At 71.4% G+C, this 52281-nt stretch carries 48 protein-coding genes and 3 pseudogenes; 24 read left to right on the top strand and 27 right to left on the bottom strand.

The window, feature by feature from the left end; genetic code table 11:
* Nucleotides 1-241 precede the first annotated feature (241 nt).
* Nucleotides 242-1039 (top strand): class I SAM-dependent methyltransferase, encoded by a 798-nt coding sequence (locus C7C45_RS31010; protein WP_110568131.1) that lies wholly within the window; start codon nt 242-244, stop codon nt 1037-1039.
* Nucleotides 1040-1069: 30 nt separating this feature from the next.
* On the opposite strand, the gene C7C45_RS31015 is transcribed toward C7C45_RS31010, so the two are convergent.
* Nucleotides 1070-2134 (bottom strand): NAD-dependent epimerase/dehydratase family protein, encoded by a 1065-nt coding sequence (locus C7C45_RS31015; RefSeq protein ID WP_110568133.1) that lies wholly within the window; start codon nt 2132-2134, stop codon nt 1070-1072.
* A 186-nt stretch (nt 2135-2320) separates the two neighbouring features.
* On the opposite strand from C7C45_RS31015, the gene C7C45_RS31020 reads away from it, so the two are divergent.
* Nucleotides 2321-3625 (top strand): molybdopterin-dependent oxidoreductase, encoded by a 1305-nt coding sequence (locus tag C7C45_RS31020; RefSeq protein WP_341866529.1) that lies wholly within the window; start codon nt 2321-2323, stop codon nt 3623-3625.
* On the top strand, nt 3618-4082 hold the full coding sequence (locus tag C7C45_RS31025) for a hypothetical protein (protein ID WP_110568135.1): 465 nt from the start codon (nt 3618-3620) through the stop codon (nt 4080-4082). The genes C7C45_RS31020 and C7C45_RS31025 overlap by 8 nt, the downstream gene beginning before the upstream one ends.
* Here the strand turns inward: C7C45_RS31025 and C7C45_RS31030 are convergent.
* The 7 genes from C7C45_RS31030 to C7C45_RS31060 form a co-directional block, all read right to left on the bottom strand.
* Entirely contained in the window at nt 4049-4747 is a 699-nt protein-coding gene (locus tag C7C45_RS31030; RefSeq protein ID WP_110568137.1) for a RibD family protein, read from the bottom strand. The two genes, C7C45_RS31025 and C7C45_RS31030, sit on opposite strands and share 34 nt — an antisense overlap.
* The gene (locus tag C7C45_RS31035) at nt 4744-5427 is read right to left on the bottom strand and encodes a GTP cyclohydrolase II (RefSeq protein WP_110568140.1); all 684 of its coding nucleotides are present in this window, start codon (nt 5425-5427) and stop codon (nt 4744-4746) included. The genes C7C45_RS31030 and C7C45_RS31035 overlap by 4 nt, the downstream gene beginning before the upstream one ends.
* A gap of 58 nt (nt 5428-5485) precedes the next feature.
* Complete coding sequence (locus C7C45_RS31040) at nt 5486-6424, bottom strand: lysylphosphatidylglycerol synthase transmembrane domain-containing protein (protein WP_110568142.1); 939 nt, start codon at nt 6422-6424, stop codon at nt 5486-5488.
* A gap of 66 nt (nt 6425-6490) precedes the next feature.
* Nucleotides 6491-7309 carry a class I SAM-dependent methyltransferase gene (locus tag C7C45_RS31045; protein ID WP_110568144.1) on the bottom strand — a complete coding sequence of 273 codons (819 nt, stop codon included), beginning with the start codon at nt 7307-7309 and terminating at the stop codon, nt 6491-6493.
* Nucleotides 7306-8352, bottom strand: coding sequence for a glycosyltransferase family 4 protein (locus C7C45_RS31050; RefSeq protein ID WP_110568225.1), 1047 nt, complete (start codon nt 8350-8352; stop codon nt 7306-7308). The genes C7C45_RS31045 and C7C45_RS31050 overlap by 4 nt, the downstream gene beginning before the upstream one ends.
* On the bottom strand, nt 8352-8750 hold the full coding sequence (locus C7C45_RS31055) for a 6-pyruvoyl trahydropterin synthase family protein (RefSeq protein WP_110568227.1): 399 nt from the start codon (nt 8748-8750) through the stop codon (nt 8352-8354). Before C7C45_RS31055 ends, C7C45_RS31050 begins: the two co-directional genes overlap by 1 nt.
* Before the next feature lie 2 nt (nt 8751-8752).
* Entirely contained in the window at nt 8753-9736 is a 984-nt protein-coding gene (locus C7C45_RS31060; RefSeq protein ID WP_110568147.1) for a zinc-dependent alcohol dehydrogenase, read from the bottom strand.
* A gap of 51 nt (nt 9737-9787) precedes the next feature.
* On the opposite strand from C7C45_RS31060, the pseudogene C7C45_RS31070 reads away from it, so the two are divergent.
* The 3 genes and pseudogenes from C7C45_RS31070 (at nt 9788) to C7C45_RS31075 (ending at nt 17280) form a co-directional block, all read left to right on the top strand.
* Nucleotides 9788-12348 (top strand): annotated as a pseudogene (locus C7C45_RS31070) (CDP-alcohol phosphatidyltransferase family protein).
* Nucleotides 12349-12438: 90 nt separating this feature from the next.
* Nucleotides 12439-13824: pseudogene (locus C7C45_RS35315) on the top strand (choice-of-anchor A family protein); the annotation flags it as partial.
* Nucleotides 13825-13914: 90 nt separating this feature from the next.
* The gene (locus C7C45_RS31075; protein WP_425271189.1) at nt 13915-17280 is read left to right on the top strand and encodes a DUF7507 domain-containing protein; all 3366 of its coding nucleotides are present in this window, start codon (nt 13915-13917) and stop codon (nt 17278-17280) included.
* 479 nt (nt 17281-17759) lie between these two features.
* Here the strand turns inward: C7C45_RS31075 and C7C45_RS31080 are convergent, their stop codons facing one another.
* From C7C45_RS31080 to C7C45_RS31110, 7 genes are all read right to left on the bottom strand, one after another.
* Nucleotides 17760-18593: a hypothetical protein gene (locus C7C45_RS31080; protein ID WP_110568155.1), complete on the bottom strand. Its 834-nt coding sequence runs from the start codon at nt 18591-18593 to the stop codon at nt 17760-17762.
* Between the two features lie 145 nt (nt 18594-18738).
* A complete protein-coding gene (locus C7C45_RS31085; RefSeq protein ID WP_146247459.1) occupies nt 18739-19239 on the bottom strand; it encodes a hypothetical protein in 501 nt (166 codons plus the stop codon).
* Nucleotides 19240-19359: 120 nt separating this feature from the next.
* Nucleotides 19360-19863 carry a hypothetical protein gene (locus tag C7C45_RS31090; RefSeq protein WP_110568159.1) on the bottom strand — a complete coding sequence of 168 codons (504 nt, stop codon included), beginning with the start codon at nt 19861-19863 and terminating at the stop codon, nt 19360-19362.
* A gap of 170 nt (nt 19864-20033) precedes the next feature.
* Nucleotides 20034-20873, bottom strand: coding sequence for an alpha/beta hydrolase (locus tag C7C45_RS31095; RefSeq protein ID WP_110568161.1), 840 nt, complete (start codon nt 20871-20873; stop codon nt 20034-20036).
* Between the two features lie 53 nt (nt 20874-20926).
* On the bottom strand, nt 20927-21229 hold the full coding sequence (locus C7C45_RS31100; protein WP_110568163.1) for a DUF1905 domain-containing protein: 303 nt from the start codon (nt 21227-21229) through the stop codon (nt 20927-20929).
* Nucleotides 21230-21312: 83 nt separating this feature from the next.
* Entirely contained in the window at nt 21313-21936 is a 624-nt protein-coding gene (locus C7C45_RS31105; protein ID WP_244200659.1) for a GNAT family N-acetyltransferase, read from the bottom strand.
* Between the two features lie 304 nt (nt 21937-22240).
* On the bottom strand, nt 22241-22957 hold the full coding sequence (locus C7C45_RS31110; protein ID WP_110568165.1) for an SDR family oxidoreductase: 717 nt from the start codon (nt 22955-22957) through the stop codon (nt 22241-22243).
* Between the two features lie 86 nt (nt 22958-23043).
* On the opposite strand from C7C45_RS31110, the gene C7C45_RS31115 reads away from it, so the two are divergent.
* Nucleotides 23044-23637, top strand: a complete 594-nt coding sequence (locus C7C45_RS31115; RefSeq protein ID WP_110568167.1) for a TetR/AcrR family transcriptional regulator — start codon at nt 23044-23046, stop codon at nt 23635-23637.
* Between the two features lie 83 nt (nt 23638-23720).
* On the opposite strand, the gene C7C45_RS31120 is transcribed toward C7C45_RS31115, so the two are convergent.
* Nucleotides 23721-24314: a helix-turn-helix domain-containing protein gene (locus tag C7C45_RS31120; RefSeq protein WP_110568169.1), complete on the bottom strand. Its 594-nt coding sequence runs from the start codon at nt 24312-24314 to the stop codon at nt 23721-23723.
* A gap of 38 nt (nt 24315-24352) precedes the next feature.
* Between C7C45_RS31120 and C7C45_RS31125 the strand changes: the two genes are divergently transcribed.
* The 5 genes from C7C45_RS31125 (at nt 24353) to C7C45_RS31145 (ending at nt 31420) form a co-directional block, all read left to right on the top strand.
* On the top strand, nt 24353-25963 hold the full coding sequence (locus C7C45_RS31125) for an FAD-dependent oxidoreductase (RefSeq protein ID WP_208641472.1): 1611 nt from the start codon (nt 24353-24355) through the stop codon (nt 25961-25963).
* A 197-nt stretch (nt 25964-26160) separates the two neighbouring features.
* On the top strand, nt 26161-27120 hold the full coding sequence (locus tag C7C45_RS31130) for a carbohydrate ABC transporter permease (protein WP_208641473.1): 960 nt from the start codon (nt 26161-26163) through the stop codon (nt 27118-27120).
* Nucleotides 27121-27128: 8 nt separating this feature from the next.
* On the top strand, nt 27129-27962 hold the full coding sequence (locus tag C7C45_RS31135; RefSeq protein ID WP_204940404.1) for a carbohydrate ABC transporter permease: 834 nt from the start codon (nt 27129-27131) through the stop codon (nt 27960-27962).
* 29 nt (nt 27963-27991) lie between these two features.
* Nucleotides 27992-29398 carry an ABC transporter substrate-binding protein gene (locus C7C45_RS31140; RefSeq protein ID WP_146247460.1) on the top strand — a complete coding sequence of 469 codons (1407 nt, stop codon included), beginning with the start codon at nt 27992-27994 and terminating at the stop codon, nt 29396-29398.
* Between the two features lie 291 nt (nt 29399-29689).
* The gene (locus tag C7C45_RS31145; protein ID WP_110568178.1) at nt 29690-31420 is read left to right on the top strand and encodes a DivIVA domain-containing protein; all 1731 of its coding nucleotides are present in this window, start codon (nt 29690-29692) and stop codon (nt 31418-31420) included.
* An 85-nt stretch (nt 31421-31505) separates the two neighbouring features.
* Here the strand turns inward: C7C45_RS31145 and C7C45_RS31150 are convergent, their stop codons facing one another.
* Nucleotides 31506-31754, bottom strand: a complete 249-nt coding sequence (locus C7C45_RS31150) for a hypothetical protein (protein ID WP_146247461.1) — start codon at nt 31752-31754, stop codon at nt 31506-31508.
* 196 nt (nt 31755-31950) lie between these two features.
* On the opposite strand from C7C45_RS31150, the gene C7C45_RS31155 reads away from it, so the two are divergent.
* Nucleotides 31951-32724, top strand: a complete 774-nt coding sequence (locus tag C7C45_RS31155) for a methyltransferase domain-containing protein (protein ID WP_110568182.1) — start codon at nt 31951-31953, stop codon at nt 32722-32724.
* Nucleotides 32725-32945: 221 nt separating this feature from the next.
* Nucleotides 32946-34340, top strand: a complete 1395-nt coding sequence (locus C7C45_RS31160) for a dihydrolipoyl dehydrogenase family protein (RefSeq protein WP_110568184.1) — start codon at nt 32946-32948, stop codon at nt 34338-34340.
* Nucleotides 34341-34405: 65 nt separating this feature from the next.
* Here the strand turns inward: C7C45_RS31160 and C7C45_RS31165 are convergent, their stop codons facing one another.
* The gene (locus tag C7C45_RS31165) at nt 34406-34861 is read right to left on the bottom strand and encodes a MarR family winged helix-turn-helix transcriptional regulator (RefSeq protein WP_208641474.1); all 456 of its coding nucleotides are present in this window, start codon (nt 34859-34861) and stop codon (nt 34406-34408) included.
* 258 nt (nt 34862-35119) lie between these two features.
* On the opposite strand from C7C45_RS31165, the gene C7C45_RS31170 reads away from it, so the two are divergent.
* The 3 genes from C7C45_RS31170 to C7C45_RS31180 all read left to right on the top strand — a co-directional run bounded on the left by C7C45_RS31170 (nt 35120) and on the right by C7C45_RS31180 (nt 37816).
* Nucleotides 35120-36073 carry an aldo/keto reductase gene (locus C7C45_RS31170; RefSeq protein WP_110568188.1) on the top strand — a complete coding sequence of 318 codons (954 nt, stop codon included), beginning with the start codon at nt 35120-35122 and terminating at the stop codon, nt 36071-36073.
* 82 nt (nt 36074-36155) lie between these two features.
* Nucleotides 36156-37136, top strand: coding sequence for a quinone oxidoreductase family protein (locus C7C45_RS31175; protein ID WP_110568190.1), 981 nt, complete (start codon nt 36156-36158; stop codon nt 37134-37136).
* Nucleotides 37137-37141: 5 nt separating this feature from the next.
* On the top strand, nt 37142-37816 hold the full coding sequence (locus C7C45_RS31180) for an MBL fold metallo-hydrolase (protein WP_110568192.1): 675 nt from the start codon (nt 37142-37144) through the stop codon (nt 37814-37816).
* A 46-nt stretch (nt 37817-37862) separates the two neighbouring features.
* On the opposite strand, the gene C7C45_RS31185 is transcribed toward C7C45_RS31180, so the two are convergent.
* The 6 genes from C7C45_RS31185 to C7C45_RS34295 are packed head-to-tail and all read right to left on the bottom strand — an operon-like array spanning nt 37863 to nt 43363.
* Complete coding sequence (locus tag C7C45_RS31185) at nt 37863-38666, bottom strand: SDR family NAD(P)-dependent oxidoreductase (protein ID WP_208641475.1); 804 nt, start codon at nt 38664-38666, stop codon at nt 37863-37865.
* A 17-nt stretch (nt 38667-38683) separates the two neighbouring features.
* Nucleotides 38684-40066 carry an MFS transporter gene (locus C7C45_RS31190; protein WP_146247462.1) on the bottom strand — a complete coding sequence of 461 codons (1383 nt, stop codon included), beginning with the start codon at nt 40064-40066 and terminating at the stop codon, nt 38684-38686.
* Between the two features lie 29 nt (nt 40067-40095).
* Nucleotides 40096-40677, bottom strand: a complete 582-nt coding sequence (locus C7C45_RS31195) for a TetR/AcrR family transcriptional regulator (RefSeq protein WP_110568198.1) — start codon at nt 40675-40677, stop codon at nt 40096-40098.
* A gap of 56 nt (nt 40678-40733) precedes the next feature.
* A complete protein-coding gene (locus C7C45_RS31200; RefSeq protein WP_110568201.1) occupies nt 40734-41501 on the bottom strand; it encodes a nucleotidyltransferase domain-containing protein in 768 nt (255 codons plus the stop codon).
* Nucleotides 41502-41537: 36 nt separating this feature from the next.
* Complete coding sequence (locus C7C45_RS31205; protein ID WP_110568203.1) at nt 41538-42878, bottom strand: hypothetical protein; 1341 nt, start codon at nt 42876-42878, stop codon at nt 41538-41540.
* Nucleotides 42879-42883: 5 nt separating this feature from the next.
* Nucleotides 42884-43363 (bottom strand): cupredoxin domain-containing protein, encoded by a 480-nt coding sequence (locus C7C45_RS34295; protein WP_167454888.1) that lies wholly within the window; start codon nt 43361-43363, stop codon nt 42884-42886.
* Between the two features lie 147 nt (nt 43364-43510).
* Between C7C45_RS34295 and C7C45_RS31215 the strand changes: the two genes are divergently transcribed.
* Complete coding sequence (locus C7C45_RS31215) at nt 43511-44338, top strand: copper resistance CopC family protein (RefSeq protein ID WP_167454889.1); 828 nt, start codon at nt 43511-43513, stop codon at nt 44336-44338.
* A 248-nt stretch (nt 44339-44586) separates the two neighbouring features.
* Nucleotides 44587-47421, top strand: coding sequence for a ricin-type beta-trefoil lectin domain protein (locus C7C45_RS31220; RefSeq protein WP_110568207.1), 2835 nt, complete (start codon nt 44587-44589; stop codon nt 47419-47421).
* A gap of 114 nt (nt 47422-47535) precedes the next feature.
* On the opposite strand, the gene C7C45_RS31225 is transcribed toward C7C45_RS31220, so the two are convergent.
* Nucleotides 47536-47922: a DUF2267 domain-containing protein gene (locus C7C45_RS31225; protein WP_110568209.1), complete on the bottom strand. Its 387-nt coding sequence runs from the start codon at nt 47920-47922 to the stop codon at nt 47536-47538.
* 58 nt (nt 47923-47980) lie between these two features.
* Here C7C45_RS31225 and C7C45_RS31230 point away from each other — a divergent pair.
* The 5 genes and pseudogenes from C7C45_RS31230 to C7C45_RS31250 all read left to right on the top strand — a co-directional run.
* Nucleotides 47981-48623: pseudogene (locus tag C7C45_RS31230) on the top strand (SAM-dependent methyltransferase); the annotation flags it as partial.
* Nucleotides 48624-48776: 153 nt separating this feature from the next.
* The gene (locus C7C45_RS31235; protein WP_110568212.1) at nt 48777-49109 is read left to right on the top strand and encodes a nuclear transport factor 2 family protein; all 333 of its coding nucleotides are present in this window, start codon (nt 48777-48779) and stop codon (nt 49107-49109) included.
* Nucleotides 49110-49141: 32 nt separating this feature from the next.
* Nucleotides 49142-49978, top strand: a complete 837-nt coding sequence (locus tag C7C45_RS31240) for an oxidoreductase (protein ID WP_110568214.1) — start codon at nt 49142-49144, stop codon at nt 49976-49978.
* A 132-nt stretch (nt 49979-50110) separates the two neighbouring features.
* Complete coding sequence (locus C7C45_RS31245) at nt 50111-50626, top strand: ATP-binding protein (protein WP_341866530.1); 516 nt, start codon at nt 50111-50113, stop codon at nt 50624-50626.
* Nucleotides 50627-50722: 96 nt separating this feature from the next.
* On the top strand, nt 50723-51100 hold the full coding sequence (locus C7C45_RS31250; RefSeq protein WP_110568217.1) for a nuclear transport factor 2 family protein: 378 nt from the start codon (nt 50723-50725) through the stop codon (nt 51098-51100).
* A gap of 1 nt (nt 51101) precedes the next feature.
* On the opposite strand, the gene C7C45_RS31255 is transcribed toward C7C45_RS31250, so the two are convergent.
* The gene (locus C7C45_RS31255) at nt 51102-51629 is read right to left on the bottom strand and encodes an SUKH-4 family immunity protein (protein ID WP_110568219.1); all 528 of its coding nucleotides are present in this window, start codon (nt 51627-51629) and stop codon (nt 51102-51104) included.
* Between the two features lie 136 nt (nt 51630-51765).
* Nucleotides 51766-52236 carry a molybdenum cofactor biosysynthesis protein gene (locus tag C7C45_RS31260; protein WP_110568221.1) on the bottom strand — a complete coding sequence of 157 codons (471 nt, stop codon included), beginning with the start codon at nt 52234-52236 and terminating at the stop codon, nt 51766-51768.
* Nucleotides 52237-52281 lie beyond the last annotated feature (45 nt).

The raw sequence follows: 52281 nt of genomic DNA on the forward strand, positions 1-52281 counted from the left end.
GGTGGCTGGCCGGGCAGGCGGCGACCGCGCTGGCGGTGAACCACCTTCTCTGGACGGTGTCCTAGACGAGCAGATCACCTCCGTCAGGGCGGATGCGGTAGTGAGCGGTATACCTCAGAGTCATATTCATACCTCTGAGGTATACCGCTCAACAGGACATCGACATGGCGGGCAGCCAAAGCGGATGGCGAGCGGCACTCTCCCGAACCCGTTAACCGCACGGAAGGGACAACCAGCCACTATGACCGACACCAACCGCGAGGTGCTGCGCACGACGTTCGGCCAGGACGCCGAACTCTACGACCAGTGCCGTCCGAGCTATCCGTCCCAGCTGTTCACCGACCTCGCCACCCTCGCCGGCCTCGGTCGACACGCTCGGGTGCTGGAGATCGGATGCGGCACCGGCCAAGCGACCCTGCCCTTGGCACAACTGGGATGCCATGTCGTCGCGATGGACCTCAGCCCCGACATGGCCGCCATCGGCCGACGCAATCTCGCACAGTTCCCGAACGTCACCGTCGTCGCGTCGGCGTTCGAGGACTGGCAGCCCTCGAACGGCGCCTTCGACGCGGTGCTCTCCGCAACCGCGTTCCACTGGCTTGACCCCGACGTGCGCATGATCAAGGCAGCTGACCTGCTGCGCCCCGGCGGATCCCTCGGCATCATCTCGACCCACCACATCGCCGGCGGGACGGACGCCTTCTTCGCCGACGCACAACGATGCTACGAACGCTTCGATCCGACAACACCGCCCGGCATGCGCCTGACCACCGACGACGAGACCGCCGAGGAGGCAACAGAGTTCGAGCGATCGGCACGATTCGGGCCGGTCGAGTTCCGGCGCTACGAGTGGCAACAGACCTACACGGCCCACGAGTACCTGAACCTGCTCATGACCTATTCCGGCCATCGCGCCATGGCACCGCAGGCGCGCAGTGGCTTGTTTGCGTGCCTCATCGATCTGATCGAAAACGTCTACAACGGAGAAATCACCAAGCAGTACCGGACCCGGCTCGCCATCGCACACAAGACACCGTGACCCACGACCACGCCGCGAGGTCCGGCCCGGTCAGCGGGCGAGAGCGGCCGGCTCCCGCAACGGATCGGTGGCGAAGCCGGCCACACCCTCGGCGAAGCCGACCCGGGCGGTGTAGCCGAGCAGTTCGGCGGCTCGGCGCGGGTCGGCCACCACGTGCCGCACATCGGCGGCCCGGGCACCGCCGACCACCTCCGGGGCCGGCCCGCCCATCGCCTCGGCCAGGGTGACCGCCAACTCCCCGACGGAGTGCGGCTCACCCGAGCAGACGTTCACCGGCAGCAACGTGGCCGGCGGCGCGGTGCTGGTCAGGGCCAGCAGGTTGGCCCGCGCCACATCGCTGACGTGCACGAAGTCACGCCGTTGCCGGCCGTCCTCCAGCACCCGGGGGGCGACGCCGGCGGCCAGCGCGGAGCGGAAGATCGACGCCACCCCGGCGTACGGGGTGTCGCGGGGCATCCGTGGACCGTAGACGTTGTGGTAGCGCAGCGCCCAGACCGCGCCACCGGTCTGCCGGGCCCACGCCGCGGCCAGGTGTTCCTGGGCGAGCTTGCTCGCCGCGTACGTGCTGCGGGGCTCAAGGGGGGCGTCCTCGGGCACGAGCGCCGGGTCGAGGCCCAGGCCGCAGCGCGGGCAGGTCGGGTCGTACCGGCCGGCGGCCACATCCTCGGGCCGGCGGGGCGCGGGACGCACCGTGCCGTGGCCGGGGCAGGTGTAGCGGCCCTCGCCGTAGACCACCATCGAGCTGGCCAGCACCAGCCGGCCGATCCCGGCCCGGTGCAGCGCCGCCAGCAGCACCGCCGTGCCGTAGTCGTTGTGCGTGACGTAGTCGGGACCGTCCGACGGGTCCAGGCCGTGCCCGACCATCGCGGCCTGGTGGCAGACCGCGTCCACCCCGGTCAGCAAGCGGTCCAACAGTGGGCCGTCGCGGACGTCGCCGCGTACCACGTCGTGCCGTCGTGACCAGGCGGGCAGCTCCCCGCCGTGCGCCTGGGGCAGCAGCGCGTCCAACGCCACCACCTCGTGCCCCTGCTCGACGAGCAGGTCGGCGACCTGCGATCCGATGAACCCGGCCGCGCCGGTGACCAGTACCCGCATTCCCGTCACGGTAGGGCGGTTCGGCCGCCCGGCGGGCCGGTTCGGGTGACCCGTAAGGAGTTCACAACAGCTGGCGGCCCGGTAAGCGTTCGGTAATGCGGCAAACCCGTCCGGGCCGTACCCGCGCGGAATAGCCTGCCGGCAGTGCACCCGCCGCCGGCCCACGGCGACGAGGAAGGAGCCGGGGTGTCCCCGTACAGGTCCGGTCGACGCGACAGCGCGTGGAAACCGCCCGGGGTGGACGCGGTCGAGCGAAGCTGGCGCAGCCCCCTGCGCGGGCCCTGGCTCACCGCCGTCTACGGGTCGGTGCTGCTGATCGCACTGCCCCTGGTCATCATCACCGGGCTGCTCGACTACGCCGCCTACGGCCCCCGGTTCGACCAGGCGTTCCCGACTCACGTGGGCTGGTTGCGGCTACCCACGTTCGACTGGCCGACCCGGCCGTCCTGGCTGTTCCGGGTCACCCAGGGCCTGCACGTCACGCTCGGAATCGTGCTCATCCCGGTGGTGCTGGGCAAACTCTGGTCGGTGATCCCGAAGCTGTTCGCCTGGCCGCCGGCCCGCTCACCGGCCCAGGTGTTGGAGCGGCTCACCCTCCTGTTGCTGGTCGGCGGGATCCTGTTCCAGATCGCCACCGGCGTGCTGAACATCCAGTACGCGTACCTCTTCGGCTTCGACTTCTACACCGCCCACTTCTTCGGGGCCTGGGTCTTCACCGGCGCGTTCGTGGCGCACGTGATCATCAAGTTTCCCCGACTGGTGACCGCGCTGCGGTCGCGCCCGCTCAGCGCGGAACTGCGTACCCCACCCGCGGCGACCCGACCCGAGCCGCCCGACCCGGACGGCCTGGTCGCCGCCGACCCCGGACCGGCCACCCTCAGCCGACGCGGCGCGGTCGGTCTCGTCGGTGGCGGCGCGCTGCTGCTGGGTGCGCTGACCATCGGGCAGAGCCTGGACGGCCCGCTGCGCCACACCGCGCTGCTGCTGCCCCGGGGACGGCAGCCCGGCCCCGGGCCGAACGGCTTCCCGGTCAACCGCACCGTCGCGGCCGCCGGCGTACGCCCCGAGCAGACCGGCGCCGGCTGGCGGCTGACCCTGCACGGCGGCGGACGGACGGTCACCCTGGACCGGCCCGGGCTGCTGGCCATGGCCCAGCACACCGCCGCGCTGCCGATCGCCTGCGTGGAGGGCTGGTCGACCCGGCAGACCTGGACCGGGGTGCGGCTACGTGACCTGGCCGCGCTCGCCGGGGTGGCCGACCCGGCCAGCGCGCGGGTGTCGTCGCTGGAGCAGGCCGGGCTGTTCCGGACGGCGGTGCTCGCGTCCAACCAGGTCCTCGATCCGGATTCGCTGCTCGCCCTGCGGGTCAACGGCGTCGACCTCTCCCCCGACCACGGCTACCCGGCCCGGGTCATCGTGCCGGCCCTGCCCGGGGTGCACTGCACGAAGTGGGTCGCCGAGATCGACTTCCAGGAGCGGACCGATGGCTGAGCGACTGCACGCCCGGTACGGCGCCGCGCCCTGGCATCTCGTCGTGGTCACGGCCGCCATCGTGCTCGCCGGCTGGGTGGCGCTGCGGCTGGCCGACGAGGCGACGTTCGGTCGGATGCTGCTCTGGTTCGTCGGCGCCGCCATCGCCCACGACCTGGTGCTCTTCCCGGTGTACGCGAGCACCGACCGGGTGCTGCGCGCGCTGGTGCGCGGCCGGGTCACCCTGCTCAACCACCTGCGGTTCCCCGCGCTGGGTACGGCTCTGCTCTTCGTCGTCTACTCCCCCGGCATCCTCCGCCTGGGCGAGACCACCCACGAGGCAGCCACCGGCCAGGACCAGCGGCCGTACCTGCCGCGCTGGCTCCTGCTCAGCGCGACACTGTTCCTCCTCAGCGGCGTGACCTACCTCCTGCGCCGCCGCCGTCAGGTGTCGGCGCAGCGGTCGGACAGCGCGTAGCGGAGGAGCACCACGTCGCCGATCTGGCGGGCCTCGGCCAGCCGGGCCCGACGGCCCGGGTGCCACGGGAAGTCCCCCTCGCCGACGAACCGGGGCGCCCGACCGTCGCCGACGAAGAACGGGGCGATCACCAGGTGCAACTCGTCGGCGAGACCGGCGGCGAGGAACTGGGCGTGCACCGTTCCACCGCCCTCCACCATCAGCCGCCGTACGCCTCGCCCGGCCAGGTCGCGCAGCAGCCAGTCGGGGTCGACCGGGTCGCCCGCGTCCACCACGGTGGCCAGTCGGCCGACGCGTTCCCGGGTCTTCTCCAGCGCGCCCGTGGCGCAGTAGACGAGCCGGTCCGACTCGCCGGCGGTGAAGAACCGGGCGGTCGGGTCGAGGTCACCGCGGGCGGTCAGGGTGACCTTGGTGGGCGAGGCGGGTCGGCCACCCGCCACCCGCTCGGCCCGGCGGTGCGCGGAGCGCACCAGCAACCGGGGATCGTCACGGCGGACGGTGCCGGCGCCGACCAGGATCGCGTCGCAGCTGGCCCGGACCGCGTCGACCCGGTCCAGGTCGTCGGCGTTGGACAGCAGCAACCGTTGGTCGGCGGCGTCGTCGATGTACCCGTCGATCGAGGTGGCGCAACTGAGCAGCACGTACGGCCGCGTCGCGCAGCTCATTGGGCGACAGGCCGGTCAGGGGTACGCGTCGCGAGCGCCTCCGCCGCCTCGGTCTCCGCCGCCTTGGCCGCCTTCGCCGCCAGGTAGCCGGCGTTTGCCGGGGAGAGGAAGACGCTGGTGGGCACCCGTTCGGCCACGTCCACGCCGAGGCGGGTCAACTGCTCGGCCTTGTCCGGGTTGCTGCTCAGCAGTCGGATCCGCGGCACGCCCAGCGTGGCCAGCATCTGCGCGGCGGCGCTGTAGTCCCGCTCGTCCTCGCCCCGGCCCAGCGCCACGTTGGCCTGGTAGGTGTCCAGCCCGGCGTCCTGCAGCGCGTACGCGTCGAGCTTGGCGTACAGCCCGATGCCACGGCCCTCCTGTCGCAGGTACAGCAGGAAACCACCGCACTCGGCGATCCGCTGCACCGCCTCACGCAGCTGCGGCCCGCAGTCGCAGCGCTGGCTGCCGAACACGTCGCCGGTCAGGCACTCGCTGTGCGGGCGGACCAGTGGCGGGTCACCGCCGGCGGCGAGCCGATCCAGCGCGCCCGCCCAGTCGCCGAGGCCGAGGGCGAGGTGCTCCCGACCGTCGATGAGACCCTTGAACGAGAACACCCGGACGGTCGTGGCGTAGCCGTCGGGAAAGGACAACGGCACCGTGACCTGCGTACGGATCGTGGCGACCGGCAATGCTTCGGGCATGGGACTCCTTTGTCCGGCGCCACCGCCGCGCGGCGACGCGTAGCGTCTCACAACCGACTCAACAACCGCCGCCGGAGGCGGCTTCCCGGGCGGCGGCAGGAGCCCGTTTCCGCCGGGCCAGCAGCACGGCGGCACCGGGCAGGCTGGCCACCAACACCAGTGCCCCGTAGACGGTGGCGGTGGCGACACCCTGGGCCGCGCTGAGCCCCGCCGCGCCGAACACCCACGCGGCCACCCCCTCGCGCGGCCCGAAGCCGGCGACGTTCAACGGCAGGCCCATGGCGAGCAGGGCGAGCAGTGTCAACGGCAGCAACCGCGACAGTGGAGCGTCCGCGCCGGCGGTGCGCGCCGCCACCAGGAAGGTGGCCAGGTGACCGGCGACCATCACGGCGGAGGCGATCAGCACGCCGAGCCAGGTGCGCCGGGCCAGCAGCCCGGACCGCACGTCCGCCACGGCGGTCCGCGCCGCTCTCGCCCAACGCGAACGGCCGGCGTTCGGTACGGCCCGGGCCAGCAGCACCGCGACCAGCCCGCCCGCGACGAGCAGCGCGGCGGCGACCGGCAGGTACGGCCGCACCGGGGACGGGAACGCCGCGAGCACGACCAGCGCGACTCCGACCAGGACGACCTGCCCGGCGGTACGCTCCCAGAGCACCGCGCGGATGCCCCGGCTGACGTCACCGGCGTCGCGGCCGTGGCGTACCGCCCGGTGCACGTCGCCGAGCACCCCACCGGGCAGCGTGGCGTTGAGGAACACGGCCCGGTAGCAGTGCGCCACCGCGGTCACCAGGGGCAGCCGCACGCCGAGGCCACCGGCGACCAGGCTCCACCGCCAGGCCGCGCAGACCGTGGTGACCACCCCGATCAGCAGCGCCGCCGTCAGCGCCGGAGCGTCGATCAGTCGCACTCCGGCGAGGAACGGGCCGCCCCCCACCTGCCACAGCAGGACGGCGAGCAGACCCACCCCGCCGACCAGTCGTGCCCAGGCCCAGAACATCGACGCCGGCCCTCCCCATGAAGATCGTCCACTTGCCCTAGTGCACGTACCCAGGGCGTGAACGGTTCATCCGCCGGCGAGGAGGTCGCGATGCTCGACCCGTACGGTGAGCCGCCCGGCCGCCGCGTCGGCCAGCCGACGCTGGACGTACGCGTGGGCGGGTTCGGCGAGGTCGGGGCGTTGCTCGCACGCCGCGCCCAGCCAGCCTCGGAACCACTCGGCGGCCAGGTCGGCCTGCTCCGGGCCGAGGTGCCACGGGCTGAGCCGTTCGCGCACGTCGACGCCCCGGCGGGCGAACGCGGCGGCGGTGGCGGCGACCGCGTCCGGGCCGAGCAGCCGCCGGCCGTCGACGGTACGCCGCTGGTGGTCGTTGAACGCGGCCTCGACCGCCGCGTCCAGCGGGTCGGCCGGGTCGAGCCGGACCCGACCAGTCACCGAGATGGCGAACAGGGCGGGGCGACCGACGCAGGCGTCCACCACCCGCTCGATCTCCTCGGCGCTGAGCATGTCCAGCAGCGCGGACGCGGTTACCAGGGCACCGTCGGCCAGGTCGGCGGCGCTGAGCCGGGTGAGGTCGCCGCACCGGGTACGCACGGTGACCGGTGCGCCGTCGGCGGCGGTCACCCCGGTCATGCCCTCGGCGGCGCGGGCCAGCAGGTCGGCGTCGCGGTCGTGCAGCACCCAGTGCTGCGGGCCGGGCAACCGGCTGGCCAGCCAGCGGCTCATCGAGCCGGTGCCGCTGCCCAGGTCGTGGATCACCGTCGGGGCGGCACCGGTCAACCGGGGGCGGACGACGTCGAGCAGGTCCTCGGCACGCGCCGCCGCGTCGGCCGGCTCGCGCAACCGCAGCCAGTCGGCGAACGGCAGGGTCTCCTCGGCGGTCATTCCGCCACCTCCTTCAGCACGGCGGCCAGCAACCCGATGGTCACCGGCCAGTCGGTCAGGGTGTCGCGCCGGGCGAGGGCAGCTTGCCGCAGCCGGTCCCGCAGCGCGTCGTCACCCAGCCACCAGCTCAGCGCGCCGGCCAGCGCGGCCGGGTCGTCCGGTGGGACGAGCAGCCCCGGCAGGTCACCGTCGGGGGTACGGCCGAGTGCCTCCGGCACACCGCCCACCCGGGTGCCCAGCACCGGCAGACCGCGGGCCAACGCCTCGGTGACGACCATGCCGTACGTCTCGCCCCGTGACGGCAGCACCAGCAGGTCGGCGGCGGCGTACGCGGAGTCCAGCGCCGTACCGGTCAGCGGGCCGGCCAGCCGGACCCGGTCGGCGAGGCCCGCACCGGCGAGCTGGTCGCGCAGCCGGTGCACCAGTTCGGGCTCCCGGTTCAGCGTGCCGGCGCAGACCAGCGTCCAGGGCGCCTCGGTCAGGACGGTCAGGGCGTCGACCAGTACGTCGTGGCCCTTGTGGCGGGTGACCGCGGCCACGCAGAGCAGGCGGCCGCCGGTGGCCGAGCCGGGGGGTACCGGCGGTGCCGGCGTCACCCCCGGCGGCGCGACCCGGACGCGGTCGGCGGGCAGCGGATGGCGCAGCAGCAGGCGGCGTCGGGTCCACTCGCTGGTGGTGACGACGGCCCGGGCGGTGGCGAGGGCTCGGGCCTCGGCCTCGTCGTCCAGGGGCATGTGCACCAGGACGACCAGCCGCAGCCGGCGGGCGTGCGGGGCGAGCAGCTCTGGCACGGTCGAGGCGATCAGACCGTCGAGCAGCACCACGGCGTCGTCGGGCGCGGCGGCGAGCACCTCGGCCAGCGTTGCCCGCTCGGCCGGCTCGGGGTGCGGCCACGCGCCGGGCACCGGGTGCTCGTGCACCGCCCAGCCGCGTTCGCCGAGCCCCGCGCAGATCCGCCGGTCGTAGGTGTTGCCGCCGCTGGGCGTGGTCGGATCGTCGATGTCACCGGGCAGGACGACGTGCACCGCCCGGCCCGCATCGATCACAGCGACCGCTCGTAGCTGGCCCAGGCGACGTGCGACTCGTGCAGGGTGACGGTGATGCCGGCCAGTTCGCGCGCTCCGGCGCCCAACTCGCCGGCGTGTACGCGCTCGGCCAACCGGTCCGCGACCGTGCGGGCCAGCACCTCGGTGGTGGTGTTCACCCCGGCGAAGGCCGGCTCCTCGTCGAGGTTGCGGTAGGTCAACTCGCCCAGCACGGCCCGCAACTGCTCGGTGGCCAGGCCGATGTCGACAACGATGCCGTCGGAGTCCAGGTCGGCACGGCGGAACGTCGCGTCCACCACGAACGTCGCCCCGTGCAGGCGTTGGGCGGGGCCGAACACGTCGCCCCGGAAACTGTGGGCGATCATCATGTGATCCCGAACGGTCACGCTGAACACGGTCACTCCCCGTCGTCGTAGGTGATGAGGTGGCAGAGCGCGGGCAGGTCACCCGCGGTCAGTCTGGCGAGCACGTCGGGCAGCTCCGCGAACCGGGACGCACCGGTGATCAGCGCGTCGAAGGCCGGATCGTCGAGCAGGTCCAGGGCGAGCGCCAGCCGGTCGGTGTAACTGCGCCGCCCCCGCCGGGCGGGTGCGACCATGCCGACCTGACTACTGCGGACGGTGAGTCGTCCGGAGTGGAACGCCCCGCCCAGCGACACCTGCACCGGACGGTCGCCGTACCAGCTCAGCTCGATGACCGTGCCCTCCGGTGCGAGCAGGTCGAGTGAGTGTTGCAGGCCGGCGCCGGTGGCGCTGGCGTGCACGACCAGGTCCCGGTCGCCGGTCGCGTTCGTCGGTTGGGCGAACTCGACGCCGAGCGCGCCGGCCACCCCGGCCCGACGGGCGTCGGTGTCGACCAGCTCGACCTCGACGCCGGGGAACCGGGCGAGCAGTGCCGCGACGCAGCAGCCCACCATGCCCGCGCCGACCACGCTGACCCGGTCACCGACCAGCGGCGCGGCGTCCCACAGCGCGTTGACAGCGGTCTCCACCGTGCCGGCGAGCACCGCCCGGGCGGGTGGCACCCCGTCGGGCACCGGCACCACGGCTATGGCCGGCACGACGTACGCGCTCTGGTGCGGGTGCAGGCAGAACACCGTGCGCCCGAGCAGTTCCGGCGGGCCCTGCTCGACCACGCCGACGCTGAGATAGCCGTACTTCACCGGGCCGGGGAAGTCGCCCTCCTGAAACGGCGCGCGCATCGCGGCGTGCTGGTCGGTGGGCACCCGACCGGCGAAGACAAGCGTCTCGGTGCCCCGGCTGACTCCGGAGTAGCGGGTACGGACCAGCACCTCGTCGGGCCCCGGCGTCGGCAGCGACACCGGCCGGATCTCCGCCGCGCCGGGCTCGCGCACCCAGCAGGCGTACGCCTCGCGGTTCACCGTCGCGCACCTCACCTTTGCTCCGGGCCGAACCGAACGGCCGTCGTTTCCGTGTTCCCTGTCGGGGTCGTCGATCATAAACACGGAGGTACGGTGCCCACAGTTCGAAGTGGTCCGAGGATCGGGCTGACCGCGCAACTGGCCGTACTGGCGGCGCTGGCCGCCACGGTGGGGCTGAGCCCGGCGGGCTGGCTGGTCGGGGTCGGCTACGGGGTGGTCACCTGCCTCGCGTTGAACCAGGGCCTGCACCGGGCCGGCTCGTCCCGGTTGGGCCCCGCCGACCGGGTGACGCTGACCCGGGCGATCCTGGTCGGCGCGGTCACCGCGCTGGTGGTGGACTCGTTCGACCGGCCGGCGCCGGTGGGCCTGCTGGTCACGGTGAGCGCGGTGGCGTTGCTGCTGGACGCGGTGGACGGCCAGGTGGCCCGGCGTACCCGCACGGTCAGCGCGCTGGGCGCCCGCTTCGACATGGAGGTCGACGCGTTCCTCATCCTGGTGCTCAGCGTGTACGTCGCGCCGAGCGCCGGCGCGTGGGTGCTGGCCATCGGTGCGATGCGGTACGTGTTCGTGGCGGCGATGGTGGTGCTGCCGTGGCTGGACGGGCCACTTCCGCCGCGCTACTGGCGCAAGGTGGTGGCCGCCGCGCAGGGAGTCCTGTTGGCGGTGGCCGCCGCGCGGGTGCTGCCGGAGCCGTGGACCATGCTGGTGCTGGTGGCGGCGCTGGCGATGCTTGTCGAGTCGTTCGGCCGTGACGTGGCGTGGCGGTGGCGACACCGTCCGGCCGTCGCGCCGGAGCCGGTCACCGTGCCGCCTCGGCTGCCGGTGCGCGCGTTGGCGGCCAGTTCGGGCGGTAGCGTCCACTCCGACTGGAGGCCGTGATGACCCTTCCCGCTCGGGTACGCCGGTTGGCCGGCCGGTTCCGCTCGCACCGCCCGGGGGTGGACGCGTCCCCGCGTACTCCTGGGGTTTCTCCTGGCCGGGCCCGGCGGACGGCGCGGGCGGCGGGCAGCGTGCTCGCCGTTCTGCTGGTGTTCGCCGTGCTGGTGGGTCCGGACCGGCTCGGCCTGCTGACACCCGGCGCGTTCCTGCGCATCCCACTGGAGGGGTTGCTCGTCGCCGCGCTGCTGCTGGCGCTGCCGGCGCGGCCCCGGCGGGTGGTGGTGGCCGTGGTCGGTCCGTTGCTCGGCCTGCTGGCCATCGTGAAGCTCGCCGACCTGGGCTTCCGGACGGCCCTCGATCGGCCGTTCGACCTGGTGTTGGACTGGTTGCTGCTCGACGACGCGTACGGTTTCGTCCGGGATTCGGCCGGCCGGGCCGGCGCGGTCGGCGCGGCGGTGGGTGTCGTGCTGCTCGTCGGCGCGCTGCTGCTGGCGCTGACGCTGGCACTGCGGCGGCTGGCGTCGCTGCTGGTCCGCCATGACCGTGCCGCGACCCGGGCGGTGGCCGCGCTGACCGTCGTCTGGGTGGCGTGTGCCGTCGTCGGGGTGCGGGTCGTGCCGAGCGTGCCGGTGGCGGACACTCAGCTCACGGCGTTGGTCGGCGCGCACGTGGCGCAGGTGGACGAGCGGCTGCGTGACCGGGAGGTGTTCACCGCCAAGATCGACGCCGACCCGTTCCGTGCGGTACCGGGTGACCAACTCCTGACCGGGCTGCGCGGCAAGGACGTCGTCCTCGCCTTCGTGGAGAGCTACGGGCGCGACGCGGTGGAGGACCCGGAGTTGGCGCCGCAGGTCAATGCGGTGCTGGACGCCGGGACCGCCCGGCTGCGCGCGGCCGGGTACGAGGCCCGCAGCGGCTTCCTCACCTCACCCACCTTCGGCGGTGGTAGCTGGTTGGCGCACGACACGTTGCTGTCGGGTCTGTGGACGGACAACGAGCAGCGGCACCGCAGCCTGCTGGCCAGCGACCGGCTGACCCTCAACGGTGCGTTCCGCCGGGCCGGCTGGCAGACCGTCGGGGTGCTGCCGGCCGCCACCCAGCCCTGGCCGGAGAAGGGTTTCTTCTCCTTCGACAGGTACTACGACGCCGAGGCCCTGGGCTACCGGGGGCCGAAGTTCAGTTACGCCCCGATGCCCGACCAGTACACGATGCAGTTCTTCCAGCAGCGGGTACTGGCCGACGCGGACCGTCCGCTGATGGCGGAGATCCCGCTGATCTCCAGCCACTCACCGTGGACGGCGGTGCCCCGGATGATCGGCTGGGACCAGGTTGGCGACGGTTCGGTCTACGGCAGTGCCGCGACCGGCGAGGACGGTGGCGATGCCGACGACCGGGACACCGGCCAGATCCGGGCCGGTTACCGGCAGGCCATCGGTTACTCGCTGGAGACCCTGATCTCGTACGTGCAGACCTACGGCGACGACGACCTGGTGCTGGTCTTCCTCGGTGACCACCAGCCCGCCCCGGTGGTCACCGGTGAGGGTGCCAGCCGGGACGTCCCGATCACCATCGTGGCCCGTGATCCGGCGGTGCTGGACCGGGTGTCGGGTTGGGGCTGGCAGCAGGGGTTACGGCCCGGGCCGGACGCTCCGGTGTGGCCGATGGACAGCTTCCGGGACCGGTTCCTGACCGCCTTCGGTCCGTCGGCACCGCCGATCGCCGCGCCGCGCTGACGGCTGTCGACACCGATTCGGACAAAATACTCATAAGCCATTAAATACCCCGTTACGCTCCCCTCGCACATCGGACACAACGGGGGCGTGATGAGGATTTCTTCGTGGGGTAGCCGCAGGTCACGGGCAGCGGCGCTGGTCGCCGTCGGAGGCGTGCTGGCGGTCAACGCCCTGCTGGCGCCGGTGCCAGCGCCGCCCCCGCTGAACCAGGTACTGACCGCGGCCGAGGCCATCGGGCCGGTCAACCCGGTCGCCGAGGCGCTGAGCTTCGGGGTGATGACCGAAGGCAACGCCGGTGTGTTCAGCGACGAGAACGAGGGCACCCTCGCGGTAGGTGGCGACCTCACCTTCGGCAACTACCAACTGGCCGGGGCGACCGCCGGGTCGTTCGTCGTACCCGGCGACGCCAACCCGACCGCCCTGGTGGTGGGTGGACGGGTGAACTTCGCCGGCAGTGTCGGCGGCACCCGTCTCCAGGTGCTCTCCAGCGGGTACGCCAAGATCGGCAACCTGACCGGCACGTTTGTCCGGGACACCGACAACAACGGCGCTCAGGTCAACACCCGGATCCTGCCGTCGGACAACTACGACGCGTCCCCCCGGGTCGAGTTGGTCACCCGGCAGCCGGTCGCCAGCGTCGGACCCGCCTCGCCGATCGACTTCGCCGGCGCCTTCGCCACCTTCCGCGACAACACCGCCGGCCTGGCCACCTGCGGCAACAACGTGGTGCTGCGCACGCCGAACGGTGACGTGCTGCCCCGACCGATCCCGGCGGGCAGCAACGCCGTGGTCACGCTGACCCCGGGCGTGACCAACGTGCTCAACCTCAGCGCGGCCGACCTGAACAACATCCAGACGCTGACGTTCGCCAGCCAGCCCACTGCCGACACCCCGCTGCTGGTCAACGTGGACACCAGCGGCGTCGGCAACGACTTCGCCTGGAACGCCCCGAACTTCTCCGGCATCGGCGGCCCACAGGCGCGCTACATCCTGTTCAACTTCCCGACCGCCACCGCGCTCACCCTCACGCCGGCGGCGAACACGGTCGAGGGCACCATCTTCGCCCCCAACGCCAGCCTCGCCGACCTCTCCGCCAGCAACACCGAGGGCAGCGTCATCACCCGTACGCTGGACCACCGCGGCGGCGAGATCCACTACTTCCCGTTCAGCACCACGCTCGCCTGCGAGGGGGGCACCCCGGCGGACATCGACCTGATCAAGTCGTCGACCACCGCGGCGATCACCACCGTCGGCCAGCAGGTCCCGTACTCGTTCCACGTGGTCAACACCGGCGGCGTTCCGCTCACCAACATCTCGGTCACCGACGTGCAGACCCCGCCGTCCTCGAACGCGAACCTCGGCCCGATCACCTGCGCCGCCACCACCCTCGCGCCCGGCGCGCAGACCGACTGCACCGCCACCTACACCGTCACCCAGGCCGACCTGGACAACAACGGCGTCACCAACGTGGCAACCGCCCAGGGCACCCCGCCAAGTGGTCCCCCGGTCGTCTCCGAGCCGGACACCCTGACCATCCCGGCGGAGGCACTCAGCGCCGCCCTCAGTGTGGTGAAGTCCTCCACCACCACGTCGATCACCTCGGTGGGTCAGCAGGTCCCCTACCGCTACCTGGTCGCCAACACCGGCGGTGTGACCCTGACCAACATCGGCATCACCGACGTGCAGGCGCCGCCGTCCTCGAACGCGAACCTCGGCCCGATCACCTGCGCCGCCACCACCCTGGCGCCCGGCGCGCAGACCGACTGCACCGCCACCTACACCGTCACCCAGGCCGACCTCGACAACAACGGGGTCACCGACACCGCCACCGCGCACGGTACGCCGCCCGGTGGCCCCCCGGTCACCTCGCCGCCGTCCACGCTGACCATCCCCGAGTCGGGGCTGATCCCGTCGATCACGGTCACGAAGACCTCCACCGCCGCGTCGATCACCACGGTCGGGCAGCAGGTGCCGTACTCGTTCCTCGTGGTCAACACCGGCGGGCTCACCCTGACCGGCGTCAACGTCACCGATGTGCAGGCGCCGCCCTCGTCGAACGCGAACCTCGGCCCGATCACCTGCCCCGTCACCACCCTCGCGCCCGGCGCGCAAACCACCTGCACCGCCACCTACACCGTCACCCAGGCCGACCTCGACAACGACGGCGTCACCAACACCGCCACCGCGCACGGCACCCCGCCCGGGGGCGGCACGCCGGTGGACTCGCCACCCTCGACGCTGACCCTGCCGGAGACCGGCCTGGTCCCCTCGATCGCGGTGCTGAAGACGTCCACCACCACCACGATCACCACCGTCGGGCAGCAGGTGCCCTACCAGTTCCAGGTGGTCAACACCGGCGGGTTCACTCTGACCAACGTCGGCGTCACCGACGTGCAGACCCCGCCCTCGTCGAACGACAACCTCGGGCCGATCACCTGCGCGGCGACCACACTCGCCCCCGGAGTGCAGACCACGTGCACCGCCACCTACACGGTCACCCAGGCCGACCTGGACTTCGGCTCGGTACGCGACACCGCGACCGCCCACGGCACCCCACCCGGCGGCAGGCCGCCCGTTCAGTCGACACCGTCGACATTGACGATCCCGGGCGATGCGGTCGCCCCGGCCATCTCCCTGGTGAAGTCGTCCACCACCACGGCCATCAGCTCGGTCGGCCAGCAGGTGCCCTACCGGTTCCTGGTCGCCAACACCGGTGGCGTCACCCTGAACAACGTCAACGTCACCGACGTACAGGACCCGCCGTCGTCGAACGCGAACCTCGGCCCGATCACCTGCGCGAGCACCACCCTCGCACCGGGTGCGACGACCGTCTGCACCGCGACGTACACCGTCACCCAGGCCGACCTGGACCACGACGAGCTGACCGACATCGCCACCGCGCACGGCACCCCGACGGGGACCGAGGAGCCGGTCGACTCGGACCAGGTCGTGCTGACCATTCCGGCGGCCGACGTCACACCGTCGATCTCGGTGGTGAAGTCGTCCACCACCACGTCGATCACCTCGGTCGGGCAGCAGGTGCCCTACCAGTTCCTCGTGATCAACAACGGGGGCGTCACGCTGACCAACGTCAACGTCACCGACGCGCAGACCCCGCCCTCGTCGAACGCGAACCTCGGCCCGATCACCTGCCCGCAGACCACGCTCACGCCCGGTCAGTCGACGGCCTGCAGCGCCACCTACACGGTCACCCAGGCCGACCTGGACAACAACGCGGTCGCCGACGTCGCCACCGCACACGGCAACCCGCCGGGCAGTGACACGCCCGTCAACTCGCCGCCGTCCACACTGACGATCCCCGAGACCGGGCTGATCGCCGCGATCTCGGTGGTCAAGACCTCCGAGGTCACCTCGATCAGCATGGTCGGGCAGCAGGTGCCCTACCGGTTCCTCGTGGTCAACACCGGCGGGCTCACCCTGACCGGCGTCAACGTCACCGACGTGCAGGCGCCACCCTCGTCGAACGCGAGCCTCGGCCCGATCACCTGTGCGATCACCACGCTCGCGCCGGGTGAGTCCACCACCTGCACCGCCACCTACACGGTGACGCAGGCCGACCTCGACAACGACGGGGTCACCGACACCGCCACCGCCCACGGGACACCGCCGGGCGGTGGGACGCCGGTGGACTCACCGCCCTCGACGCTGACCATCCCCCAGATGGGAGTCGTCGCCAGCATCGACATAATCAAGTCGTCGACGACGGTGGCGATCACCGCACCGGGCCAGCAGGTGCCGTACACCTTCCTGGTGGTCAACACCGGCGGCCTCACCCTCACCGGGGTGACCGTCAACGACACCGTGCTGCTGCCGTCCGAGCGGGCCGGGCTCGGGTTGATCACCTGTGGTCCGCAGAACATCCCGAACGGCGAGGTGACCCTGGCGCCGGGGGCCTCCATCCAGTGCCGGACGACCTACACGGTGACCGCGGAGGAGTTCACCGGCTCGGCGCTGATCAACGTCGCCACGGCCACCGGCACGCCGCCGGTCGGGCCGCCGCCGGTCTCCCCGCCGTCGTCGCTGGACATCCCGATCCCGCACCCGGAGATCGCCATCACCAAGGCGGTCACGCCCGCCGTGGTGTCCGCGGCCGGTGACACAGTCACGTACGAATTCGTCGTGACCAACACCGGCAATACCCCGCTCAGCGCGGTGACGGTCGACGAGACCGAGTTCTCCGGCACCGGAACGCCCGGGGCGATCACCTGCGGCACCCCGCCGGTGGCCAGCGGCAGCGTCACCCTGCTGGCCGGCGCGAGCACCACCTGCACGTCGACCTACACCGTCACCGCGGCGGACATCGAGGCCGGCCGAATCACCAACACGGCGGTCGCCGCCGGCACGCCGCCGACCATCCCGGGCCAACAACCACCGGCACCGGTACGCTCCGCGCCGGCCACCGCCGAGGTCACGGCCACCCGGGGTGCGGCGATCACCGTGGTGAAGTCCAGCAGCACCGACAAGATCGGCCGACCGGGCCAGCAGGTGCCGTTCGACTTCGTGGTCACCAACACCGGGCAGGTGACCCTGACCGACGTGACGGTCACCGACACCCTCACCGCGCCGGCCTCGTCGACCAACCTCGGCCCGATCACCTGTGGTCCGGACCGGACACCCAACGGGGCCGTGACCCTGGCGGCGGGCGCCGCCGTCACCTGCTCGGCGACCTACACGGTCAGCAAGGCCGACTACCACCACGGATCGCTGCGCAACACCGCGACCGCGACCGGCACCCCGCCGGACGGCCCGGCGCCGGTGGCCCCGGAGTCCACCATCACGATCCCCGTCAAGGGCAAGCTGCCGGTGACCGGCGAGTCGTACCCGATGGCCTGGATGGGTGCCGGCGTGCTGGCCCTCCTGCTCGGCGCCACGCTGTTGCTGGTCGCACGGCAGCGGAGGACCCGCGCCTAGCGCGGGATGATCGCGAGGGTCGGACCGGAGGGGAACCGGTCCGGCCCTCGCGGCACGTCACCGTCATCGCCACCCACAGCCGCGACCCGTTGGCTGGACCGTCAGCACGGCCTTCCCTCTCAGAGGACGGTCTGAGAATGGTTGAGTTCATCTATGGCTTGCGTCCAGTTGGCGATCTTCCAGCGGGTTTCGCCGTATGGCGATCGATGATCCAGATCTCCAGCTTCTACTCGATCGAGCTGCACCGGGACAAGCCGCAGCCCTACCCAGCCGGCGGCCAGCCCGAGCGGACCGCAGGCCGATCCGGCGCCGGCCGCCAGGGGCTGACCGGCGCGCTCGGGAGAGCGCGCCGGTCACCCGGAATGTCGCCGACCTCGACGAGCAGCCGAGGGGCGCCTGAGGGTCCGATGCCGACGGTGGCCAGCGGGCCGACGAGCGGAGTAGCGGCCTTAATGGTGCGTGGCGCGGGAGCGTGGCGGCTATCCGGCCCGGTACCGGGCAATCGCGGCGGCGGCGGCCTCGTCGTCCTCGTAGTAGCGCATGAACCGCTCGGCGGAGCCGCCGGCCTCCAGTGCGTTCAGCGCGATGGCCCGGACCTCCCGTGCCATGTCGGGGTCGCCCGATCCGCCTGCGTCGTCCGGGATGTCGAGGATGGCTGCCATCACCGGTGTGACCACTGGACCGTGGTGGCCGGAGACTGCCCGCACCAGGTGGGCACGTTGTGGCCAGGTGTCCAGCGAGGGATACGTGTTGACCAGAGCCTTGAGCAGGTCTTCTCCGAACGGTTGGCGTAGCTTCTCGATCGCATCGCGGTCGCCGGCCCGAATCGCCATCAGCAGGGCGCGCAGCAGGCTGGCGTCGCTGATGTCGTACTGCCGGGCACGGACGTCCTCCACCCGGTGCTCCCCGTTCACCACGGTCACCACGGCGGCAAGTTCGAAGTACCACAGGCGGTCGGCGTACATCTCCTGTTCGATCGCCCCGGCGAGGTCGTTCCGCCCATGCTCACGGAGCCGCTCGACGGCGTAGCGCAGATAGTCGCGGGTGCCGCCGACCACCGTCGTCCCGTACGGCAGACGCCGGCGCGGCAGCTCGTACTCGCCGGCCAGCGCGGTGACCACGAGCAGCCGCTCGCCGTCGTCGCCCGGCATCCGCCACACCGCGTCGAGCTCGTCGGGTTCGGTCGGCTCGCTGTCCGTGCCCCAAAGGCGTACCGCTTCGGGAAACACCTGTTGCACATAGCTCGTGGCGCACAGCCGGGCGATCGTCCGATCCGCCTCCCACACCGCGCGGCTCGTCACTTCGTGAACCATCCGGCCTCCAACCTTCGCCGCCGATCCCGGCGTCAGCCCGACAGGTTACCGCCGAGAAGGGACCGGCGCGTCGGCGATACATGGGACAGGGTTTCGTGCACATCGACGCCGCGACGGCGTTCGCACCTCGCCGCAAGCAGGTCGGCTACGAAATGCGTGCCGCCAACTCTGCAACCTCTCGGAGATGGTTCGCCTCACCCAGAGTAACCAGCAGTTCGCCCTCCTCTGTGCGCACGTCTAGGTAGGCGAAGGTCTGGGGGCTCTGCGCCTGTCCTACAAGATGGGTCTTCGACCACTTCCGCACATCCACCTCGTTCCACGCATATGGCCGCAGCTGTCCGTTCCCGCCAAGAATGAAGCCGGCTTCGAAGCAGTACAACCTGGGTGCTCGCGCCCAGGTCCGGCTGTACACCCGCCAGAAGAGGAAGGCGACCACGGGTGCAAGAACAATCAGAGCAATGCCGACCGCAGTCGTCACCGGTCCACCGTCGGCGACGAGCAGCCCGGTGCCGACGAGTACCAGGACGAAGGGCGCGATGACGATCAGGCACCCGGAGCCGACGTCGGCCAGCACCGCCGTCACGACATGCGAACCGTAGCCGCGCTGTTCGGCCAGCTCCGCCACTGCCCCGGTTGGTCGTTCCATATTCTCACTGTTCTCGCTAGTCCTGCATCGCAGACTAGCGAGGTACGGGCCGGTCGCACCAGGTGTGACGACGACGTCTGCCGTGACGATCCGCGCGACATATGCTCCCGAACCACTCTCTCAGAGGGCGCTGTCGTCGCGCGTCCGGTCGACGAAGGCGCCCGATCGCTCCGCGCTCCAGCGTTTCCGGGCCGGGTATCCATACCGACGGAGCTCTGCCATTTCGAAGCGCCACCGCAGGATGAACCCGGGGCGATAGGAGACGAAATTGATGCCCCACTGCCTCGCGAGCCCCTCTGCGCTGGTGATCAAACGATCGATGTCGCCGGGCTTGAGGCCGAGATCTCGCACGGCGGTGACGACCACCGCCAACTCCGGCAGGCCGGGATGGGCAGGGGCGGCGTCTTCGTCGCCGGCCGCCTCGCCCAACTCCCCACGAATGGCCCGTGACACCTCGTCCACAATGACTCCGTGCGCCGCGTGGGTGTGCTCGGTGGCGGCCGCGGCGTCGAGGAGGGCTGACCATTCCTTGGTCACCCGCTCAGCGAACAGGCGAATCTCGGCCGGGTTGTGCCGGTCGGGGCTCAGCCAGCGGACCGCGACGCTGAACATTCCCAGCAGCACACCCCCAAGGCTCTTCGGTCGAGGAACGCCGTCGGTTGCAGACGACGCACCAACGAGCGATCTCCGAGCAGGTAGGCGTGCCAGTAGTAGCCCTGCGCCGAACTCAGTCCGCTCGGCCGCCCCGTGGTCATGGCAGGAGGGTACGAGTAGTCCACAAACGCGGAGTGTGCCTACGCGGCGAGGACTCGGGTGAAGAACGCCAGGCTGTCGCGGACCACGGGCTCCACCGGCACTCCGCCGAAACAGTGGTCGGCCCCCGGCACCACCGACAGCTCGACCTCAGCACCCGCCGTGGTCAAGGCTGCCGCGAGCTCCTCACTCTGCCCGACCGGTACGACCAGGTCCTGGTCGCCGTGGATGAGCAGCATGGGTGGGGCAGCGGCGGTGACGTAGGTGATCGGACTGGCCGCCCGGCCCGGCCCCGGGTTCTCGGTCAACGGGGCGCCGATCAGGAGGGACTCGGGCGAGTCCGCCGCGTCGTGGTCGATCGTCGCCAACGGGTGTGCCTGCGACTGCATGGTCAACAGGTTTGACGGCGCGTACCAGCAGACCGCCGCTCCGACGCCACTGTCGTCCTGGTCGTCCCCGGTCAGGGCGACCATCGAGGCCAGATGCCCACCGGCCGACTCGCCCCACACCCCGATCCGCTCGCGGTCCACGCCCACCCTGTCGCCCTCCCGGCGTAGCCAGCGCACCGCCGCCTTGACGTCGTCGAGTTGCGCGGGGAAGTGCGCCTCGCCGCTGAGCCGGTACTGCGCGGAGGCGACCGCGAACCCCGCTCGTATCGCGGCGGTGAACGGGTCCGCTTCCATGAGCCATTCCGCCGGCTGCTTGGGCGAGCCGAACAGCCACGCACCGCCGTGGACCCACACCAGCACCGGCACCGGCACCGGAGCGTCCACCGGCACGACGAGGTCCAAGGTCAGCGGGCGGAAGCCCGGGACCTCGTGCACGACGATGTCGCGGTGCTCGATCCGGTCGCTCCGGCGCCGGTATGCCGCATCGATCATCGCGCCATCCTCGCACCGCCGGCCCCGGAGTGTCTGCCCAGCGCAGCCGGTCGTCAGACGTCGATGAGTTCGACGGTCACCGTCTCGATGTCGCCAACGTCGAACGCTTCGGCCTTGCGGACGGCGCGCTTGATCGGTAGCACGAAAGCCCCGCCACCACCGCCGGGGAAGATCGAGGTCGCCCACGTGCTGCCCCCGACCGTCGCCCGGACCCGCACCGAACCGAAGCCCCGACGCAATCCGGCAGTCAGCTCCCGGATCTCCTGCGATGCCTCGGCGGGCAGGCTGACGAACGTCCAGGTTTCAGCCCGGCGGGCATCCCACAACCACAACTCGGCGTCGAAGACGAAGACCACGGCCGCAGGATCACACACCGGTCCGACATTCCTGCGACGGCCCTGGCTGCCTCCGGCGACCGTGGCCGGCCAGCCCGCGCTGTCTATTCGGCGCTGGTGGTCGGGCTCCACACCCAGGGGGTGGTGGTCGTCACGGCCTGCAGGCCAAGGCGTTGCAGGATTGGCCTGCTGTCCTTGGACGCGTCGACCAGGAGGTACCTGATGCCCCGCTCGGCGGCGATCTGCGCCCGGCGGGCGACCAGCGCGCGGTAGATGCCCTTCCGCCGCCACTGCGCGAGGGTCGATCCACCCCACAGCGCGCCGAACTCCGTGCCGGCGATGACGGCCAGCCAGGCGGCCGACACGACCTCGCCGCCGGCCTCCGCGACGAGCACGACGATGTTCTCCGGGGCCGACTCGATGCGGTCGCGGAGGTCATCGGCGAGCCAGGACCAGTCGGCGCCCCAGACCTCGGACTCCATGGCGGCGATCCGACGGAGGTCGGCAAGGTCGGTCGTGGCACGGATGGTGATGCCGTCGGGGACTTCGCCGGCGGTGGTCAGTGTGTCTGCCACACCGATGACGACCGTCTCCTCGTCCTCCGGCGCGAACCCGGCCAACCGCAGGCGCTCGGTGAGATCCGGTCGGTCGTGGCCGTACGTCTTCCACTCGACCGCCTGACCCAGCGTCGCCCAGCGGTCCCGCACTCGACCGATCAGCGCGTCCAACTCGTCGACGCTGAGCCCGTCGAGATCCTGGGCGAAGGCGGACCCTCGCGCAGGGGTGGTGATCTATAGAACCGGGCCGTCCCACGACGGCTCCCAGTGGTGCGGCACCCGAGCGGCGATGGTGCCGCGCACCTGCTGGTCGTGCAGTACGAGAAGATCATTTGGTGTCATCATCGCCGCGCAGGATGGCATTGGTGCAGCCCAGCCAGCAAGCCAGATATCGGTCGACCCGCCCCGACCCTGACGCTGGCCGCGCCGCACTCACGCCTGCACCGTTGGGGTTACCGCGTCTCGTCCGGCACGGTCAGCGGGCGAGGTGGAGGCCGCCGTCCGCAGCGATCACCTGTCCGGTCACGTACGTGCTGCCGATCAAGAGCATGATGGTCGCGGCAATCTCGTCAGGGTGGGCAATGTGTGCAAGTGGAAGGCGGGACGTCAGGTCGGCGAAGAAGGCGGAGCGCTGCTCCGGCGGCATCGAACCCCACCACGCGGTGTCCACCACGCCAGGGCTGACGGCGTTGACCCGCACCGGCGCGAGTTCGGTGGCGAGCGGCCGGATAGCGGCCTCCAGTGCGCCGTTGACTGCGGCTAGACCGACCGTGCCGGGCAAGGCCGCCTGGGCTGAGCCGGCGGTAATCAGCGTGACGGATCCGCTGGAACGCAGTGTCGGCAGTGCCGCCTGCACGACTTCCAGTTGGGCGAACGTCTTGGCCGCGAAGGCGCGGCGTACCGCGTCGAGGTCGAGGGAGGCGAACGGGCCGGCGCCTTCGCCGCCGCTGACACAGACGACCAGATGGTCGATGGGGCCGATTTCGGCGAACAGACTGTCCAACGCCGTGCGGTCGGTGGCGTCCACCTGCACCGCGCGCAATGGCCCCATCGCCGCGAAATTCGTGAGTTTCTCTGCCGAGCGGCCGGTCACGACGACCTCCGCCCCTTGCTGGTGGAGCAACTCGGCGGTGGCCCGGCCGATGCCCGAGCTGCCGCCCATGACGATGATGCGCTGACCCTTGAGGTCCATGTTCGTTTTCCCAAGCTTGTCGAGACGTGATGTCTCGTCAAACGCTAGACGAGACGCGAAGTCTCGTCAAACGATAGAGTGTCCGCATGCCAACGCCACCGCCGTCCGCCGGCCCCGCAGGTCGTTCCCGCACCGGTCGAGCCCGCAGTGAGCAGGCTCGTCAGGACATACTCGCTGCCGCGCTGGAACTGGCTCGCCGAGATCTCGGCACCACGACGGTCGATTCGATCGCCCACCGCGCAGGTGTGGGCAAGCAGACGATCTACCGCTGGTGGCCGTCGAAGTGGGCCATCATTCTGGAGGCGCTGCTCGAACATGCCGAGCGGGACATCACCGCCGGCACGGACAGCGGTCCACTCGCCGAACGCTTGGCCACCTTCCTCGCGTCAACCTTCGCGCAACTCGCGGGCCCCGACAGCGACGGGCCGCTGCTGCGGGCGCTGATGGCGCATGCCCAGCAGAATCCGGCCTTCGCGGTCGCTTGGCGCGACCTGCTCATCCTTCCGCGCCGCCGAGCGCTCCTGGAACTGATGAGCGAGGGCCGGAACGAAGACCGAGAGGCCGCGGTCGACCTGCTCTTCGGTGGCATGTGGTATCGGCTGCTCGTCGAGCACGGCCCGCTCGATCACGCGTACGCCCACCGTCTCGCGACGGCGGCGGCAGCCCTGCTGAAGGCCTGAGGAAACTGCCGACACCCACGAGCGAGATCAGCGAGACAGGCTGACGACGTACGCCATGCTCGACCGGCAGCAGGTGGTTCGCGCTACCCCAGGTCGGGCGCGGCGGGGCGGGCCCGGACGTGCAGCCGCTCCCCCTGCGGTCCGAAGAGGCTGAGGACCTCGGCGGTGCCGGGGCCGGGATTGAGGATGAGGTGCGGGATGCGGGTGTCGAACTCGGCGACCTCGCCCGGGGTCAGGGTCAGGTCACGGTCGCCGAGCAGCAGGCGCAGCCGGCCCGAGAGGACGTAGAGCCACTCGTACCCCTCGTGGGTCTGCGGGGTCCGCTCCCCGACGGACGGGTCCGGCGGGAAGATCTGTTTGAACGCCTGCAGCCCGCCCGGTCGGCGGGTCAGCGGCAGGAACGTGATGCCGTGCCGGACGATCGGTTTGGGGCGTACGCGGGGGTCGCCGGTGGCCGGCGCGTCGACCAACTCGTCCAGCGCCACCTGGTAGGCCCGGGCCAGTGGCAGCAGCAGCTCCAGGGTGGGCCGGCGACTGCCGGATTCCAGCCGGGACAGGGTGCTCACGGAGATGCCGGTCAGGTCGGCGAGCTGGGTCAGCGTGGTCCCGCGCTTCTGACGCAGGGCGCGCAGCCGGGGGCCGACGGCCGCGAGCGCGGCAGCGTCCTCGTTTGCCATAACAGCAAGGATAGTTGCCACCTGGCCGGCGGCGACGGATGGTGGGCTCAGCCAACAGACATGGGGAGATACCGGTGGACGAGACATACGACGTCGTGGTGGTGGGCGGCGGTGCCGCGGGGCTCAGCGGAGCCCTGGCACTGAGCCGGGCCCGACGGTCGGTCCTGGTGATCGACTCCGGTGAGCCGCGCAACGCTCCGGCCGACCACGTGCACAACTACCTGGGCCGGGAGGGGACGCCGCCGGGCGAGCTGTACGCGGTCGGGCGGGCCGAGGTCGCCGGGTACGGCGGGCAGTTCCGCACCGGGCGGGTGGACGCTGCCACCCGGGACGACGACGGGTTCCGGCTCAGCCTCGACGACGCAAGTTCGGTGCGGGCACGTCGACTGCTGGTGGCCACCGGGCTGACCGACGAACTGCCCGACGTGCCCGGGTTGGCGAAGCGGTGGGGGCGCGACGTCCTGCACTGCCCGTACTGCCACGGCTGGGAGGTGCGGGACCGGCGGATCGGCGTACTGGCGACCGGCCCGCTGGCCGTGCACCAGGCCGAGATGTGGCGACAGTGGAGTGCCGACGTACTGCTCCTGCTGCACGACGCCCCCGCACCGGACGAGGAGACCGCCGAGCGCCTCGCCGCCCGCAGCATCGCGGTGGTGCCGGGTCCGGTCGCCGAGGTGGAGGTGACCGGGGACGCGTTGACCGGCGTACGGCTGGCCGATGGCCGATCGGTGGCGCTGGACGCGGTCGTGGTCGCAACGCGGCTGACACCCCGCGCGGATCTGCTGGTGGGCCTGGGCCTGGCCCCGGAGGAGGTGGCGATGGGTGGGTACGTGATCGGCGCCCAGATCCCGGCCGACGCCACCGGGGCGACGACCGTCCCCGGTGTCTGGGTGGCCGGCAACATCGCCGACCTCCGCGGTCAGGTCATCACGTCCGCCGCTGCCGGCCTCACCGCCGGGGCGGCGATCAACGCCGACCTCATCGCCGAGGACACCCGCGCCGCGGTGGCCGCGTACCGGCAACTGATGGCGACCGCATTCGAGGAGCCGGCCTGGGAGGAGCGCTACCAGTCCCGGCCCGCCGTCTGGAGTGGTCGGCCGAACCCGCAGTTGGTCGCCGAGGTCGCGGACCTGCCCCCGGGGCGCGCACTGGACGTGGGCAGCGGCGAGGGCGCCGACGCGGTGTGGCTGGCCGAGCGCGGCTGGCAGGTGGCCGCGGTGGACATCTCCACCGTCGCGTTGGGCCGGGCCGCCGCGCACGCCGACACTGCCGGCGTCGGGGACCGGATCGAGTTCACGCACGCCGACCTGCGCGACAAGCCGCCCGCCGAGGGCGCGTACGACCTGGTGTCGGCGCAGTTCATGCACCTGCCTCCGGTGCAGCGGCGGGAGTTGTTCGCCCGGCTGGCCGACGCGGTGGCGCCGGGTGGCGTCCTGCTGATCGTCGGGCACCACCCGTCGGATCTCTGGACGTCGGCGCACCGGATGCACATGCCGGACATGATGTACACCGCGCAGGACGTGGCCGCCTCCCTCGACCCGGCCCGCTGGGAAATCGTCACCGCCGAGGAGCGCCCCCGGACGGTCACCGATCCGCACGGCGAGCAGATCACTTTGCACGACGCGGTTCTGCTCGCCCGGCGGCGCTGAACGCGGGTGCCGGTGGCGGCCCACCCGCCACCGGCACGCACAGTCACGAATGTCCGGGCAGGATCGGGGCGATTGAGCTGCGCATGTCTATTCTTCTCTGCGGGATGTGACGCTGTGTAGGCGATGTCATTGGCGCGTCAGCCATCCGCCACCTGAATCACCCCACCCGGACGTACGGCCTGTGCAGGCTGCCCGACGTGACAGCTCCAACTCTGCTCGCGGCCGACACCGCCGCCCGCACCGACCGGCCACCCGGCCGGCCCCGCCGGGCCGCCGCGCCGGCGCGGGCGCGGGAAACGGCACTCGGTCTGCTGTTCGCCCTTCCCGGCCTGGCCGGCCTGGGCATCTTCGTGATCTTCCCGCTGTTCCAGGCCGTGTACCTGGCCACCCGGGGCAACGACATCCTCGGCAACCCGACCCGGTCGGTCGGGATGGCGCACTTCCAGGAGCTGCTGACGCCGGAATTCGGCACGGTGCTCTGGCAGACGCTTGTCTTCACCGTGCTCGTCGTGGTGCCCGGCGTGCTGCTGCCGCTCGCGCTCGCCGCGCCGATGACCCAACGGCTACCGGGCATGCGGGTCTTTCGGACCGCCTTCGCCCTGCCGTTCGCCTACTCGGTCTCGGCGGCCAGCGTGGTCTGGCTGATCATGCTGAACCCGGGGATCTCGCCGGTGAACTGGGCGCTGGGTCTGATCGGTGTTCCCGCGCCGAACTGGACCACCGAGCCGGGCTGGGCGATGGCCACTGTCGTCGGCGTCACCGTGTGGATGGTCTCCGGGTTCAACCTGCTCGTGCTCGCCGCCGGCCTGGCCGGCGTCGACGAGGAGGTGCTGGAGGCGGCCCGGATGGACGGTGCCACCGGCCCTCGACAGTTCGTCAGCATCGTGCTGCCGATGATCTCGCCGAGCCTGTTCTTCGCCGTGGTGACCACCACGCTGGCCGCGCTTCAAGCGCTCGGGCAGGTGCAGATCATGACCGACGGCGGACCCAACGGACACACCCGCACGCTTGTCTATTCGATCTTCGACAACGCGTTCCACAACAACAACAGCAACTTCGGGCTGGCCAGCGCGCAGGGCCTGGTGTTGCTGGTGATCGGCGTGCTGATCGCCGTGGTGCAGTTCGGCGTCCTCGAAAGGCGGGTGCACTACCGGTGAGCAGGAGCGTGAACCGACCCGGTCCGGTACCGACCGTCCTGACCTACCTGTGGCTGGGCATCGCCGCGGTGGTGCTGCTCTTCCCGGTGCTGCTCACCGTGCTCGGCGGCTTCCTGCCGTCGAACGCGCTGCTGCACCAGCCGCCGCAACTCTTCGACGGCGACTGGACGCTGGAGAACTACCGGGCCGCCTGGCGGCAACCGGTGGTGCCGCTGGCCCCGGCCTTCGTGAACTCGCTCTTCGTCGGACTCAGCGTGATGCTCGGACACCTGATCACGTCGTGCCTCGCCGCGTACGCCCTGGTCTTCATGCGCAGCCCACTGCGCAGGCCGATCTTCTGGCTGTTCCTCGCCACGATCATGGTGCCCTACGAGTCGATCGTGGTGCCGAACGCGCTCTTCATCCGCTCGCTGGGCATCAACGACAGCCGGCTCAGCCTGATCCTGCCGTTCCTGGCCACCGGCTTCGGCGTGTTCATGCTGCGGCAGGCGTTCGCCCAGTTCCCCCGGGAACTGCGCGAGGCTGCCGTCATCGACGGCTGCGGTCACCTGCGGTTCCTGGTCACCATCCTGTTGCCGGCGAGCCGGCCGGCACTGATCGGCATCGCCGTGTGGTCGTTCCTGCAGGGCTGGAACATGTACTTCTGGCCATTGATCATCTCCTCCAGCAACAACTCCCTGAACACCCTGCAGACCGCGGTCTTCGCCCTCAAGGACAACGAGGGCGGCAGCCCCGCCGTGCTCCTGGCCGGCATCACCATCACGTTGGTGCCGACGCTGCTGCTGGTCATCTTCGGCCAGCGCTGGCTCGTCCGGGGCTTCACGGCCGGCGCGGTCAAGTAACTCCCCCAACCCAGTAGTAGGAGGAAACAGTGCGTACCACTCTGCGCCGGGTGGCGGTCGGGCTCTCGCTCGCCGCCCTCACGGCCACCGCCGCGGCCTGCAGTTCGGCCACGGCGGACAGCAGCGCCACCAGCAGCGGCACGGACGCCCCGGCCGCGAGCGCCCTGGACGGCAAGGGTGAGGTGTCGATCGACTTCTGGCACGCGATGACCGGCAAGAACGGTGAGGCACTCACGCAGCTCGCCGACCAGTTCAACGCGAAGAACAAGGGTCGCGTCAAGGTCAACCTCCAGTTCAAGAACACCTACGACGACACGCTGTCGGCGTACAAGGCCGCGCTGAACAGCGGTCAGGCGCCAGACGTGGTGCAGGTGTACGACATCGGCACCCGCTTCATGATCGATTCGAAGTCGACGGTGCCGGTGCAGGCGTTCGTGGATGCCGACAAGAGCACCACCGCGGATATCCAGCCGAACATCGCCGGCTACTACTCGGTCGACAACAAGCTCTACTCGATGCCGTTCAACACGTCGATGCCGCTGCTCTACCTGAACAAGACGGCGTTCACCAAGGCGGGCCTCGACCCGGCGAACCCGCCGAAGACGCTCGACGAGATCACCGAGGCGGCCCGCAAGCTGACCGTGAAGGACGCCAACGGCCGGGTCACCCAGTACGGCTTCGGTGCCGCGCTCTACGGTTGGTTCCTCGAGCAGTGGACCGCCGTCGGCAACCAGGAGTACTGCGACCAGGGCAACGGCCGCGACGGCCGGGGCACCACCCTCAAGCTGGCCACCGACGACCACGTCAAGCTGCTCGCCTGGTGGAAGAAGATGGTGGACGAGGGCCTGGCGCCCAAGCTGGACAGCAACACCACCACCGCGGACAACGCGTTCACCGCCGGCACGGTCGCGATGACCCTGGAGTCGACCGGCTCGCTGAGCGGGTTCCTGAAGAGCTCCGAGGGCAAGTTCGAGATCGCCACCGGCAACTACCCGAAGATCAACACCACCGACGCGGGTGGCCCGATCATCGGCGGCGCCTCGCTCTGGGTGGTCGGCAAGGGCAAGGACGACGCGCACAAGCGTGCTTCCTGGGAGTTCGTGAAGTTCCTGTCCGACAAGGACTCGCAGGCCACCTGGCACACCTCGACCGGGTACTTCCCGATCAGCAAGGGCGCCCTGGAGACCGAGGTCGACAAGCAGTGGGTCGCCCAGCGGCCGCAGTTCCAGACCGCGATCACCCAGTTGCAGAACACCCCGCTGAGCAAGGCCACCCAGGGCTGCCTGCTCGGTGCGATGCCGCAGGCCCGTAAGGCCGCAGAGCAGGCCATGCAGGCCGCCGTGCTCAGCGGCACCGAACCGCGCGCCGCCCTGGAGCAGCAGCAGGAGGCCCTCGCCGGCCCGATCAAGGACTACAACCAGTCCGTGGCAGGCTGACCCCGTACCTTAAAAACCACGTCGGCCGGTCGCCCACCGCGACCGGCCGACGTGGTCTCCCCCACCGCCTCCCCGCGTCGATCAGGCAGCTGTGCCGTGGGACAAGAGCCGCGGATCGGGCCTACTCGGGCACCACGACTCCATGTTCGACGGCGGGTCCGGGTGTTCGAGCGAACAGCGGTGGGAGGGGCCTACGCTCGGCGCGGGCTCGACGGTAGCGTTGCGCCACACTGACGGCCCGCAGGCAGGCGACCGCCGACCCTGACGCCCCGATCGTACGGAGGATGGTGCATGTCCATCGGCGCTGAGCCGCACGCAGTACGCGACGATGCGGCCTCGCGGCCGAGCTTCGAGCTCGCCCTGCGCGGCTATGACAAACGCCAGGTGGACAGGCACCTGGAGCAGCTCGACGGTCAGATCACGATGCTGAGCGGGGAGCACGGGCGCTCCGCCGTCCGGGTCCGTGAGCTGACCGCGGAGGTGCAGCGACTGCGTACCGAACTGGCTGAACTACGGGAGCAACCGGTGCAGGTGGACCGCGCCTCGATCCACGACCTGGGCCCGATGGTCGCCGAGATCATGACGCTCGCCGACAAGCAGGCTGCCATGATCATTGAGTCGGCCACGGACCGGGCGAACGAGCTGCGCAGCGAGTCGGAGCGGATTCTGCTCGACACCCGCGAGCGGGCCGCACAGGCACGGCAGGACCTGGCCGAGGAGCTGGCGACCCGGCGTTCCGAGCAGGAACAGGCGTACGAGGAGCGGCGCACCCTGGCCGAGGCCGAGTTGACCGCGATCCGCGAGCACGCGGAGCAGTTGCGCGCCGACGGTGAGGCAGCTCACGAGCGCGCCCAGCACGAGGCGAAGCGGATCACCGAGCAGAGCGCGCAGCAGCTCAACCAGACCCGGGTCGCCGCCGACGCGCTGATGAAGTCGGCCCGTACCCAGATCCAGCAGGAACTCCAGTCGGCCCGCTCCAAGAACCAGCAGGAGATGGCCCAGTGGCAGGCCGGCGTGGAGCGAGAGGTCAACGAGCGGCGGACCGCCGCCGAGCAGGACATCGCCGAGCAGCAGGCCGCCGCCGAGCGGGAGCTCGCTGAGCAGCGCAACGCGACCGAGCAGCAGATCGCCGAGCTGTTGGCCGAGGCGCAGCAGCACGTGACCGAGCTGCGCAACCGGGCCGACGAGCAGGCAGCCAGCCACCAGGAGCAACTCACCGCCCTGCAGCAGGAGATCGAGGAGCGCCAGCAGGAGGCCAACGAGCTGAACGCCGAACTGGACACCGCCGGCCAGCAACTGGCCGAGATTCGCCAAGAGGGCGAGACGCTGGAGAACGAGCTGTCGCGGATGCAGCAGCGGCTCAGCGACGTCCGCCGGGACCTCACCGCGGAGAGCGCCCGGCTGGACGAGGCCCGCCGCGCCGGAGACGCCGCCGAGCGGCACGCCAAGGAGGTACGCGCCCGGGTGCAGCGGGAGGCCAAGCGGGTGGCCGACCTCGCCGCCGCAGCGGTCATGGCCGCGGCAGCCGGCGGTACGGAGACCGCCGAGTATCCGATGGTGGGTGCCCGGCCCAGCGCCGACCGACCCGCCCCCGAGCGGGTAGCCGTTGAGCGGCTCACCGTCGACCGCGTCGGCGTCGACCGGCACTCTGCGGAGCGATCCAGCGTGGACGACGTTCACGCCACTCCCGACCCCACCCCGCTCGACCCGGCACCCGTCGACCGCGCCCCGATCGACAGTGCCCCGGCCGACCAGACGACGGCCGAGAACGGCTACGCCGACCGGAGCCCGGCCGAGCAAGCGAATGGCGACCGCGCCCCGGCCGAGCAGGCGAACGGCGAACACGGCGGCGCACCGGCCGTGGCGGACGAGTCGGTCGCGCCCGACCGTACGGCAGCTCGGGAGAGCGCCGACGACGCCGAGCCGACCTACCCTCGGCACATCGGCACGGACGCAGCGACGCCCGTACCGTTTTTGGCCTTCGGGCAGCCGGTCAGCGAGAACGGCGCCGTCCGACACTGACCTCAGCAGCGCTTGCACCCGGGCCCGGAGCGAAACCGCACGGGCCCGGGCCGACCGCCCGGTCGTCGTTCAACGCCTCAGCCACTCAAGCGGGTGGCCGGGCTGACCGAGCGAGGTACCTCTGCAGCTCGGAGACCTCCGCGTCGGTGAGGACGGGGGCGAAGTCGAGGTGCTCGCTGGGATAGACGGCCGTGCCGGAGTCGGCCACCGTGACGAACCAGGCGCCCGCGTGGCCGAACCAGTGCGCCTGCCCGGCCGCACCGAGGTCGACGGCGTCGTCCGGCGCGGTGGACTCGCCTGCCGAGACGATTCGCACCCACTGCCCGTCGCGCAACAATGATCCCTTGCCGGGCTCGCCCTGTGCTGACCGGCGGTGATCAGGTAGGGGCGGTGGCTCGGGCGGATTCTGCACGGAACCGGGTCGCCGTACCCGTTCGAGCTGGCAGGCTGAGCTCGCCGCCGGGTCGACCTGCACCGGATCCACACAACCTCTCCCCAGGACGTACGCGATCCTGTGTTTGGGTTGGCGGATGAGTCAACTCGCGACGGCGACCACCGCCCCGGATCAGATCGCGTACCTGGACGCGGCCGCGGCGACCGCGATGGGTGTCGAGTACAAGCAGCGCTTCGTCGACGCTCTCGGCGTACAGCCCGGGCATGCCGTGGTGGACGTCGGCTGCGGCCCCGGGACCGATCTCGGCCGGCTCGCCGACGCGGTTCAGGCCAGCGGCCGGATAATCGGAGTGGACCGCGACCCGCGGATGGTGGCGGAGGCCGGTCGGCGGCTGGCCGACAGACCAACCGTCGAGCTGCGCACGGGCGATGCCCACGACCTTCCGCTCGCCGACGCCAGTGTGGATCGGGCCAGGATGGATCGGGTCCTGATGCACGTGCGGAGTCCCGCACACGTGCTGGCGGAGGTCCGTCGGGTGCTGCGTCCGGGCGGCCTGCTCGGGATGGCCGAACCGGACTGGGACACCCTGGCGGTCGCGGACGAGGACGTGCGGACGAGTCGCCGCTTCGCCCGGTTCGTAGCGGGACGGGTGCGGAATCCGACGATTGGTCGCGAGCTGGTTCGGCTGTCGGCGCAGGCTGGCTTACAGGTGAGGTCGGTCGAGCCGATCGCCGTGGTGTTCCGGGACTTCGACACGGCGGACCAGATCCTGGGCCTGCGGCGCAACTCCGCCCGTGCCGTGCTGGCCGGAGAGTTGACCGACGCGGAGGTGCAGCCCTGGCTGCAGCGCCTCGCCGAGGGCCCAATGCTGGCGGGCTTCACGTTCTACCTGGTCATCGCCCAGGCCTGACGCGGGGGACAGCTCCGCCTCGCCGAGGTGGCGGTATCCCCACGCATGGATACCCCACCTCGGCGATACGGCGGCTCGCGTCGGGACCTTGACGGCGGTTCGACCCGGGCGATTCTGCGCGGAACCGGGTCGACGGTCCCGTCGGACCTGACAGGCTGGGCTGGCCGCCGCGCACCAGCGGCGGCCGCCGGCGGTTGCCCGGTGACCGAGAGGAGCGCCCGGTGACCGACCAAGCAGAGGAGTTCGACCTGCTCGTCGTGGGCGGAGGCAAGGCCGGAAAGACGTTGAGCATGGACGTCGCCCGGTCCGGGCAGCGGGTCGCGATGGTCGAACGCGGCATGATCGGTGGCAGTTGCATCAACGTCGCGTGCATCCCGACGAAGGCGCTGGTGACCAGCGCGCGGGCGGCACGTCACCTGCGTGGCGCGTCAGCGCTCGGCCTGGTGGTCGAGGGCGGCGGGGTCGACGTGGACCTGTTGCGCGCGCACAAGCAGGACGTCGTCGAGGGGATGGTGGCCGCCAACCGACAACAGTTCCTCGACTCCGGCCTGCACCTGGTGATCGGCCAGGCCCGGTTCGTCGGCCCGCGGACCGTACGGGTGTCGCTCGCCGACGGCGGCGAGCGGCTGTTGCGCGGCGCCGACGTGGTCATCAACACGGGTACCCGCCCGCATCTCCCGGCGGTGGCCGGACTGACCGAGGCCGGGGTGCTGACCAGCGACACACTGCTGCGCCTGGACCGGCTGCCGGCCCGGCTGGTGGTGCTCGGCGGCGGCACCGTCGGGGTCGAGTTCGCGCAGATGTTCGCGTCGTTCGGCAGCACGGTGACCCTGATCGAGGGTGGCCCACGGCTACTCACCCGCGAGGATCCCGACATGAGCGACGCGGTGATGCGCGTCTTCCTCGACGACGGCATCGACGTACGCGTCGGCATCGCGGTCGCCCGCATCGACCGTGACGTCGCCGGCACGGTCCGGGTGACGCTGGACGACGGCAGCCTGGTGACCGGAGATGACGTGCTGGTGGCGGTCGGTCGCGAACCGGTGACCGACGGGCTCGGCCTGGACGCGGCCGGCGTACGGCTCAACGAGCGTGGCTTCGTGGTGGTCGACGAGCACCTGCGCACCAGCGCCGAGCGCACCTGGGCGGCCGGGGACGTCGCCGGCAGCCCCCAGTTCACCCACGTCGCGCTCGACGACTATCGGATCATCCGGGCGAACCTCGCGGGGGGACAGCGCAGCACCGCCGACCGGCTGATCCCGTACACCGTCTTCACCACCCCGGAGCTGGCCCGGGTCGGGCTCACCGAGACCGAGGCGCGCCGCGCCGGGCACGACATCCAGGTGGCCCACCTGCCGGTCGCCGCGATCCCCCGGGCACGCACCCTGCGCCAGACCGAGGGCAGGTGGAAGGCGATCGTCGACGCCCACACCGACCGGATCCTCGGCGCGGCGCTGCTCGGCGCCGAGGCCGGTGAAGTGATCACCTCGGTGCAACTGGCCATGCTCGCCGAGATGCCGTGGACCGCCCTGCGCGACGCGGTCATCACCCACCCGACCATGACCGAGGGGCTCAACCTGCTCTTCGCCTCGCTGCGGTCCCGCCCGGTCCGCTGAGCGCCGCGCGGCGGGCCGTTCCGGCCGCGTCGCATCCCCTCGGTGCCACACGGCGCGCTTGCGCGTCAGTCGTCGGCGTGTGCTGTCAGGACCTCGATGGCAGTCGCGAGTTGCTTGCGGAAGGCGGCCAGGTCCTGGTCGCTGAAGGAGCCCATGAGGCGGCGTTCCACGGCCACCGCCTCGCGGTCCGCCTTGCGGAGGAGGGCCACGCCGGCCGGGGTGAGGCGCAGGAGGAGGACCTTGGCGTGGTCGGGCGAGGTAGTCCGGCTGATCAGGCCGCGCTGATCGAGCAGGGCGACGACCCCGTTCATGGCCTGCGCCGTCACGCCGCCGAGGCGGGCCAGCCGGGCGCCGGAGATGTTCGGGTTCTCTGCGAGCATCAGCAGCGCCGAATACTGGGGGACGGTCAGCCCGAAGGGGCGCAGCACCCGGTTCTTCTCAGTGATCAGTGCCTGTTCGGCCTGTTTGATGAGACTGCCCAGCCGCTGTTCAGACGGCAACTCCGACCCCGTCGTCGGCAACTCTCCTCCTTCGTAAGCCCTGGTACGCGCGGTCGGCCGGCGCCGATCCAGCGGTCGTGCCAGGTTACCGTCCGGATGCGCTGGCGCCCGCACGGGTGATCTCCGGCGCCCCATGTATCATGATCCTGATACGTATTCGGGTCCAGATACGAATGCACGGTCCGAGCTCGTGTGAAGTGCCTGAGACCAATGAGGATCACCCCGACAGCCCGCGAGCCGCGGCGCACCACCGCACGACGTCCAGGGAGACGAACCACGATGCACACCACCCTCCTCGGTACCTCCGGACCCGCCATCGGCCGGATCGGCCTCGGCTGCATGGGCATGTCCTGGGCCTACGACGAACCCGGCCGGGACGACACCGCTTCGATCGCCGTCATCCACCGCGCCCTGGACCTCGGCGTCAACCTCATCGACACCGCCGATGCCTACGGCCCCTTCACCAACGAGTACCTGGTCGGCCGCGCCCTGGCCGGCCGGCGCGCGGACGCCGTGCTCGCCACCAAGGTCGGCCTGGTCGTCGACGGCAGCCGCACCATGCACCGCAACGGCCGCCCCGAACACATCCGGGCCTCCATCGACGCCTCGCTGCTCCGCCTGGGTACCGACCACGTCGACCTCTACCAGCTGCACCGCGTCGACCCCGCCGTGGGGCTGGAGGAGTCCTGGGGAGCGCTGGCCGAGGTCGTCAAGGCCGGCAAGGCCCGCGCCATCGGCCTCTCCGAGGTCGGCGTCGAGGAGATCGAACTAGCCGCCGCCATCCATCCGGTGGCCTCCGTACAGTCCGAGTTCTCGCTCTGGTCCCGCGATGTCCTGGAAAACGGGGTGCTGGCCCACACCGCCGCGCGCGGCATCACTCTGCTGCCCTTCTCCCCGCTCGGCCGCGGCTTCCTGACCGGCGCCATCCGCAGCTCCGCCGACCTCCCCCGCGGCGACTGGCGGCACGGCAGCCCGCGCTTCCAACCCACCGAGATCGACGCCAACCAGGCGCTGGTGGAGCGCATCGAGGCCGTTGCCGCCCGGCTGGAGACCCGCCCGGCCCAGGTGGCGCTGGCCTGGCTGCTCGCCCAGGGCGGGCACGTCGTGCCCATCCCCGGCACCAAGACCGCGCGCTACCTGGAGCAGAACGCCGCTTCGGCCGAACTGACCCTGGACGCCGCCACGCTGGCCGAGTTGGACACCCTCCCCGCCCCGTCCGCGCCCCGCTACTGACCCATCCCCGGCGGTGGACACCCTGCCACCGCCCGGCGACCCTCCCGTCCCCCCGTCCCGCCCGTGCCAAGGAGCAGACCCCATGCGCGCCATCCTCTTCGACCGCTACGGCGACCCCGATGTCCTCATTGAGACCGAACTGCCCGTGCCCGAGCCGGGCCCCGGCCAGATCTCCCTCGACGTCACCTGTGCCGGGGTGAACTTCGCCGAGGTGATGTTCCGCCGTGGTCAGATCCAGGTCGGCCTGCCGCACGTCCCCGGCCTGGAGGCGACGGGCACGGTGCGCGCCGTCGGCGAAGGCGTCATCGGGCTGCGCCCCGGGCAGCCGATCAGCGCCCTCACCCTGGACGGCGGCGGCTACGCCGAAGTCGCCCTGGCCCGCGCGGATCTGACGGTCGCGCTGGAGGGCTCACGCGCAGTGGCTGACCCGGCCCTCGCCGCCGCCTTCCCCTGCAACGTTCCCGTCGCCCAGGGCCTGCTGGAATCCGCCGCCCGGCTGCTCCCCGGCGAGAGCGTCCTGGTGCTGGCTGCGGCCGGTGGAGTCGGCACGGCCGCCGCGCAGATCGCCCGCCTCGCGGGTGCCTCCCTGGTGCTCGGCGCCACCGGCACCACGGCCAAGGCCACGTACGCCGCCGCCTTCGGCTACGACGAGGTCGTTCCCTACGAGGCGCTGGCCGATCTCGTCGCGGAACGCACTGACGGTCGCGGCGTCGACGTGATCCTCGACTCGGTCGGCGGCGAACAGCGCACGAAGGCGGCCGGGATGCTCGCCCCGCTGGGCCGCCAGCTGATCTTCGGTGACGCCGCGCAGCAGGACGAGCCGGTCCAGCCCAACCACTTCTGGTTCGGCTCCCGGGCGATGGTCGGCTACAACATCGGTGACCTCGCGCACCGCGCCCCGAAGCTCGTCCAGCGGCACCTTGAGCGGGCCGCGGAGCTCGTCGCCGCCGGAGACGTCCGCGTGGAGGTCACCGAATTCGATCTCGCTGACGCCGCCGAGGCGCACCGCACGCTCGCCGACCGGTCCTCCACCGGCAAGCTGGTGCTGCGGGTGAACGGCTGACCGGGATGCTGCTGCTCTCCTTCCCGGCCGGCGGCTTCGGCACCAACTGCTATGTGCTGGCCGCCGAGCCGGGCGGGCCCTGCCTGATCGTCGACCCTGGACAGGCCGCCACCGCCCCGCTGCTGCGGCTGCTCGCCGAGCACCGGCTCGACCCGGCGGTGGTGCTGCTCACCCACGGCCACATGGACCACAGCTGGTGCGCCCGCGAACTGTGCGCGGACACCGGCGCGCCGGTCCTGGTGCACGCCGCCGACCGCTTCATGCTCGCCGACCCGGCCGCCCCCCTGCCCGCCTCCTTCCCCGGCCACCTCCTCGCGGGCTACCCGGAGACCGAGCCGGAGCGGCTGACCCTCCTGGAGGGCTCCGCCGACCTGGAGCAGGCCGGACTGCGCGTCCGGGCCCACCACAGCCCGGGGCACACCGCCGGCTCGACGATGTTCCGCGTCGATCCGGTCCGGGACGGTGATCCGTCCCTCCTCTTCACCGGCGACACCCTGCTGGCCGACCGCCTCGGTGACACCGGCCTTCCCGGCGGCAGCCAGGCCCGGTTGGAATCCTCACTACGCCGCGTCTGCGGCCCACTGGACGACAACACGATGCTGCTCCCCGGCCACGGCCCGGCAACCGCACTCGGCACCGCCCGCCGCACCCTCCCGCTGCTCGGGAGCGCCGCGGTCTGACCCTGCGTCGCGCCACAGGGCCTCGACGGAACGACCGTCGGCGCTCTCAGGCGGTAGCGCCACCATCGACGACGAGGTCGTGGCCGACGACGAAGCTGGAGTCGCCTGATGCGAGCCAGACCACAGCGGCGGCCACCTCGGCCGGGTCGCTGACGCGTCTGGCGGGGACGGCGTTCTTGATGCGGGCGTCGCGGTCGCTCTGGCTCTCGCCCGGCCGGTAGGACATCGGGGTGTCGCTGGCACCGGGGCTGATGGCGTTGATGCGGATGCCGTCGGCGATGTGATCGCGTGCTGCCGTCTGGGTCAGCACGCTGACTGCGGCCTTGGAAGCGGCGTACGCAGCCAGGCCGGGGCGGCGGCCGTGAGCGCCGATGTTGGAGGACATGTTGACGATGACTCCGCCGCCGTTGCCGCGCATGTGGGCGATCTCGTGTTTCATCGTCAGGAAGACCCCGGTCAGGTTGGTGTCCAGCACTGCCCGCCAGGTGTCCTCGTCGAGATCGGCGACCGGGGCGCTGCCGCCGAAGATGCCGGCGCTGTTGAACGCGATGTGGAGCCCGCCGTGGCGGCGCACGATCTCGGTGATCATCGCCGCGACCTGGTCGCTGTCCGTGACGTCGGCGGTGACCCAGTCGACCGTGCCGTCGTGAGCGTGGATCCGGGTCGCGGCTTCGGCCAGCTTCTCCGGGTCGCGGCCGACGAGTACCACGGTGGCTCCGAGGTCGACGAACGCCTGCGCGGTGGCGCCGGCGATGACTCCGGCTCCGCCGGTGATCAGCACAACCTTGCCGTCGAAGCGTGCGCTCATGATGGGGTTCCCTTCACTAACTAATTGGATTTCGTGGGACACCGCTGACGGCGGTCGGCTCAGTGATTGCGATGGGTCGCGACCAGACTCGCCGGAACAGCCGCGGTGAGAACCGCGGCTACGGTGAGGAGGGCTGGGGTGTGGCCGTGGGTGTGCGCCACAGGCGCGACGAGGGCCAGGACCAGCGGTGGACCTATCTCCATGGCGGTGTTGGTCAGGCCCCCGGCCGGTCCGCGCTGAGTGTCGTCAGCACCAGGCATCCCGGCCACCGTTGCCGCCGACAGTACGATCCCGGTGCCGAGGGGTGCCGTCAGCAGCCCCGGCAGTTGGATCCCGGAGTGGGGACCGGCGCGACTGAGCAGCAGCGTTCCGACTACGGCGACGACAAGTCCGAGAGCCAGCACCGTGCGGGCCGGCAAACGGTGGAGCAGCTGCGCGGCGGCCGGCCCAGCGGTCAGGGCCGCCAGCGCGGGCGGAATGAACGCCGTCGAGATCGCCGCCGGAGTGTGGCCGGTATCGGCCAGTTGCAGGGTCAACAGGTAGTACAGCGAGGCCAACGCGCCGCCAGCGACCAGGATCGCTACCAGCCCCGACGCCGTCTGCAGGGTGACCTTTGGGAGCAACGGTGCGGTTGAGCGACGCTGTGTGACAGCGAAGCCGATCAACAACGCCGCACCCGTGGCGGCCAGGAGCACTGATTCGGCACCGAGCCCATAGATCAGCGCGGTCAGTCCGGCGACGACCAGCACGGTACACAGCGGATCGATCCTCGCCGGCCGTCGCGCGAGCCCGCCTGGCACCAGTCGGCCCACCATGACGGCCGCGACGACCGCGATCAGCCCCGGCGGTGCGAACAGCCAACGCCACGACACCTCGACCACTGGCCCGGACAGGACCATTCCCACGCTCGCCCCGGTCGCTGCCAGCCCGCCCCACAGCGCGGTCGCCCGAGCCCGCTGCCGCTCGCCAGCGAACACGATCGGGATCAACGCCATCGCCGCCGGAACCGCGAACGCTGCCCCCACGCCCTGTGCGAACCGCGCCGCAACAAGCATCGTCACGCCGTTCGCACCCGCCGCCGCCACCGAGGCCGCCGCGAACACCGCCAGCGCGCCCAACAGCGTACGGCGGTGCCCGAACCGGTCGGCGACGTTCCCGGCCACCAGCAGCAGCGCCCCGAAGGCGACGCTGTACGAGGTCGATACCACCACCAGGGCAGGAGAACTCAACGCCCATTGCCGCTGCAGCTGCGGCAATGCCACCGTCAGCATCGTGATTGACGCGATCAACGCCACCTGCACCGCCGCCAGCGCTGCGAACGCCGACCCAGCGCGTCGGACCAGCGCTGCGGGCACGGCGTTGGCGGGTACCGCAGACATGATCGTCTCCGCAATTCTAGAACGATTGGTCTTGAATATGGCCCGAAAATGCGCCCCGTCCAAACCGGGCGGGGCGGCGAGGGACAGCCGATTCAGCCGAGCATCGACAGGGCTACCCGGGCCGCGTCACGCAACCGCGCGCTCGGATCGGGCGCCCGCCCGAGCACCCGCACCCCCTGGAAGAAGACCAGCAGGAACCGTGCCAGCGCCCGAGGATCGACATCCGGTGGCAACTCGCCCTGCGCTCTGGCTCGCAGCAACGCCGAGGTCAGTGCGATCTCCAGATGCGCCCAGCTCGCCTCCACCAGCCGGGCCACCCGCTCCTCACGGGCGGCGAGTTCGACCGCGCTGTTGACGACCATGCAGCCCCACTGCCGGTCGTCATCGGCCTCCTCGGCCACATACCGCTCGACCAGCGCCCGAACGGCCGGCAACACCGGCCCTGACTGCGACAACTCCGTCATGATCTTCGGATCGGTCAGGTCCAGATAGCGCCGCAACGCCTTGGCGTACAACTCGCCCTTGCTGCCGAAGGTCGCGTAGATGCTGGCCTTGGCGATCCCCAGGTGCTCGACCAGATCCGCCATCGACGTCGCCTCGTAGCCGCACTCCCAGAACAACTCCAGCGCCCGCTGCAACACGACATCCGGGTCGAATTCCTTGGTCCTCGCCACATCAGGGACCCTACACTTATCTAGACCGAGCGGTCAAAATAGGGGCGGTCGGCTGCCTACGCGGCGATCTCGTCGCGTACCCGTTGCTGGAAGGCGCGCGCCTGCGCCCCGGTGGGCGGCGGTGCACCGTGCCGCGCGGCGACGGCCCGACGGATCACCTCGGCCGGGTCACCAGCGTCGATCAGCCGCTGACCGGCCGCGACCTTGGCCAGCCACACGCCGTCGCGGTGCCGCACCAGCGACCTGCACGCACCGAGCACCGCGTCCTCCGTGCCGGGTGCGGGCTGGTCGTCCGGCGGTGTCGGCAGGGCCAGCCACCAGGAGAGCGCCTCGGTGAGCAGGAGACGCAGGTCGGCCGGGGCGAGGTCGGCGAAGGTCTCCCCCGCTGGCGGGCCGAGCAGCGGCAGTCCACTCTGGTGCAGGATGCTGCGATCCAGCCCGTACCAGAAGCGGCCGTCGGCGGCGGGCCGGTCGGCGGGGTCGAGGGTGCACCGGAACGGCATGCGGGACCCGGTGTTCAGCTCGACCTCGAAGGCGGGTTCCGGGGTGCCGGAGGCGGCCACCTCACGCCGGTACGCGACCAACTCCAACCCGCGCGCCGGGCAGGGCAGGGCCTCGTGTCGTAGCCGCGCCACCAACGCCCGCTTGGCGGCGCCGGTGAGTGGCCCGGCGCTGACCAGCGCGACGTCCACGTCGCTGCGGCCGGCCTGGTACGCGCCGAGCCCCACCGAGCCGGCCGCGTACGCGCCGACGAGGTCGGCCCCGCGGACGTCCCGGGCGGCGGTGACCAGGTCGTCGAGGTAACGCTGAAGATCGGAGTCCACGAGCCATCTTGACGCACGGGTCGGAGCCGGGCGGGACTACCCCGCGTAGAGCAGCAGCAGGCCGGCGACGGTGTACGCGACCATCAGCGCCAGCAGCGGAAGTTGACCGGCCACCGCCCGGGCCCGGGGGAACAGGTACAGGGCGCGGTCGTGGGCGAGCAGGGTCCCGAGCAGGTGCCCGAGGATGATGACGGTGATCTGGAGGGTGGCCACCCCGGAGGGCGTGACCAGACCGGTGTGCGGCTCCCAACCGGCGGTGCCGAGCCAGTTGGCGCCGGTGCCCAGGGGGTCGGAGAGCAGCGCGACGGTGCGCTGGCCTTCCAGGATCAACAGCGAGTAGTAGTGCGCCACCACGTAGCCGACCGCGATCGGCACGATCGAGTGGGCGATCTCGCCGGGCACACCACGGGCCTCGGCCGGGTCGGCCCGGCCGATCCGGGCCGCGGCTGCGGTCGCGAGCAGGTACGCCACCGCGACGGCGGCGATGACCAGGACCAGTCCGCCGCTGCCGGTGACCGCCGGGTGCAGGCCGTTCTCCTGGCTGAAACGCAGCCAGCCCGGCGCGTTGGACAGGCTGTCGAACATGGTCGAGCCGAGCAGCACGATCACCACGGCGACCAGCCCGGGGCGGGGCCGCAGCCCGGCGATCCCGTCGAGCGGGTTGCGCCACACCAGCACGTCGTCCGCGGCCCGGCCGAGCGGGGCGAGCTGACCGATCAGGCCGCTGTACACCTCGAACGGGTCGGCCCGGTCGAACCAGCCGGCGCCGAACAACGCCGCCCCGACCAGCATGACCACCGCGTACCCGGCGAGCCAGACGCTGATGACCGGCAGGGTGGCCCGGTCGGGTGCGACCAGCTCCAGCCAGACGAACCCGAACAGCGTGGCGGCGGCTGGCCACACCCCCACGCCGGCGGGCAGCTCCCGGACCCCACGGTCCGGGTCGCGCCGCGCGGCCAGCGCCGCGAGCAGGTGCACCGTACGCAGCGGGTTGACCGCCCGCCAGACCGGGCCGAGCAGCAGCGACAGCGGTGCCAGCCCGACCCAGAGCAGCACGTAGAGCGTGCCGGCCGTCGGGTTGTCCGCGGTGTCCGGCCCGCCCAGCAGGCCCAGGCAGAACCAGGCGGCGGCGAGCAGGCCGAGCCCGCGCAGCGCCCACCGGAACGTGGGTGCGTCGACGAGCCGGGCCAGCCATTGCGGCACCGGGCGGCCACCCGTCGCGTCCCGGTCGAGTCGGGGCTCACGCCAGAGCAGACCCAGCGCCAAAAACGTGACGACGAGGGTGAGCGCGGCGGCGACGACGAGCTGCGGCAGTGTGATCGGCAGGTCCTGGCGGCCGCCGACGCCGTGCGCCAGCAGCGTTCGGGCGGCAGTCATGTCGCTCAGCGGACGACGAGCTGGAACAACACCAGCCCGGTCTCGTGTGTCTCCACCTCGAACAGTCCGGTCTTGTCGGCCCGGAACTCCACCGAGGCGGGAGTGCGGGCCGGCAGTCGAGCGCCCAGGTCGTAGCCGTGCACGTGCAGCTCGTCCGCCACGTCCGAGGTGACCGTGATCCGGACCAGCTTGCCCTTGTCCACGGTGATCCGCCCGGTCGGCGGAAAAACCCGCCGCTTCGCGATCGTCACGACGATCTCGCGGTCCACGACCGGGGTGCTGGCGCTGGCGCTGGGTGTGGGGCTGGGTGTGGGGCTGGCCGCCGAGGCCGGCGCGGTGGTGGCGGCGCTCGGCGGGGCGGCGGACGTGGCCGCCGCGGAGGGGGTCGCCCCGGACGGGTCGTCGCCCTGCCCGCAGCCCGTGACGAGCAGGGCGGTGAGGACACCGGCGGCGAGGGCGGTCAAGGTGCGGGTACGGACGGACACGGGCGGACTCCGAACGACGCGAGGGGACGGGTGTCGGGTTGATCGTCGGGGAGGAGAACTCTACGTCTTGTTCGGCGGCGAGGAAATGACCATGATGAACGAATGCGATCGAGGCCCGTCACTGTCCGTAACATCCTGAGCCGCGCCGTGGCGGCATCTGTCGCGACGCTGGTGGTGTCGCTGCTGTTGCCCGCCGCTCCGGCGTCCGCGCACGGCCAGTTGGCGACCTCCACCCCGCTGACCGGCACCGTCGTGCGCGAGCCCCTCCCCCAGCTGACCCTGTTCTTCACCGAGAAACCGGCCGCCAACGCGCACTTCGCCATCAGCGGGCCGAATGGCTCGCGTGTGGACAGTGGCTGGTCCTTCGGCGAGCCCAAGCGACTGGACAAGCCGGTCACGGAGTATTTCAAGGTCAACGGCGTGTTCGAGCCCCGGCTGTACCACACCGGCTTCCCGGCCCTGGTGACTGTCGCGCACTGGCCGGCGAAGGGCCGCTACACCGCCAGCTACCTCTCCGTCGCCTCGGACGGTGAGGCGGTGCGGGGCGACGTCACGTTCGACTACCAGGGGCCGAGTACGCCGGCGCCGGCCGGTTGGGTGGCACCCACGGCGGGGCCGGACGCGACACTGCTCGCCCAGGCCGAGGGCGAGGGCGAGGGGTCGGCGAGCACCGGGGCGACCGGCGGCCCGGCGGACGCCACCGGCGCCCCGCCGAGCGACCCGGCTGGTGCCGCCGAAGAGCAGCGGGACGGCGGCTTCCCAGCCTGGCTGGTCCCGGCTCTGATCGTCGTCGTGGTCTCCGCGATCGTGCTGGTGGCCGCCCGCCGTCGACCCGCCACGCGCGGAGCCAGCACGCCGAGCCGTCGACCCGCCGGCTCGGCAGGCAAGGGCGGCACCCCGGGCCGCAAGGCCGCCACCCCGGCCCGCAAGCCCGGCAATCGGTCCGGCGGTCCGCCCCGACGCGGCCGGCGGTAGGCCGCCCGCAGCATCCGGCATTCTTCGCGTAGCACCGCGAACTTTCGCACGGACATCGGGAACTTTTGATGTATCGACGCGAAGCCATGGACAGCTCAATCGAAACACCTTAATGTCTCGACCCATCATCCCGGTGTTTCCGCATCGTCACTCGTCGGCGTCGAGGACGTTACGGAGCCGGGCCGACGGCCATCCGCACCGCTGCTCCGCGCCGGCCGTCGGACACTCCACCGCCTCCTGGAGGACCGATGGGCACACGCCTGCTACGCCGACTCCGCAATCCCGTCCTGGGTGCGCTGGCACTCGTCCTCACCGCCGGCCTCTGGGCCGCCCCGGCCAGCGCCGCCCCCGAGCAGGAACCGGGTGTCACGCTGCGCGTCTTCGACGTGCAGGTGCCGCTCTCCGAGATCTGCACCCTCAAACCCGCGCAGACCCCGAACGTGGACAAGCTGATGTCCACGATCAACTGGACCTCGGCGGCCGACTTCGGCTTCGAGGACAACTTCGTCTCGCAGGTGCTCGGCAACATCACCACCACCCAGGCCGGCAGTTACACGTTCCGGCTCAGCAGCGACGACGGGTCCAGGTTGTCGATCGACAACGCCGTGGTGATCAACCACGACGGGCTGCACGGCGCCACCCCGCCCAAGGAGGGCACGGTCACCCTCACCGCCGGGCTGCACCCGCTGCGCATCGACCACTTCGAGCGTGGCGGTGGTCAACAGATCACCCTGGAGTGGAGGACGCCCGGCTCGTCGTCCTTCGTCGTCGTACCGAACTCGGCGCTGAGCACCGACGCCGGCGTGGTCCGCGTGACCGCACCCGGGCGCAAGGAGTGCGAAGGGATCACCGACTCCCCCGGCGACGGTCTCCCACTGAACAGCGTGCACCCCGGCTACACGCTGACGAACCTGCGGCCCACCGGCTTCCAGCCGAAGGTCACGGGAATGGACTGGCTGGCCGACGGCCGGCTGGTCATCTGCACCTGGGGTGGCAGCGACCAGTCCGGCACCTCCCAGGACGGTGAGGTCTGGATCCTCGGCAACACCGGCGGATCGACAAGTCCGGGCACCGTGACCACCAAGAAGATCGCCGGAGGACTCAAGGAGCCGATGGGCCTGAAGGTCGTCGACGGGGTGGTCTACGTCTCGGAGAAGCAGCGGCTGACCCGGCTGGTGAACACCGGCGGCGACGAGGTCGCCGAGCGGCTGGAAACCGTCGCCACCTGGCCGTACGGCGGCAAGTTCCACGAGTTCGCGTTCGGCCTGCTCTACCAGGACGGGTTCTTCTACGTGAACCTCTCGGTGTCGATCGACTACGGCGGCGCCACCACGGTCCCGCAGCCCGCCCCCAACCGCGGCACCACCATCAAGGTCAGCAAGGACACCGGCGCGGTCAGCTACGTCGCCGGCGGCCTGCGTACCCCGCACGGCATCGGCTGGGGCCCGGAGGGCGGCATCTTCGTCACCGACAACCAGGGCGGCTGGCTGCCCTCGTCGAAGCTGTTGCACGTCAAGCAGGGCCGGTTCTTCAACCACTACATGACGCCGGCCGGCCCGTTCGACAGCAACCCGGTCACCCCGCCGGTGCTGTGGATGCCACAGAACGAGATCGCCAACTCGCCCAGCACACCGCTCTACCTGACCAACGGCCGGTACGCCGGCCAGTTCGTCATCGGCGACGTGACGTACGGCGGGCTGCAGCGGGCCTTCGTGGAGAAGGTCAACGGCGAGTACCAGGGCGCCCTGTTCCGGCTCACCCAGGGCCTGGAGGCGGGCGTCTCGGAGGTCAACCTCGGCCCGGACGGCGCGATCTACGTCGGCGGGCTCGGTGCGGACGGCAACTGGGGTCAGAGCGGCAAGCTGTCGTACGGCCTGCAGAAGCTCACCCCGAACAGCACCACCGCGTTCGAGATGCTCGCCATGCGGGCCACCACGGCCGGCTTCGAGGTGGAGTACACCCAGCCGGTCTCGGCGGAGACCGCCGCCGACCTGGCCGCGCACTACAAGATCAAGCAATGGCGGTACGAGGCGACCGCGAACTACGGCGGCCCGAAGATCGACGAGGAGACGCTGACCGTCACCTCGGCCACCCTCTCCGCGGACGGCAGGAAGGTCACCCTCGCGGTGGCCGGTCGCAAGGCCGGACGGGTGGTCCACCTGCGCTCACCTCGCCCGTTCACCTCGACGAGCGGCCAGTCACTGTGGAGCACCGAGGCGTGGTACACGCTCAACGCCATCCCGGGCGTCACCCCACCGCCGACCGGCGGGACCAACCTGGCACTCAACAAGCCAGCCGTCGCGGACAGCTCCTGCTCGACGGCCGAGACCCCGGCCAAGGCCGTCAACGGCAGCGTGACCGGTGGCAACAGCGACAAGTGGTGCTCGAAGGGCACCACGAAGTTCCTCCAGGTGGACCTGGGGGCCAGCCACACGGTGAACCGGGTGGTGGTCAAGCACGCCGGCGCGGGCGGTGAGGACACCGCGTGGAACACCCGGGACTTCACCGTCGCGTCCAGCGCCGACGGCACGACCTGGACCACCCGCGCCACCGTGACGGGCAACACGGCGAGCACCACCACGCACGACGTCGTCGCACCGGGCACCCGGCACGTCCGATTGGCGATCACCGCGCCGACCAGCACCAGCGACACCGCCGCCCGCATCTACGAGCTGGAGGTGTACGCGAGCGCCAGCGGTGTCCCGGGCAGCATCACCGGCGTCGGCGGCAAGTGTCTCGACATCGACAACGCCGGCACCACCGACGGCACGAAGGTGCAGCTGTGGACCTGCAACAGCACCGCCGCGCAGTCGTGGACCCGGGTCGGGGACACCTACCGCGCCCTGGGCAAGTGCCTGGACGTGGACAACGCGGGCACCGCCGACGGCACGAAGGTGCAGCTGTGGACGTGCAACGGCACCGGTTCCCAGGTGTGGCAGCCGCAGTCCGACGGGTCGATCCGCAACCCGCAGTCGGGCAAGGTCCTGGAGGCCGCTGGCGGCGGCACCGCCAACGGCACGCAGATCCAGATCGGCACCAACTCCGGTGCCGCACACCAGAGGTGGGTGGTCAACGCCACCTGACGACGGATGGGGCCTGACCCGGGTGACCGGGCAGGCCCCGTACCGGGCCGGCCGAGGCCGGGTGCCGGCGCGCAGGGCGTATACCGTGCGGTCGACGCCGGGGTCGGCGGTCGGTCAGGGACCGTGGGGCAGCGGCTGCGCCAGCGCCCGCAGATCCGCCGGGAGTTGGGCCAGGGCTTCCTCGAACTCCCGGTGCCCGACCACCCGGTGCATGGTCTGGAGGACGGCCCGCGCACCCCGTTCGGCGGCGGCCCGGTCGATCCCGGCGCGGTCGGCCACCCGGCGCAGGAACTCGTCGTAGCCGAACGCTTCCGGCGGCTCGGCGGCCTTGACCAACAGCGGGCTCAGCTCGTCGGCCAGGTGGGGGGCGAGCGCGCCCGCCTCACCGCCGCTGAGCCGCTCGGTGAGGGTCCGCAGAACCGCCTCGGTCAGTGGACGCGCCTGCTCCGGCGAAACGCCCGCCCGCGCCGCAACCTTGTCGATGAATGCCAGCTCGGCCATGCCCCCGCCCTTCGTCCGGAAACGCGTGGCTACCCGGGCCAACCGGCGGCAAACCCGGCAGCCGGCGCGGGAGTCCCGGGCCTTCCTGTCCCGCGCGGTTCGGTTCCTCGCCGGTGAGGCCGGGATCGGCCAGTTCCTGGACGTCGGCACCGGGCTGCCCACCGCCGACAACACCCACCAGGTGGCCCAGCGGGTCAACCCACAGAGCCGCGGCGTGTACGTCGACAACGACCCGATGGTGCTGGCCCACGCGCGGGCGCTGCTGGTGGGCAGCCCGGAAGGGCTGACTCGGTACGTCCACGCCGACCTGCGTGACCCACAGGCGGTGCTCCGGGAGGCCGCCGATCATCTCGATCTCGACCAGCCCGTCGCGGTCCTGCTGTTCGGTGTGCTGGGGCACGTCGGCGACGACGACGAGGCGGTCGCCGTCATCCGGGCGCTGCTCGACGCGGTCCCGTCCGGCAGCTACCTGGCGCTCTCCGACGGCACCGACACCAGCGAGGCTGTGGTCGAGTCGCACCGGCAGTACAACGAGAGCGGCGCGCTGCCGTACCACCTGCGCAGCCCGGAGCGGATCGCCCGGTTCTTCGACGGCCTGGATCTGGTCGAGCCCGGCCTGGTTCCGTTCACCCACTGGCGGCCCGAGCAGGACGGCCCGCCGGCCGACCTGGACGACTACTGCGCCGGCCCGCAAGCCCTGATCGCGCGACGGAACGACCGGGCCGGTGGACGGACGTCCGTCGGCCCGACCGTTCCGTTGGTTGCTCCGCGCGGTGCCGTCCGCTTCTCGTACGGTGAGGTCGGACCGGGAACCCGACGGCTGCCGACGGCGGCCCGTGCCGCAGGAGGAGCAGATGGCGGTCGACCTGCCCGACGTGATCGACAGGTACTTCCGGGCCGTTGACGAGCGGGACCTGGACGCCTTCGTCGCCTGCTTCGCGGACACCGCGAGCGTCGCCGACGAGAACCGGGTGTATGACGGACGGGCGGCGATCCGCGCCTGGCGGCAGAAGACGATGGAGGCCTCCTCGTACACTGCCGAGCCGCTGCGGGTCACACCGCAGGCGGGCGACTCGTACCTGGTCCTCAGCCGGGTGTCCGGCGACTTTCCCGGCAGTCCGATCGAGCTGCGGTACCGGTTCACGCTGCGGGATGACCTGATCGGCGCCCTGGACATCCGTCCGTAAGCAGTGGGAGACCGCCCGACAGAGGAGGCGACGTGCCGCGAGTCTGGCTCATCACCGGTTGTTCCCGAGGGCTCGGCCGGGCGCTCGCCGCGGCCGTGCTGGCCGACGGCGACCAGTTGGTCGCCACCGCCCGCAACCCGGACCAACTCGCCAACCTGGTCGACCAGTACGGCGACCAGGTCCGGACGATGGCCCTCGACGTCACCGACCCGGCCGCCGCCCAGACCGCCGTACGCACCGCCGTGGACACCTTCGGGAGCCTGGACGTCCTGGTCAACAACGCCGGGTACGCCGATGTCGCCTCGATCGAGGACATTCCGGAGGGCGCCTTCCGGGCCCAGATCGAGGCCAACTTCTACGGGGTGGTCAACCTGTCCCGCGCCGCCCTGCCCACGATGCGCGCTCAGCGGCGCGGGCACATCCTGCAGATCTCCAGCGTCGGCAGCCGGGTCGCCAGCACCGGTCTGGGCGCGTACCAGTCGGCCAAGTGGGCGGTCAGCGGCTTCTCCGGGGTGCTCGCCAAGGAGGTCGCGACGTTCGGGATCCGGATCACCAGCGTCGAGCCGGGCGCACTGCGCACCGACTGGGCCGGCTCGTCGATGACCATGTTGCCGATCAGCGACCCGTACCAGCCGGTCATCGACCCAGCCGTGCAGCGGCTGCGCCAGGCCAGCGGCAACCAGCCGGGCGACCCGGTCCGGGCCGCCCAGGCGATCATCCGGATCACCCGGGTCGACGACCCGCCCCTGCGGTTGCTGCTCGGCGCCGACGCGGTGGCAGGCGCCTCGGCCGCCGCCGAGGCCCTCGCCGCGTCCGACGCGCGGTGGCGCGAGCTGAGCGAGTCCATCGTCTTCGATGCGGCCCCCTGACCGTCCCGGCGCCAGGCCGACGACACGCGATCTCCGCCGGCCCGCGTCTGATCGACCCCCGAACGGGCGAGACGGTCCGCAGGCCAGCGGGTGACATGATGTGCCCGACAACAGCTGTCGCTAGGAGAAGGGTTGCTGCTGCCCGATGGCGCACTTCGCGGCTCGCACGTCCACGGCACCCGGGCCTATCGTGGTGACGTTCACCGACCACCCGCACCTGGCGGGCTGATGCCGGCCGAGCGACCGGAGACCGTGACCGAGCAGAGCGTCCCCGCCCACCTCGCGGACGCCATGTCGTACCGGGTGGCGACCGACGTCCGAGCGCTGCGCGGGTTCGTCAGCGCCGGGGCGCTGGCCCGGGGGTTGCCGCCCGACCGGGTGGAGCTGCTGACGCTGGCGATCAGCGAGCTGGCCACCAACACCTTGCAGCACACCACCGGCGGTGGCCGGGTTCGCATCTGGGCCGAGTCGGGCCAGCTTTTCTGCGACGTCGTCGACCAGGGGCCAACGCGGGCGTTCGGCCGGGACATGCCGGCCGCCGACGCGATACGGGGTCGGGGGCTGGCGATCGTGGAACGGGTCTGCGACGAGGTCGCCGTGCTCACCAGCCCCGGGGAGACCGTCGTACGTGTTCGCCTGAGCCTGTGACGCGGGCGGCGATCCACACCCGCTCGGGCCACGTTGGCTGCCACAATGCGGACAGCCCGGTGACACCGGGTCGGGCCCGATCGGGAGGACGGCACGATGCCGGACAGCGCACGCGAGGCAGAACTGCTCGATGCCGAGCGCACCCTGCAGGCCGCCCAGCGAGCCGGCGACGTGGCCGCCCTCGATCAGCTGCTCGTCGACCAGTTGATCGCCATCGGCCCGGACGGCCACACGTACACCAAGCAGGATGACCTGGCCGCGCACCGGGACCGCCGCTCCGTGGTGGAGGAGTTGGTCGAGGAGGAGTTGGACCTGCTCGTCGTCGGGTCGACCGGGGTGACGTTCTTCCTGGGCAGGGTGGCCGGGGTGTTCGAGGGGGCGGCGTTCGCGGCACGCCTGCGCTACACCCGGACCTGGGTCCACGACGACCCGCACGGTTGGCGGGTCCTCGCCGCACACGTCAGCCCGGTCTGACTCAGGTCACGTCCTCGTCGTCCTCGTCGAGCAGGCCCTGCTCATCGAGGTACGCGAACCACCTGTCGTCCGCGGGGGTCAGCTCGGCATAGCCCGGGCCGAGCAGGTAGTAGTCCACGAAGGAGCCGAGGTCCGGGGCGAGTTCCTCGAACGCGTCGGACATGAACCACTCGGTGCCGTTCGGTGGGAAGTACCAGATGGCACCCGTGCCACGGTCCATGAAGATCGGTTCGTCGCTGCGGGTGCCGACCACCAGCCAACCGGCCCGGTCCTCGGGAATGGACGAGAAGTCCGGCGCGTAGTCGAGGTGGTACTGCATCCCGGCCAGTGTCGACGTGGACGCCAGCTCGACCCGACCGCCGCGCAGCCCGTCGGCCGCCAGCAGCAGATCGCGCAGGTCGGCCGGGAGACCCACCGGTACGGCATCGATGGCGGCGCCCTCGCCGAACTCGGCCCACGCCAGGCTGGCCGGTTGGTCGGCCAGGTCCGCCCGCAACTCCTCGATGAGCTGCCGCAGCTCGGGGATCAAGTCGCCACCTCTGTTCGGATCAGGTCCGGTCCGGCGTGCCGAGGTCCACCCCGCAGACCTCCGAACCCGTGCGCGTGTTGGTTCTACCACGCACCGACGCGCGAGGGCGTCACCTCGCCGAATCGGCCAGCGCGGCTCAGCTCACCACAGCGTCGATCAGGCCGACGCGCAGGGTGCCGTCGTTGAGTGGCGTGCAGCGGATGCCACCCGTGGTGCGCAGCGCCTTCCACGTTCCCGGGCCGACGGTGACGTCCATCCAGGCGCAGGGCCGGGCCGCCCGGTTGACCCGCAGGCTGACCGGGCCGTCTCCGGAGTCCAGGACCAGCACCTTGCCGATCAGCTCGTCCACGGCGATCCCCGTGGTGAGGATGTTGCGTCGGACCTCGGCCAGGCCGATGCCGACCGGCAGGGACTCCTGGGCGATGACCGTGACGCTGGCGTCGCGGTGCGCCTGCTGGCCGAAGTACCGGTCGCCGACGATGCCGAGGCCGGCCCGGATCTGGACCACGTCGACCAGCTCACCGGGCGGGGCCGGCGCCGGGCCGTCGGCGGGCCGGCCCAGGAAGCGGTGCACGGGCGAGGCCAGCAACTCGACGATCTCCGGCATGGCAGGAATTGTACGAAGCGGACCGGATCCGGCGGGTCAGGTCGG

It is taken from the genome of Micromonospora arborensis (assembly GCF_003205615.1).
In the GTDB taxonomy this organism is placed as follows: domain Bacteria; phylum Actinomycetota; class Actinomycetes; order Mycobacteriales; family Micromonosporaceae; genus Micromonospora; species Micromonospora arborensis.

What these genes read in the sequence shown, in the direction of transcription:
- C7C45_RS31025 (WP_110568135.1), top strand. Translation starts at nt 3,618, where the DNA reads ATGGCTGAGCGACTGCACGCCCGGTACGGCGCCGCGCCCTGGCATCTC.
- C7C45_RS31235 (WP_110568212.1), top strand. Translation starts at nt 48,777, where the DNA reads ATGGCGGTCGACCTGCCCGACGTGATCGACAGGTACTTCCGGGCCGTT.
- C7C45_RS31125 (WP_208641472.1), top strand. Translation starts at nt 24,353, where the DNA reads ATGGTGGGCTCAGCCAACAGACATGGGGAGATACCGGTGGACGAGACA.
- C7C45_RS31120 (WP_110568169.1), bottom strand. Translation starts at nt 24,314, where the DNA reads ATGGCAAACGAGGACGCTGCCGCGCTCGCGGCCGTCGGCCCCCGGCTG.
- C7C45_RS31080 (WP_110568155.1), bottom strand. Translation starts at nt 18,593, where the DNA reads ATGGTTCACGAAGTGACGAGCCGCGCGGTGTGGGAGGCGGATCGGACG.
- C7C45_RS31145 (WP_110568178.1), top strand. Translation starts at nt 29,690, where the DNA reads ATGTCCATCGGCGCTGAGCCGCACGCAGTACGCGACGATGCGGCCTCG.
- C7C45_RS31085 (WP_146247459.1), bottom strand. Translation starts at nt 19,239, where the DNA reads ATGGAACGACCAACCGGGGCAGTGGCGGAGCTGGCCGAACAGCGCGGC.
- C7C45_RS31155 (WP_110568182.1), top strand. Translation starts at nt 31,951, where the DNA reads ATGAGTCAACTCGCGACGGCGACCACCGCCCCGGATCAGATCGCGTAC.
- C7C45_RS31045 (WP_110568144.1), bottom strand. Translation starts at nt 7,309, where the DNA reads ATGACCGCCGAGGAGACCCTGCCGTTCGCCGACTGGCTGCGGTTGCGC.
- C7C45_RS31040 (WP_110568142.1), bottom strand. Translation starts at nt 6,424, where the DNA reads ATGTTCTGGGCCTGGGCACGACTGGTCGGCGGGGTGGGTCTGCTCGCC.
- C7C45_RS31170 (WP_110568188.1), top strand. Translation starts at nt 35,120, where the DNA reads ATGCACACCACCCTCCTCGGTACCTCCGGACCCGCCATCGGCCGGATC.
- C7C45_RS31175 (WP_110568190.1), top strand. Translation starts at nt 36,156, where the DNA reads ATGCGCGCCATCCTCTTCGACCGCTACGGCGACCCCGATGTCCTCATT.
- C7C45_RS31095 (WP_110568161.1), bottom strand. Translation starts at nt 20,873, where the DNA reads ATGATCGATGCGGCATACCGGCGCCGGAGCGACCGGATCGAGCACCGC.
- C7C45_RS31260 (WP_110568221.1), bottom strand. Translation starts at nt 52,236, where the DNA reads ATGCCGGAGATCGTCGAGTTGCTGGCCTCGCCCGTGCACCGCTTCCTG.
- C7C45_RS31115 (WP_110568167.1), top strand. Translation starts at nt 23,044, where the DNA reads ATGCCAACGCCACCGCCGTCCGCCGGCCCCGCAGGTCGTTCCCGCACC.
- C7C45_RS31180 (WP_110568192.1), top strand. Translation starts at nt 37,142, where the DNA reads ATGCTGCTGCTCTCCTTCCCGGCCGGCGGCTTCGGCACCAACTGCTAT.
- C7C45_RS31030 (WP_110568137.1), bottom strand. Translation starts at nt 4,747, where the DNA reads ATGAGCTGCGCGACGCGGCCGTACGTGCTGCTCAGTTGCGCCACCTCG.
- C7C45_RS31205 (WP_110568203.1), bottom strand. Translation starts at nt 42,878, where the DNA reads ATGACTGCCGCCCGAACGCTGCTGGCGCACGGCGTCGGCGGCCGCCAG.
- C7C45_RS31225 (WP_110568209.1), bottom strand. Translation starts at nt 47,922, where the DNA reads ATGGCCGAGCTGGCATTCATCGACAAGGTTGCGGCGCGGGCGGGCGTT.
- C7C45_RS31010 (WP_110568131.1), top strand. Translation starts at nt 242, where the DNA reads ATGACCGACACCAACCGCGAGGTGCTGCGCACGACGTTCGGCCAGGAC.
- C7C45_RS31250 (WP_110568217.1), top strand. Translation starts at nt 50,723, where the DNA reads ATGCCGGACAGCGCACGCGAGGCAGAACTGCTCGATGCCGAGCGCACC.
- C7C45_RS31110 (WP_110568165.1), bottom strand. Translation starts at nt 22,957, where the DNA reads ATGGACCTCAAGGGTCAGCGCATCATCGTCATGGGCGGCAGCTCGGGC.
- C7C45_RS31035 (WP_110568140.1), bottom strand. Translation starts at nt 5,427, where the DNA reads ATGCCCGAAGCATTGCCGGTCGCCACGATCCGTACGCAGGTCACGGTG.
- C7C45_RS31220 (WP_110568207.1), top strand. Translation starts at nt 44,587, where the DNA reads ATGGGCACACGCCTGCTACGCCGACTCCGCAATCCCGTCCTGGGTGCG.
- C7C45_RS31015 (WP_110568133.1), bottom strand. Translation starts at nt 2,134, where the DNA reads ATGCGGGTACTGGTCACCGGCGCGGCCGGGTTCATCGGATCGCAGGTC.